Origin of the sequence: Lolliginicoccus lacisalsi (assembly GCF_014841105.1) — a bacterium.
Classification (GTDB): Bacteria; Actinomycetota; Actinomycetes; order Mycobacteriales; family Mycobacteriaceae; genus Lolliginicoccus; species Lolliginicoccus lacisalsi.
In genome coordinates, this window is sequence record NZ_JACYWE010000005.1 from 192699 (window position 1) to 249163 (window position 56465).

Annotated in this window: 56 protein-coding genes and 2 pseudogenes (1 of these 58 only partly in view); 17 read left to right on the forward strand and 41 right to left on the reverse strand. The window is 69.6% G+C overall.

Going from position 1 to position 56465, the window contains the following annotated elements; translation table 11 throughout:
- Positions 1 to 196: 196 nt before the first annotated feature.
- Positions 197 to 511, reverse strand: coding sequence for a hypothetical protein (locus HT102_RS10165; RefSeq protein ID WP_192039305.1), 315 nt, complete (start codon positions 509 to 511; stop codon positions 197 to 199).
- A gap of 180 nt (positions 512 to 691) precedes the next feature.
- On the opposite strand from HT102_RS10165, the gene HT102_RS10170 reads away from it, so the two are divergent.
- Complete coding sequence (locus HT102_RS10170; protein ID WP_192039306.1) at positions 692 to 1165, forward strand: hypothetical protein; 474 nt, start codon at positions 692 to 694, stop codon at positions 1163 to 1165.
- Here HT102_RS10170 and HT102_RS10175 read toward each other — a convergent pair.
- Positions 1134 to 2618 (reverse strand): amidase, encoded by a 1485-nt coding sequence (locus HT102_RS10175; RefSeq protein WP_192039307.1) that lies wholly within the window; start codon positions 2616 to 2618, stop codon positions 1134 to 1136. The two genes, HT102_RS10170 and HT102_RS10175, sit on opposite strands and share 32 nt — an antisense overlap.
- A 63-nt stretch (positions 2619 to 2681) precedes the next feature.
- Between HT102_RS10175 and HT102_RS10180 the strand changes: the two genes are divergently transcribed.
- Entirely contained in the window at positions 2682 to 3008 is a 327-nt protein-coding gene (locus tag HT102_RS10180; RefSeq protein ID WP_192039308.1) for a hypothetical protein, read from the forward strand.
- A gap of 124 nt (positions 3009 to 3132) precedes the next feature.
- Here the strand turns inward: HT102_RS10180 and HT102_RS10185 are convergent, their stop codons facing one another.
- The 3 genes from HT102_RS10185 to HT102_RS10195 all read right to left on the reverse strand — a co-directional run bounded on the left by HT102_RS10185 (position 3133) and on the right by HT102_RS10195 (position 5052).
- Positions 3133 to 3429, reverse strand: coding sequence for a hypothetical protein (locus HT102_RS10185; protein WP_192039309.1), 297 nt, complete (start codon positions 3427 to 3429; stop codon positions 3133 to 3135).
- 398 nt (positions 3430 to 3827) lie between these two features.
- Complete coding sequence (locus tag HT102_RS10190) at positions 3828 to 4622, reverse strand: FkbM family methyltransferase (protein WP_192039310.1); 795 nt, start codon at positions 4620 to 4622, stop codon at positions 3828 to 3830.
- Positions 4615 to 5052, reverse strand: coding sequence for a MerR family transcriptional regulator (locus tag HT102_RS10195; RefSeq protein WP_333473380.1), 438 nt, complete (start codon positions 5050 to 5052; stop codon positions 4615 to 4617). Before HT102_RS10195 ends, HT102_RS10190 begins: the two co-directional genes overlap by 8 nt.
- Positions 5053 to 5174: 122 nt before the next feature.
- Here HT102_RS10195 and HT102_RS10200 point away from each other — a divergent pair, with 122 nt between their 5' ends.
- Positions 5175 to 5747, forward strand: a complete 573-nt coding sequence (locus tag HT102_RS10200) for a hypothetical protein (protein WP_192039312.1) — start codon at positions 5175 to 5177, stop codon at positions 5745 to 5747.
- A 113-nt stretch (positions 5748 to 5860) separates the two neighbouring features.
- Complete coding sequence (locus HT102_RS10205; RefSeq protein WP_192039313.1) at positions 5861 to 6709, forward strand: SAM-dependent methyltransferase; 849 nt, start codon at positions 5861 to 5863, stop codon at positions 6707 to 6709.
- Here HT102_RS10205 and HT102_RS16075 read toward each other — a convergent pair.
- The 6 genes and pseudogenes from HT102_RS16075 to HT102_RS10230 form a co-directional block, all read right to left on the reverse strand.
- Positions 6700 to 7038, reverse strand: a complete 339-nt coding sequence (locus HT102_RS16075; protein WP_192039314.1) for a hypothetical protein — start codon at positions 7036 to 7038, stop codon at positions 6700 to 6702. The genes HT102_RS10205 and HT102_RS16075 overlap by 10 nt on opposite strands.
- Positions 7039 to 7454: 416 nt before the next feature.
- A pseudogene (locus HT102_RS16440) lies at positions 7455 to 7580 on the reverse strand (hypothetical protein); the annotation flags it as partial.
- Between the two features lie 93 nt (positions 7581 to 7673).
- Complete coding sequence (locus HT102_RS10215) at positions 7674 to 8294, reverse strand: FMN-binding negative transcriptional regulator (RefSeq protein ID WP_192039315.1); 621 nt, start codon at positions 8292 to 8294, stop codon at positions 7674 to 7676.
- Between the two features lie 231 nt (positions 8295 to 8525).
- Entirely contained in the window at positions 8526 to 11321 is a 2796-nt protein-coding gene (gene ppc, locus HT102_RS10220) for a phosphoenolpyruvate carboxylase (RefSeq protein WP_192039316.1), read from the reverse strand.
- 72 nt (positions 11322 to 11393) lie between these two features.
- Entirely contained in the window at positions 11394 to 11612 is a 219-nt protein-coding gene (locus HT102_RS10225; RefSeq protein ID WP_192039317.1) for an RNA-binding S4 domain-containing protein, read from the reverse strand.
- A 144-nt stretch (positions 11613 to 11756) separates the two neighbouring features.
- Positions 11757 to 11954: a hypothetical protein gene (locus tag HT102_RS10230; protein ID WP_192039318.1), complete on the reverse strand. Its 198-nt coding sequence runs from the start codon at positions 11952 to 11954 to the stop codon at positions 11757 to 11759.
- A 257-nt stretch (positions 11955 to 12211) separates the two neighbouring features.
- Here HT102_RS10230 and HT102_RS10235 point away from each other — a divergent pair, with 257 nt between their 5' ends.
- Positions 12212 to 13102: a haloalkane dehalogenase gene (locus HT102_RS10235; protein WP_192039319.1), complete on the forward strand. Its 891-nt coding sequence runs from the start codon at positions 12212 to 12214 to the stop codon at positions 13100 to 13102.
- Between the two features lie 17 nt (positions 13103 to 13119).
- Here HT102_RS10235 and HT102_RS10240 read toward each other — a convergent pair whose 3' ends face one another.
- Positions 13120 to 13557 (reverse strand): QcrA and Rieske domain-containing protein, encoded by a 438-nt coding sequence (locus tag HT102_RS10240; protein ID WP_333473381.1) that lies wholly within the window; start codon positions 13555 to 13557, stop codon positions 13120 to 13122.
- 177 nt (positions 13558 to 13734) lie between these two features.
- Here HT102_RS10240 and HT102_RS10245 point away from each other — a divergent pair, with 177 nt between their 5' ends.
- Complete coding sequence (locus tag HT102_RS10245) at positions 13735 to 13908, forward strand: hypothetical protein (protein ID WP_192039321.1); 174 nt, start codon at positions 13735 to 13737, stop codon at positions 13906 to 13908.
- A 72-nt stretch (positions 13909 to 13980) separates the two neighbouring features.
- On the opposite strand, the gene HT102_RS10250 is transcribed toward HT102_RS10245, so the two are convergent.
- The 4 genes from HT102_RS10250 to HT102_RS10265 form a co-directional block, all read right to left on the reverse strand.
- The gene (locus HT102_RS10250; RefSeq protein WP_192039322.1) at positions 13981 to 14160 is read right to left on the reverse strand and encodes a DUF5302 family protein; all 180 of its coding nucleotides are present in this window, start codon (positions 14158 to 14160) and stop codon (positions 13981 to 13983) included.
- 341 nt (positions 14161 to 14501) lie between these two features.
- Positions 14502 to 15026: a small multi-drug export protein gene (locus HT102_RS10255; RefSeq protein WP_192039323.1), complete on the reverse strand. Its 525-nt coding sequence runs from the start codon at positions 15024 to 15026 to the stop codon at positions 14502 to 14504.
- A 75-nt stretch (positions 15027 to 15101) separates the two neighbouring features.
- Entirely contained in the window at positions 15102 to 16784 is a 1683-nt protein-coding gene (locus tag HT102_RS10260; protein ID WP_408611344.1) for a patatin-like phospholipase family protein, read from the reverse strand.
- A 115-nt stretch (positions 16785 to 16899) separates the two neighbouring features.
- Entirely contained in the window at positions 16900 to 19044 is a 2145-nt protein-coding gene (locus HT102_RS10265) for a transglycosylase domain-containing protein (RefSeq protein ID WP_192039324.1), read from the reverse strand.
- A 216-nt stretch (positions 19045 to 19260) separates the two neighbouring features.
- On the opposite strand from HT102_RS10265, the gene HT102_RS10270 reads away from it, so the two are divergent.
- On the forward strand, positions 19261 to 20016 hold the full coding sequence (locus HT102_RS10270) for a hypothetical protein (RefSeq protein ID WP_192039325.1): 756 nt from the start codon (positions 19261 to 19263) through the stop codon (positions 20014 to 20016).
- A 46-nt stretch (positions 20017 to 20062) separates the two neighbouring features.
- Entirely contained in the window at positions 20063 to 21790 is a 1728-nt protein-coding gene (locus HT102_RS10275) for a DUF2339 domain-containing protein (RefSeq protein ID WP_192039326.1), read from the forward strand.
- Positions 21791 to 21806: 16 nt separating this feature from the next.
- Here the strand turns inward: HT102_RS10275 and HT102_RS10280 are convergent, their stop codons facing one another.
- The 3 genes from HT102_RS10280 to HT102_RS10290 all read right to left on the reverse strand — a co-directional run bounded on the left by HT102_RS10280 (position 21807) and on the right by HT102_RS10290 (position 23880).
- Entirely contained in the window at positions 21807 to 22472 is a 666-nt protein-coding gene (locus HT102_RS10280; RefSeq protein WP_192039327.1) for a hypothetical protein, read from the reverse strand.
- A gap of 98 nt (positions 22473 to 22570) precedes the next feature.
- The gene (locus tag HT102_RS10285; RefSeq protein WP_192039328.1) at positions 22571 to 23446 is read right to left on the reverse strand and encodes an NUDIX hydrolase; all 876 of its coding nucleotides are present in this window, start codon (positions 23444 to 23446) and stop codon (positions 22571 to 22573) included.
- A gap of 56 nt (positions 23447 to 23502) precedes the next feature.
- Positions 23503 to 23880 (reverse strand): hypothetical protein, encoded by a 378-nt coding sequence (locus HT102_RS10290; RefSeq protein ID WP_192039329.1) that lies wholly within the window; start codon positions 23878 to 23880, stop codon positions 23503 to 23505.
- A 269-nt stretch (positions 23881 to 24149) separates the two neighbouring features.
- Between HT102_RS10290 and HT102_RS10295 the strand changes: the two genes are divergently transcribed.
- Positions 24150 to 25118 (forward strand): sulfotransferase domain-containing protein, encoded by a 969-nt coding sequence (locus HT102_RS10295; protein WP_192039330.1) that lies wholly within the window; start codon positions 24150 to 24152, stop codon positions 25116 to 25118.
- 119 nt (positions 25119 to 25237) lie between these two features.
- Entirely contained in the window at positions 25238 to 25897 is a 660-nt protein-coding gene (locus HT102_RS10300) for a hypothetical protein (RefSeq protein ID WP_192039331.1), read from the forward strand.
- A 193-nt stretch (positions 25898 to 26090) separates the two neighbouring features.
- Here HT102_RS10300 and HT102_RS10305 read toward each other — a convergent pair whose 3' ends face one another.
- Complete coding sequence (locus HT102_RS10305) at positions 26091 to 27698, reverse strand: succinic semialdehyde dehydrogenase (protein ID WP_333473386.1); 1608 nt, start codon at positions 27696 to 27698, stop codon at positions 26091 to 26093.
- Between the two features lie 15 nt (positions 27699 to 27713).
- Positions 27714 to 28541, reverse strand: a complete 828-nt coding sequence (locus HT102_RS10310; RefSeq protein ID WP_192039333.1) for an SDR family oxidoreductase — start codon at positions 28539 to 28541, stop codon at positions 27714 to 27716.
- Positions 28542 to 28688: 147 nt separating this feature from the next.
- Between HT102_RS10310 and HT102_RS10315 the strand changes: the two genes are divergently transcribed.
- Positions 28689 to 29924: a PucR family transcriptional regulator gene (locus HT102_RS10315; RefSeq protein ID WP_192039334.1), complete on the forward strand. Its 1236-nt coding sequence runs from the start codon at positions 28689 to 28691 to the stop codon at positions 29922 to 29924.
- Positions 29925 to 30166: 242 nt separating this feature from the next.
- Positions 30167 to 31132 carry a hypothetical protein gene (locus HT102_RS10320; RefSeq protein ID WP_192039335.1) on the forward strand — a complete coding sequence of 322 codons (966 nt, stop codon included), beginning with the start codon at positions 30167 to 30169 and terminating at the stop codon, positions 31130 to 31132.
- Between the two features lie 231 nt (positions 31133 to 31363).
- On the opposite strand, the gene HT102_RS10325 is transcribed toward HT102_RS10320, so the two are convergent.
- The 9 genes and pseudogenes from HT102_RS10325 to HT102_RS10365 form a co-directional block, all read right to left on the reverse strand.
- Positions 31364 to 32455, reverse strand: a complete 1092-nt coding sequence (locus HT102_RS10325; protein ID WP_192039336.1) for a hypothetical protein — start codon at positions 32453 to 32455, stop codon at positions 31364 to 31366.
- A gap of 32 nt (positions 32456 to 32487) precedes the next feature.
- On the reverse strand, positions 32488 to 33480 hold the full coding sequence (locus tag HT102_RS10330) for a COG1361 family protein (protein ID WP_192039337.1): 993 nt from the start codon (positions 33478 to 33480) through the stop codon (positions 32488 to 32490).
- Positions 33481 to 33508: 28 nt separating this feature from the next.
- Entirely contained in the window at positions 33509 to 34024 is a 516-nt protein-coding gene (locus HT102_RS10335; RefSeq protein ID WP_192039338.1) for a WxL domain-containing protein, read from the reverse strand.
- A gap of 411 nt (positions 34025 to 34435) precedes the next feature.
- Entirely contained in the window at positions 34436 to 35650 is a 1215-nt protein-coding gene (locus HT102_RS10340; protein WP_192039339.1) for an MFS transporter, read from the reverse strand.
- 85 nt (positions 35651 to 35735) lie between these two features.
- Positions 35736 to 36515 carry a DUF1906 domain-containing protein gene (locus tag HT102_RS10345; RefSeq protein WP_192039340.1) on the reverse strand — a complete coding sequence of 260 codons (780 nt, stop codon included), beginning with the start codon at positions 36513 to 36515 and terminating at the stop codon, positions 35736 to 35738.
- A gap of 141 nt (positions 36516 to 36656) precedes the next feature.
- On the reverse strand, positions 36657 to 37403 hold the full coding sequence (locus tag HT102_RS10350) for a cobalt-precorrin-6A reductase (RefSeq protein ID WP_192039341.1): 747 nt from the start codon (positions 37401 to 37403) through the stop codon (positions 36657 to 36659).
- Positions 37391 to 38152 carry a precorrin-4 C(11)-methyltransferase gene (gene cobM, locus HT102_RS10355; RefSeq protein ID WP_192039342.1) on the reverse strand — a complete coding sequence of 254 codons (762 nt, stop codon included), beginning with the start codon at positions 38150 to 38152 and terminating at the stop codon, positions 37391 to 37393. The genes HT102_RS10350 and cobM overlap by 13 nt, the downstream gene beginning before the upstream one ends.
- A pseudogene (cbiE, locus tag HT102_RS10360) lies at positions 38149 to 39402 on the reverse strand (precorrin-6y C5,15-methyltransferase (decarboxylating) subunit CbiE). The gene cobM and the pseudogene cbiE overlap by 4 nt, the downstream one beginning before the upstream one ends.
- Complete coding sequence (locus HT102_RS10365; protein ID WP_408611342.1) at positions 39381 to 40172, reverse strand: SDR family NAD(P)-dependent oxidoreductase; 792 nt, start codon at positions 40170 to 40172, stop codon at positions 39381 to 39383. The pseudogene cbiE and the gene HT102_RS10365 overlap by 22 nt, the downstream one beginning before the upstream one ends.
- A gap of 31 nt (positions 40173 to 40203) precedes the next feature.
- On the opposite strand from HT102_RS10365, the gene HT102_RS10370 reads away from it, so the two are divergent.
- The 3 genes from HT102_RS10370 (at position 40204) to HT102_RS10380 (ending at position 42577) form a co-directional block, all read left to right on the forward strand.
- Entirely contained in the window at positions 40204 to 40608 is a 405-nt protein-coding gene (locus HT102_RS10370; RefSeq protein ID WP_192039344.1) for a TIGR03618 family F420-dependent PPOX class oxidoreductase, read from the forward strand.
- Between the two features lie 306 nt (positions 40609 to 40914).
- Entirely contained in the window at positions 40915 to 42198 is a 1284-nt protein-coding gene (locus tag HT102_RS10375; protein ID WP_192039345.1) for an MFS transporter, read from the forward strand.
- Between the two features lie 4 nt (positions 42199 to 42202).
- Positions 42203 to 42577: an ArsR/SmtB family transcription factor gene (locus tag HT102_RS10380; protein WP_333473382.1), complete on the forward strand. Its 375-nt coding sequence runs from the start codon at positions 42203 to 42205 to the stop codon at positions 42575 to 42577.
- A gap of 14 nt (positions 42578 to 42591) precedes the next feature.
- Here HT102_RS10380 and HT102_RS10385 read toward each other — a convergent pair whose 3' ends face one another.
- Together HT102_RS10385 and HT102_RS10390 are read right to left on the reverse strand one after the other, a co-directional pair.
- Positions 42592 to 43290 carry a DsbA family protein gene (locus HT102_RS10385; protein ID WP_192039347.1) on the reverse strand — a complete coding sequence of 233 codons (699 nt, stop codon included), beginning with the start codon at positions 43288 to 43290 and terminating at the stop codon, positions 42592 to 42594.
- Between the two features lie 33 nt (positions 43291 to 43323).
- A complete protein-coding gene (locus HT102_RS10390; protein WP_192039348.1) occupies positions 43324 to 44451 on the reverse strand; it encodes a M24 family metallopeptidase in 1128 nt (375 codons plus the stop codon).
- Positions 44452 to 44508: 57 nt separating this feature from the next.
- On the opposite strand from HT102_RS10390, the gene HT102_RS10395 reads away from it, so the two are divergent.
- Positions 44509 to 45468: a 5'-3' exonuclease gene (locus HT102_RS10395; RefSeq protein ID WP_192039349.1), complete on the forward strand. Its 960-nt coding sequence runs from the start codon at positions 44509 to 44511 to the stop codon at positions 45466 to 45468.
- On the opposite strand, the gene amaB is transcribed toward HT102_RS10395, so the two are convergent.
- The 7 genes from amaB to pafA form a co-directional block, all read right to left on the reverse strand.
- Positions 45469 to 47037, reverse strand: coding sequence for an L-piperidine-6-carboxylate dehydrogenase (gene amaB / locus HT102_RS10400; protein WP_225443485.1), 1569 nt, complete (start codon positions 47035 to 47037; stop codon positions 45469 to 45471).
- A gap of 75 nt (positions 47038 to 47112) precedes the next feature.
- Entirely contained in the window at positions 47113 to 49854 is a 2742-nt protein-coding gene (locus tag HT102_RS10405) for a DEAD/DEAH box helicase (RefSeq protein WP_192039350.1), read from the reverse strand.
- An 11-nt stretch (positions 49855 to 49865) separates the two neighbouring features.
- Positions 49866 to 50777, reverse strand: coding sequence for a twin-arginine translocase subunit TatC (gene tatC / locus HT102_RS10410; protein ID WP_333473383.1), 912 nt, complete (start codon positions 50775 to 50777; stop codon positions 49866 to 49868).
- Between the two features lie 91 nt (positions 50778 to 50868).
- Positions 50869 to 51156 carry a Sec-independent protein translocase subunit TatA gene (tatA, locus tag HT102_RS10415; protein WP_192039351.1) on the reverse strand — a complete coding sequence of 96 codons (288 nt, stop codon included), beginning with the start codon at positions 51154 to 51156 and terminating at the stop codon, positions 50869 to 50871.
- Between the two features lie 112 nt (positions 51157 to 51268).
- The gene (locus HT102_RS10420; RefSeq protein WP_192039352.1) at positions 51269 to 52261 is read right to left on the reverse strand and encodes a helix-turn-helix transcriptional regulator; all 993 of its coding nucleotides are present in this window, start codon (positions 52259 to 52261) and stop codon (positions 51269 to 51271) included.
- Complete coding sequence (locus tag HT102_RS10425; protein WP_192039353.1) at positions 52261 to 53250, reverse strand: helix-turn-helix transcriptional regulator; 990 nt, start codon at positions 53248 to 53250, stop codon at positions 52261 to 52263. Before HT102_RS10425 ends, HT102_RS10420 begins: the two co-directional genes overlap by 1 nt.
- Positions 53251 to 53286: 36 nt before the next feature.
- Complete coding sequence (gene pafA / locus HT102_RS10430; protein ID WP_192039354.1) at positions 53287 to 54645, reverse strand: Pup--protein ligase; 1359 nt, start codon at positions 54643 to 54645, stop codon at positions 53287 to 53289.
- 305 nt (positions 54646 to 54950) lie between these two features.
- Here pafA and HT102_RS10435 point away from each other — a divergent pair, with 305 nt between their 5' ends.
- Entirely contained in the window at positions 54951 to 55412 is a 462-nt protein-coding gene (locus HT102_RS10435) for a phosphatase PAP2 family protein (RefSeq protein ID WP_192039355.1), read from the forward strand.
- A gap of 143 nt (positions 55413 to 55555) precedes the next feature.
- On the opposite strand, the gene prcA is transcribed toward HT102_RS10435, so the two are convergent.
- Positions 55556 to 56263 (reverse strand): proteasome subunit alpha, encoded by a 708-nt coding sequence (gene prcA / locus HT102_RS10440; protein WP_192039356.1) that lies wholly within the window; start codon positions 56261 to 56263, stop codon positions 55556 to 55558.
- Positions 56260 to 56465, reverse strand: the 3' portion of a protein-coding gene (prcB, locus tag HT102_RS10445) for a proteasome subunit beta (RefSeq protein WP_408611343.1). Its footprint extends 664 nt past the window's final position; the window shows 206 of its 870 coding nt (coding positions 665-870); its start codon lies off the right edge, out of view; its stop codon occupies positions 56260 to 56262. The genes prcA and prcB overlap by 4 nt, the downstream gene beginning before the upstream one ends.

Genomic DNA, 56465 nt, shown 5'->3' on the forward strand with positions numbered 1-56465 from the left:
AAAAGCACTGGAAACAGCTAAACGCGATAGAAGCGAACCAGGGTTTTCCGCCGCTTCTATCGCGTTTGCGCTGACGGCTCCCCGCCGCCGCTGACGGCTCACCCACCCGCTGACGGCTCACGCCGCCGCCGACGGCTCACGCGCAGCCAGAGCGCCGGGCCCGCCAGGGCGCCGGGCCCGCAGAGGCCCGGGCCCGCTAGCGACGTGGCCGCAGCAAGCAGCCCTCGTCCTCGGGAACGAGCCCGCGCAGCATGAGCGGGCACGGTTGCGCGATCTGCCGCAGCCATGACGCCTCGGTCCGGTGGTTGACGCGCGCATCGTCGAGACGATAGTGGGCAAGGCGCTCGCTGAGCTCGGCGACATCCTCCGCCGGGGTGCCCGCGAGATCATTGACGCAGCCACCGAGGACGGCAGCGATGAGGCGGCGCGGGAACATCCCCTGATAGGACTCCTCGAGACGCTCGACACCCCGCGCGCAGCCCTGGCATATCTCGTGGCTCGTCATCATCACCTGCCCATTACGCCACGGCTCGACCGTCGCGAGACAGGGGCATTCGTCCCTTCCGCATAGGGACCAAAGCCACAGTCGAACGACCCCGGGGTCGCTAGCATCTAGCGTGCCGCCGATCCCGGGCCCTGATCCCGCAGCGCCGGTCCCCACAGCTGCCGAACCCGTGAGGAATGCTCCGCGATGACCGATGCCAACGACGAGTCGATCTTGCTCTCCCCCGTGGTGCAGGCCCACATGAGCCGACTGCGCAACGCTCTGGCGGGCATGGACGACGAGGAGCGTGATCGCCTGCTGATGGCGGAGGCGGAACGCGTGTGCGAGGCTGTCGCGGCCGCCGATGTGGACCTGTCCGACGATCGGGCGGTGGCTGGGGCGATCCGTGGCCGCGCTGCCCTCGACGAGGAGGCCGGGGAGCCCGCTGCAAACATCCGGGAGGTGCCCCGCAACGCGCCGCAGAAGTTCGTCCTGATCCTCGGGCTCGTGGCGCTGGTGTTCGCGGCGATCGTGCCGCTCGCGGGCGTGGTGCTGGGGGCCATCGGTGTGGTCGCCACGTCACGGTTGCCGCGCGCCACGACCGGCCGCGGCTATCTCATCGCGGCCGGTGGCACCAGCATCGCCGCTCTCATCGTGGGGTCGTGGCTGCTGCTGTCGTGACCGAGACCTCCGGCCAGTGCCCGGCCCACGGCTGTGCTTCCTCGAGCTCGGCGGCGAGGGCGAGCAGCAACTCTTCCCCGCCCGGCGGGGCCACCCACTGCGCCCCCATCGGCAGGCCCTGCGCGGTGTGATGCAGCGGCACTGACATCGCGGGAGCGCCGGTCAGGTTGGCGAGCTGGGTGAACGGCACCACCGAAATGCTCTGGCGGACGTGCTGGCGCCACACGTCCAGTGCCGCGAGTCGCTCGACCAGCCCGAGCCCCAGAAGGGGACGCACCGCTGCCGCGAGTGCCTTCGGAGTGTCGAGCTCGCCGATACGGGGCGCGGGCCTCGCGACCGTGGGGGTGAGGAGGAGATCGAAGCGGTCGTGGAACTCGGCGAGCCCGCGCGCGTATCCGTGCCAGCGATCATGGCTGGCATAGAACTCGGGCGCGGTCGTAGCCCGTCCGAGGGCAGCGAGCACGCGGGTTTCAAACTCGAACTTGCCGTCCGTCGCGCCCCACGCCCGCTTCGCCTCATCGATCTGCGAAGCGGCGTAGACGGAGAACGCGGTGCTGAAGTCCTCGACCAGCGCGCGTCCATCGATCGCGGGGGATGCTTCCTCGACGGTGTGGCCCAGTTCCTCGCACAATGCAGCCGCCCGCTCCATTGCTGCGACGGCCTCCGCCGAGACCTCGCTGCCAAATGGCGATCCTGCCGAGAATCCGATGCGCATCTGGCGTGGCCGTGACCGGGTGGCCGCGGTGAACCGGCCCTCGCGGGGGCCATCCACCATCACATCGAGCATCAGCGCGGAATCCCGCACCGTGCGCGAGACAACCCCGTTCACGCTCGCCCCGAAGAGGTACGACTCGTGTGACGGTCCGTCGGGAACCAGGCCCCGGCCCGGTTTGAGGCCGAACAAGCCGCAGAACGACGCCGGGATGCGGATCGATCCACCGCCGTCGTTGGCGCCCGCCGCCGGGACCACGCCCGCTGCCACGAGCGCCGCCGAGCCGCCCGAGGAGCCACCGGGCGTGCGGCCCGGATTCCAGGGATTCCGGCAGGGGCCGTGCACGTGCGGCTCGGTCACTCCCTTGAGCCCGAACTCCGGGGTGCTGGTCTTGCCGAGGATCACCAGGCCCGCATCGAGCCAGCGGCGCACCACCTCATCATGCTCGGGCGCCCGCGCGTGCTGCAGGGCCCGTGAGCCGAATCCCGACGGCAGGCCCGCGTAGTCCTGCATCAGGTCCTTGATATAGAACGGCACCCCAGCGAACGGCCCCGACAGCGGGCCCGCTGCCTGGCGCGCCGCCTCGCCGAGCATAGGCCTAGCGATCGCATTGAGCACCGGATCAACCCTCTCCGCGCCCCCGATCGCGCAGGCCAGCACCTCCGAGGCTGTTACCTGCCCGTCCGAGACCAGCCGGGCCAAGCCGACGCCGTCATGCTCGCGATACTCGTCAAGCTTCACTACGCACCTCCTCGACCACGTCCACACTATGCCGTAGCGCCCGCTCGCGCCTATGCTCGAGCCATGCCCGCAGACAGCGCCTACGACGATGGGCAAGTTCGCCTCGACGAGACCGGCATCACTATCCGCCGCTATTACTTCCCCACCGGGGGCGACAAGCACATCCCCTACTCCAGCGTCACCAGGTTCGGCACGCGCCGGCTCGACTGGTCGCTCAACCGCGCCAGCATCTGGGGAACCTTCAGCACCAACACCTGGATGCCTCTCGATGTCCGGCGGCGCAACAAGCACACTGCGATCATCCTCGATATCGGTGCGCTCATCCGGCCCGTCATCACCCCGGATCGGCCCGACGATGTGCTCGCCATCCTCCGAGCGCGCGTTTCCTAGGCGGGGACAATAGCCACACCCGCCGCAAACGCGATAGGAACCGCGCGGAAAGCCAGGCTGGTTCTATCGCGTTTAGCCGCTTCTATCGCGTTTGCGCTGCGTGGCGCGGACGCAGGCATCCGAATCACCCCGCGGGGGCAAGCACCGAACGGCTCGGCTCCCCCGCGAACGAGAGCAAGCCGGATCGCGGCCCCACGTGGGTGAGATAGAGCTCGTGCATGGCCCTGGTGCAGGCGAGGTAGAGCATTCCCCGGTCTATGTCGTTGGCATAGTTGGCCTCGTCGAGCGCATCGTCGCATTCGATGATCCGGGGCGGCTGGCCGTGCCGCTCGGTGGGGATGAGCTTGGCGTTGCGGGAGATGCTCAGCACGGCGTACTCGTCGGAATGCTCGATGCGCTTGCGGCCGAGCGGCTTGAACATGCTTCGTGCGCGGTCGGCGTGGGCCGGGTCCTTGTAGAACCCGGGTCCTTGTAGAACGCCTTGTAGATGGCGAGTCGTTCACCTCGTTCTTGAGCAGCTGCACCGCGGTGCTCGCGACACGGTCGAGGCGCGCGAACCCGAGCAGGGTGCTCGATTCGGCGTACATGTCGGCGACCCACTCGTCGGAGAGCCGCTTGAGCTTCTGCTCGATCCCGGCCGGGACGAAGTCGTGCTCGGCGCCGTCGGCTATCCAGCCGTCGAGCATGGTGACGAATTCCGGCGTTGCCTTGTAGCCGATGCGGCGTGCCACTGCCTCGTCGACGCCCTCGAGGAGGCTGACGACTTGCTCGCTGAATGTCTCGTACCCGGTGGGCCGCGCAAGGAAGCGCGCGGCGTGCTCACGTCGGTCCCAGGGGTCTCCTGTTCGACTCATGCAGGAACAGCTGGTTGCGTGGCATGTCGCCGGCTTTCGATTCCGACGGAATCCAGCCCTCCCCGATCCACAGGTAGGGCCGGTATCCGAGGGCACTCATCATCGAGAGAAGATCGGCCGAAGTGGCGCCGTACTTGGCGAGGTGGCGCGATTCGATCTCGAGGAGGATGGCCGGGTGATCGCGGGCAATGGTCTGGCTGGCGCCTTTGAGGACACCGATCTCGGCGCCCTCGACATCCGCCTTGATGAAGGAGATCTGTTGGCCGGGGCAGGCGGCCGCAATAGCGTCGATCGTGGTGATCGGGACCTTGATCGTCCGGGACCGCGCGAACTCCCGGTTCGGCCCGGGGCCGAGGGCGTCCTGGTCGAGGTAGGCGCGGCCGTGCACGGCGAATCCCCGGCGCACCGGAACGCTGAGAGTGCCCTGGCCATGGTGGGAATGCAGCGCCGCGTTGTGGACGACGACGTTCGCGCAGCCCAGCATGCGGGAGGTCCATTCGAGCGTGCTGGCGAGTGCGCGTTGCGGCTCCACGCTGTGCACATGACCCCGGTCGCCCACGAGGCTCGATAGCGTCCATGTGTAGAGCCCGTACTCCGCTCCGACATCGATGCAGGTGTCGCCACGCTCAACCAAGCAGCGCAGGCCACGGATCTCTGGCTCGATCGACGAGATGCGTTTGGATGCGGTCAGCAACGCCCCGGAGAGCGCTGAGAGCCGCCGGTGCTTGCGCGCTTTGCTTGTCGCGGCATCCTCAAGCATGGCGTTCCGAGCGCGCATTGGCCTGCGTTGCCCTTGCGATCTGCGCGTCGAGCAATCCGGAGAGTTCCTCCGCGTATTCCAGCTGCACCTTCAGGCGCTCGACCGCGTCGTGGGCGCTGGTCTTGAACTCCGCGAGCACGTGGACGGCAGTCTCCCTCGCACGGGCACCGGCGTCGTGCTGGCGCAGGGAATCGAGGGCCGCGAGCAACTGGCTCATCTGGTCGAGCGTGAAACCGAGGGGCTTCATGCGCCGGACGACGAGTAGCCGCTCGATGTCCTCGGGCGAGGAAAGCCGAAATCCGCCATCGCTGCGGGCCGACGGGATGACAAGCCCGACTTCCTCGTAGTGGCGCAGCGTTCGTATCGACAGTCCCGTCAGATCCGCTGCGCGACCGATCTGGACATGGGGCTCGGGGTCGTGGCCGGTCACTTCGGTGACTGCCCCTTCCTGGTGAACAATGATGGACCCTACCCTAACGTAACGGTAGGGTTTGAGTGTCAGGCCAGCAATGGACAGCGACCGCTGGGAGCCCGCCGATGCCATTTCCGCGCATGATCGCGCCTTCCCCTGCCGCGAGGGGCATCGCCGCGGTCGTGCTCGCGAGCGCCACGCTTGGTTGCGCCGGACCCATGACATCCGAGCCCGCCTCCCCCAGCGCGATGGGTGCCCCAAGCGCCGCAGGCGACCCGCAGCCGCAACGAGTCCAGAGCGCGACACTGCGTGGCTACGGCTCCATCTCGATCGTGGATCCAGGCAAGCCCGCGTCCGCGCCCACACGCATCACCGACGTCCCGCGCGTCTATGCCAGCGAATCAGCAATCCTCGTCCAGACCGGGACGCCGTACGGGCCGCACGATGTGGAAGCGCATTCCTACACCGAGGAACCCCGCCCCGAGGATCCAGGATCCTGGGACGAAGCGATTCATGCGATCATCTCCGCCGCCACCGACATTCGCCTCGAGGCAGGTGGGAGCGACGGCCTCCCCGGCCTTGAGCTGCCCCTCAGCCTCCAGGGCCCGGGCGAGTACAACGTCCGGCTCTACACGCGGGGCCACGGCACGAACCAGGGCCAGCTCGACAGCCTGGCCGAGGAGAAGTACCTGATCCAGGTCTGGCAGGCCTAGCCCCCTCCCCCGTCATGCGCCTGATGGTTTGAACCCGCCCGCGCGCGGGAATCCCGCAAACGGTGATGGCGTCCGCGAACGAGAACGCGGGGCTTGCAGGCGATTGGAGTCCCATGGCTGACCGGCTATCGGAGGATCACATCAGCGCTACGGCGGTAGCGGTGGCCTACTTCCGCCATATGGAGTCAAGCCGTGCTGATGCGCTGATCAGCGATGAGTTCGCGTGGCCCCTGGTCGAGGCCACGGGCCTGGGAACGCACTTGATCGGGCTGCCCGAGGAGAACATGCGCCGCGTGATCGACGGCATCGCCGTGCGCACGCGCTACATCGATCAGGCCGTCGAGGACGCGGTGGCGTCGGGGATCCGCCAGATCGTGATCGTAGCTGGCGGACTGGACACGCGAGCGTTCCGGATGGAACTGCCCCCGGGCACCACCGTGTTCGATATCGACCTGGAGCCGGTGCAGGAGCTGAAGCGAACCGTCCTCGCCGCGGACCCCCGGGCGAAGCGCTGGCGGCCCGTGGTGGCGGACCTCAAGCAGGACTGGGCAGCCGCGCTGCACGATGCTGGCTTTGATGCCGCCACACCGGCATTGTGGATTTGCGAGGGCATCCTCTACTACCTTGCGGAGGACGAATCCGATCGGCTTGTCAGCGCGATCACCGATGCATCGGCACCCACGAGCCGGCTGGCCGGGGATCATCGCGGAAAAGGAACGCTGCAGCCGGGGCAGCATCAAGTCGTCGCAAAGCGTGTCGCCGACGCAGGATTCGGGTTCCAGTCCGTCATCGACGATCCCACGAGCTGGCTGGCGGGACGGGGATGGGCCAGTGACTCGGTCACGACGGTGCGGACGCTGGGCCTCCAGCATGGCCGCGACCTCGGCTACGACGAGCGGCCCGGGGCGGAGCTCGGATGGCTCTATACCGCGCACCGTCCGGCTAGCCCGAGCTATGCCTGACGCGCCCGCGACGGATCCTCTTCGCGCCGCTTCCCCGCAGCGACCAGCGCCCTGCGCGCGCGCCTGGCCTGCAAGCGCTGCCGCGCCAGGTCTGCTCCGCTGACGCGCACCAGCATCGTGGCGCCAAGGACCACCGCGATCAATAGCGTGGGCAGCCAGCCTGCTAGCCAGTGCACCGCCGCCAGCACCAGCACCACCCACACGACGACCGGCACCGCGCGCGTCCGCGGGCCCGTGGGCACGGGCGCGCCAGCGCCCCGCGAGACGCCCACGCCCAGCGACATGCGTCCGCGCCCGATGCCCCCGGTGCCCTGATGTGCCACAACCACTGCGCTTCCCTTCGCCGCCGCGGGTCGCCACGCCGCGGGCACTTCCCAGATCCCCCGATAGTTGCCCTCCACGCTACGCATGACCTGGGCTGATAGCCCGCGCTTTCGATGTGGCGTTGCTGACGAAGACCCCTCGGCAGTGACGTGGCCCAATGCCGTGCGGTGGCCGACCCGGCGCCAAGGCAAAGCCACCCCGACCCGTTCGAGCGCCGAAGGACCGGCCTAGTGGGATCTGTAGACCTATTCCCCAGTGGGAGGTCGGGTATGCGCAGAGGCCCCCGGTAGATCCCCCGCACGACCTCGAGAGGATTCGCTCCGCGGATCCTTGGGCTGACCATCGGATGCCGTCCAGCATCCTTGAGCAGCCTGTAGGAACCGCCATCGCATCCGTCGCACGCACAATCAGGAGCCAGGGTCAGTGGGACAGCCGGGTCGCCCGCGGCGATCGTGACAGCGAACGGCTCGTCGCCTCCTTCGATCGGCCGATGCACGACCACTATCAGCTTCACGGCCCCGGCCCCGCCGCGTAGGGGTCCGGCCACTGCCGGAAATCGCGCCCGGTCAGGGCGAACGCTGCATCGACATCCTTGAACAGCGCGCGGATCTCTGGTGACAGCACGTCACCCCACCCTGTTTCACTCCTGCGGAGCAGACTGTTCTGCCGCGGGGAGCCCGGCCAACCAGTCGAGCATCGCGAGGTAATCGTCGGCACCGCCCCGTCGAGCGAGGTCAGCGCGAATGCCATCCTGGTCGGCCATGGAACGTGCCGCGCTGACTTTCTCCTTCAGCTCGGCACGGGTGATCGCGATCTGGAAGGGCACGATCGCCCGGCGTGCCCGCTCGTAGAACGCACGCTCGGTGGGCCCGATCGTCGAGCGCAGCTTTGGATCGAAGACCGCTAGCGACGACAGGAGGCTGTCGACGGCTTCCGTGGCGTCCATGACCTGCGGCTCACCGTGCAATGTCGCTGTGCAGTAGTTCCAGGTGGGCACGGCCGACGGGACCGCATAGCTCTCGGGACTCACATAAGCGTGCGCGCCGTCGATCAAGCACACAGTGACTGACGGCTCGGCCCAGAGCTTCCAATGCGGATTCACGCGCGCGATGTGCCCGGCCACGAAGTCGGTTCCGTCGCGGTGCGTGTAGTAGAGCGGCACCCGCGAGGTCGCGACCCGGCCGGATCCCAGGCCGACGGTGACGATCTGGCAGAGCGGGTACTGCACGAGCAGTTCGCTCCAGTGCCAACGGGGACTCATGCGATTCCTTTCGCCTCTGCTCCAGGCCTAGCGGCCGAACCTGCCGAACAGTAGGCCCATCGACCGAGCTCAGTCGAGCGAATTAATCTCATCGCGCCCGTTTTGCGCCAGATGCTCGAAAGGCAACGTCCAGAACCGGACCGAAATCGCGAGAGGACCATTCAAGTTGGCAATCCACGGCCATCCCGCGGCACCCGAACTGTCATTCTCAGCCCCGACGCCATGCCTCCCCTACCCGGTGTTGCGCAACGCAGTAGCGAGGCCATTCATCGTCATGTGGATAGCGCGGCGGACCAGAGGGCTGTCATCGCCGGACCGGTAGCGGCGCAGCAGCTCCACCTGCAAGTGGTTGAGGGGCTCGAGGTAGGGAAACCGGTTGTGGACGGAGCGCTGGAGGGAGGGGTTGTCGCCGGCGAGGTCGTCGTAGCCGGTAATGGCCTTGTACATCGCGATGGTGCGGGCGTGCTCGTCGCGGAGCTTGCCGTAGACGAGGTCGCGCACGGCGGTGTCGGCGACGAGGCTGGCGTAGCGGGCGGCGAGGCCGATGTCGGACTTGGCGAGGACCATGGCCATGTTGGAGAGCACGGAGTGGAAGAACGGCCAGCGGTGGTAGAGGTCGGTGAGCTCGGCGAGGCGCTCGTCGTTGTCACCGATCCAGTCGCTGAGGGCGGTGCCGGTGCCGTACCAGCCCGGGAGCATGACGCGCGACTGGGTCCACGACAGCACCCACGGGATCGCGCGGAGGTCGGCGAGCGAGCTGGTCTGCTTGCGGCTCGACGGACGGCTGCCGATGTTGAGGGAGCCGATCTCGGCAAGCGGGGTGGAGGTGCGAAAGTACTCGAGGAAGCCGGGGGTGCGTTGCACGAGGTCGGTGTAGGCGTCGCGGGAGCTGTCGGCGATCTCGTCGAGGATGGCGTACGCGCGCTCGGCGTTGTCACCGAGGCCCTCGACGTCGAGGAGGGTGGATTCAACGGTGGCGGCGAGCAGGCTCTCGAGGTTGCGGCGGGCCATGCCGGGCTCGGCGTACTTCGCGGAGATGACCTCGCCCTGCTCGGTGAGGCGCAGCGAGCCGTTGACCGCGCCCGGGGGCTGGGCGAGGATGGCCTCGTAGCTGGGACCCCCGCCGCGACCGACGGTGCCGCCGCGCCCATGGAAGAGGCGTAGCCGGATGCCGGCCTCCTGCGCCGCGGCGACGAGGTCGAGCTCGGCGCGGTAGAGCGCCCAGTTCGCGGTGAGGTAGCCGCCATCCTTGTTGGAGTCGGAGTAGCCGAGCATGACCTCATGCCGGTTGCCCTGGGCGCGGACGAGCTCACGATAAGCAGGGACGTCGAGGGTGGCGCGGAGGGTTTCGGCCCCGTGGCGCAGGTCGTCGATGGTCTCGAAGAGCGGCACGACCCGCACGGGGCTAGAGGGCGCGGTGTCTTGGTTGCCGGGGTCGAGGATGCCTGCTTCCTTGAGCAGAACAGCGGCCTCGAGCATGTCACTGACCGAGGAGCACATGCTGACGATGTAGTGCGGCACCGCATCAGCGCCGAGGTCCTCTATCGCCTGCGCGGCGGCGCGGATGATGCCGAGCTCGCCGCTCGCGAGGTCGCTGAGGGTGGCGTCGGGGCGCAGCAGGGGCCGCCGGGTGCCGAGCTCGCTCGTGAGAACCTTCACCCGCGCATCCTCGTCGAGGCTCGCGTAGTCCTCCTGCACGCCTGCCCAGGCGAGCAGTTCGGCGACGACCTTCTCGTGGGTGGCGGAGTTCTGCCGCATGTCGAGGCCAGAGAGGTGGAAGCCGAAGGCGTGGACGGCTTCGATGAGCGTGGCGAGGCGATCGTCGGCAAGGATTCCATCGCTGTGGCCGCGCAGGGAATCACTGATCGCGACAAGGTCGGCCAGCAGCTCGGCGGGCCGGATATACGGATCGAGCCCGGCATCGCGGGCCGCCGGCGGGATCTCGTCGAGCACACGCGCGGCGGTGGCAGTGAGCCTGCCCATGATGCCGTTGATCGCGCGGCGGTAGGGCTCGTCGGACCGGAACGGGGACTCGTCGCCGGAGGCATCGGCGAGCGCGTCGACGGCATCGCTGACGGTGACGAGGCGATCGGACATGGATAGTTCCTGCTTGAGCTGCCCGAGCTCGGCGAGGTAGTAGCCGATCGCGGTGTAGGCGGCGCGGCGCGTGGCGGTGCGCACCACCCCGGCGGTGACGTAGGGATTGCCGTCGCGGTCACCGCCGATCCAGGAGCCCGTGCGCAGGATCGGTTCGGCGAGCAGCTCGCTGTTGGGCCAGCGGGTACGCAGCTCGCGGCGGATCTCGGCATTGAGCGCGGGGATCACCTCGAACAGCGACATGTCGTAATAGCGCAGGCCCACGTCGATCTCGGTCTCGAGGCGCGGGCGGGTCAGCCTGATCACGGCGGTCTGCCACAGCGTGAGCACCTGCCGGCGCAGAGCGAGATCGATGCGGTCAAGGTCGGCGTCGTCGACATCGGGGCGGTGGCGCTCCCGCATGAGGCCAGTGATGCGCTTGATCGCCTCGAACACGGTGCGGCGGCGCGTCTCGGTGGGGTGCGCGGTGATGACCGGCGACACGAGCGCGCCGTCGAGCCGCTCGGCCACGGTGGCGGCATCGAGGTTGGCGTTCTCGAGCTTGCGATAGGTCGCGGCGAGGGTGCTGTCCTGCGGCTCGGCGCCCTCCCGGCGATGGGTTGCGCGCCGACGTTCGCGGTGGAGGTCCTCGGCGAGGTTCGCGAGCAGCGAGAAGTGGCTGAAGGCCCGGATCACCGGGATCGCGTCGGCGGTGTCGATGCCGTCGAACAGTGCCTCGAGCTCGCTGCGATCGATCTCGGAGCGGCGCAGCCGGAAGGATTCAGTACGGGCCTTCTCGACGAGGTCGAAGACCCGGTCCCCGGCCTGCTCCCGGACGATGTCACCGAGGAGTCCGCCAAGGAGACGGATATCCTCGCGCAGGAGCTCCTCGTCCTCGTCGATGCGCGGCGCTGCGGGGGTGTTCACGAGTTCGCTGGATGTGGGCACCATCGATCCAGTATCGCTGGCAGCGCTCGGATGTGCTTGATTCTCAGCGTGTTCCGGCGCGGGCCCGCGCGCTCCTCAGGGCTTCCTCACGAGCACGCGCGCCTCGGCCCCCTGGAAGGAAACGACGTCGCCGTCGCGGAGCTGGCGGCCCCGCCGGGTCTCGACCTCGCCATTGACGTGCACGAGGCCGTCGGCGATCACGGTCTTCGCGTCCGCGCCCGAGTCGATGAGGCTGGCGAGCTTGAGGAACTGCCCGAGCCGGATCACCTCATCGCGGATGGTCACATCATTCAACCCGGTCCCCTCTCAAGGGTCGTCGTGCGGAAGCGGCAACGGGCAGGGAGCGCGGAGCAGGATCCTGCTGCACCTCGCTGCCTGCCCGGCCAGTCGAGCGATTCGTCGCGCCGGGGCGGAACAGGAACGACGAAGCGGGAGCTGCTAGATGATGCTGGCGCTCGGGAGCGACTCGAGGTCGTAGTCGAGACCGAAGTCGGCATCCGGCATCGCCTCGGCGCCGTAGGGCACGAGCAGGCTGTTGATCAGGTCGATCTGCTGCTGGGAGAACTGTTCCAGCCAGATCGGCAGGATCATGCCCATCATGTCGAGCATCGCGAACTCGGGGGGCAGTGCATCCATGGAGAGCTCCTTCGTGAGGACGGTGGGCTCCCGATACCCTATTCGATCGCTCCTGGGGCCGCACGGCGGGAAGCGCGGCCTGTGATGCTCGCGGGATCCGATCGTGGCCGCGGCGCGATGATCGTCTCGTCATTGCGCGACCCAGCCAGCACACCTCGTACTAGCCTGGATAGGAGCCTGGCTAGTGGCACGGCATCCACGAGCAGGCTTGCCCCCTGCCATTCCAGTGCTGTGGCACGCGTCCGCCGAGGAGCCCGATGCGCATCCTGAGAACTCCGGAGGACAGGTTCGCGAATCTGCCCGGTTTCCCGCACACCCCCCAGTACGTGGACCTTGGGGATGTGCGGATGGCCTACGTCGACGAGGGGCCGCGCACCGCGTCACCTGTACTGCTGCTGCACGGGGAGCCCACGTGGGGCTACCTGTACCGGAAGATGATCCCGCCCCTGGTGGCCTCGGGACACCGGGTCGTAGTGCCTGACCTGGTCGGATTCGGGCGTTCCGACAAGCCTGAGTCAATCAACGACTACAGCTACGCCCAGCATGTCGAGTGGGTGACCAACTGGATCGCGGCCCTTGATCTCCGCGATATCACGGTGTTCTGCCAGGACTGGGGTTCACTGATCGGGTTGCGGATCGCCGCTGAGCAGCCAGACCGATTCGCTCGGATCGTCGTGGGCAACGGATTCCTGCCGACCGCGCACCGCCCGCCGCCTGCCGCCTTCCGCGCGTGGCGCGCGTTCGCGCGATGGTCACCGGTCTTCCCGATCGGTCGCATTGTCGACATCGGGACGGTCACCAAGCTGACCGCGGCGGAGCGCGCCGCCTACGACGCGCCATTTCCCACAAGCCGTCACAAGGCCGGTGCGCGGGCCTTCCCCCGGCTCGTGCCGATAACCGAGCACGACGTGGCGATCCCGGCGAACAGGGCGGCCTGGGCCGAGCTCGGCGAGTGGCGCAAGCCGTTCCTCACCCTGTTCGGGTCCAAGGACCCCATCCTCGGGCACGCGGACAAGGCCCTCCAAGCGCACGTTCCCGGCGCGCAGGGCCAGCCACACGATCGGCTGAACGCGGGCCACTTCCTGCAGGAGGACCACGGTCCCGAGCTCGCGCGCCGCATGGACGAGTTCATTCGCGCGACGAGCTAGCCGCTGCGGGACGCCCCTCAGGCCGGGACGATCGAGGTTCCCTCGACGCGGATCGCCCGCGGCTCGAGCCCGCGCAGGGCCGGCCCGCGCTGCACCGCGCCGTCGAGCTGGAACTCGCTGCCGTGGCACGGGCACACGATCGTCTGCTCCCGCACCTCCCGCACGACGCAGCCCTGGTGCGGGCACACCGCCGAGTAGGCGTAGAACTCCCCCGCCGTGGGCTGCGTCACCACGAGCTGGACCTCGGTGAGGATGACCGCGCTACCCACCGGCACGTCCGCGGTATCGGCCAGCGCGCCGGACGCGGACTGGCCATCGGGAGAGCCGGGCCCGGAAGTCGCGGGAACTTGATCGTCACCGGAGGTGGTCGGGGAGGTCCCGCCTCCCCCGCATGCCGCCACGACGGTGCCCGCGCATGCCACGCATCCCGCCTTGATCGCTTGCCTGCGGTCCACCGTGCTCTCCCTTCGGTAGTCCGGGCCGACGATCGGTCCGGGCCCATCCGTAGCCATGTAGTGCTGGGCCCCACACTAGCGATCTCAAGTGCGCGCCACCACGCCCTGTGTGTTTCAATTGCCTCACTCGCCGCGAACGCGGCAGCCTGCCCGAACCCGAACTCCCAGGGAGTGCACATGCCCGAATTCATCGCCCAGATCCTCGCTGGCAGTCTTGGCGGAACCGCCCTCGGCCTCGGAGGCCTCGCCCTCGGCATCGCCGGTGCTGTCGCCGGGCCGCAGCTGCTCGAGACGATCCTGCCCCTCATCACCGACCTCGACCCCGGGATGCTGGGCACCCTGCTTCCCTGAGCATCGCGCGAACGAGAAAGCGGCGTGGACCCACTAGGGTCCACGCCGCTTCGCTGTCTGGTGGAGGGGTGGCTATCCGCTCTTGCGGCGGAACATGGAGCGACCGCCCTCGGCGGCGTGCGGGCCGTGCGCCTTGCCACTGGATTTCGGGGTGCCCCGGTGCGGGTCCTTGTTGCTGGCCTGCTTGTGCGCGAGCGCCTCGGCGAAATGCTTGCGCTGCTCCTCGCTGATCTTGCTGCTGTGATCTGCCATGGCGACCTTCTCTCTCGTGGCGGCGCATTGGTCCGCCGTTGGCTTGAGTGTGTCACTCTTCACAGCCCTCGCGCTACTGGTTTTCGCGCCCCGCCGACAGCCGGGGCGGACAGGGCGCGGATGGTTGGCGCGATACCGGGCACGGCTGGTTGGCACCTTGGTCGGCGTGGCTGGTGGCGGGCGGGTCTGTAGAACACGCGCCACCCATAGCTCGCGGCGGCCACCCATCCGCGGATCGACCACCGAAATATCGGTGGCTGCTGGGTACTTTCGGTGGCTGCTGCGTCGCAAAGGTGGCCACTCCCGGCGCCACGAGCAAACCAGCCAGGCGCCCGCAACAGCTAGCCCAGCATCGCCATGCCCTGGGTCGCGAGGATCGCAGCGATCAAGCCCCAGGCGATCGTGGCGCCTCCGATCCATGCGAAGGCAGTGCGCGCGCTCACTCCGAGGCCGACAGCAACGATCGCGGAGGCCTGGGTGCCGAGGCCGAGCGGCCCGAGGACCGCGAGGGCGGGCATGCCCCAGCGCGTGGCGATGGCCTCGATGCGGGCGGCCCTCTTGCCGCGCTTCGCGGCCTCGTGCTCGTCCTGCGTGGTCGCAACGGTCGCGCTGCCGCCCGCCCCGGCGGCGACCACCCGGTCAGCGGCCTTGCGGTCGCGGCGCGCGCGCCACCAGGCTCGAAGCCGCTCCCCGAACCAGGCGGCGATCGCCACAGTGATGAGGTTGCCGCTCGTGCCCGCGAGGAACGCGAGCACCGGGTTCATCCCCGCGACGATCCCGGCGGGGATGACGACGATCGCCTCGAGCCACGGTGCCGCGCCGCCGATGAAGACGCCGAGCAGCGTCGCAATGCCTGACCAGTCCATTTCCTGCCTCTCCTACCCGATCGACTGTACTTCTCCGGGCAGGTCGGGGCCGGGTGGCCTTGGCCACAATGGGGCTCAGGATCGCGGCGGCGGCGCGAGCATGTCGGTGCGGTTCCGGCGGGCCCGCTCGGACAACGATGCCACCACCGACCGGGTGCGCTCGAGGACCACGCTCATCGGCCGGGCGGGCGCGGGCGGGTCTCCGCTGATGGTGATGGGAGTGCGGTTCAGCTCGGGCGGCCCGTCGCCGGTCCACCACACGGGGGCAGTCATGTGCTTGGCGAGCGGCAGGGTGGCAACGATCGCGGCGGAGCCCCATCCGATCGAGCGGTCGATCGCGCTCGAGGAGGCCGCGAGGGTCAGCGCGGACAACGTGGGCCGGAACCGCACGAGGCAATCAGCGTACGGAGCGTTGCGCACCATCTGCACCTGGATGGACTGGGTGATCGGGGCCAGCCAGAGATGCTTGGGGTTCCATTGGGGGTGGAAGCAATCCCAGCCGTAGAAGAACGCGTTGCGAGTGCCGATCTTGCCGTCGCGGACGCGCTTCCAGGCCAGCTCGATGGGCACGTTGCTCGCGGCGACGCCATCGATCAGCGCGCCGACGTCCTTGGTGGCGAGCAGCTCGTCGAGCAGGGGCACCATCCGCGGGTCGGAGGTCTCGTGGTGGAGGACACCAGGGATCGCGGAGGAGAAGCTCGCGGCATCGGCGACGTTGAGGTCGGCGGTGAGCTCGTCGGCGCCCAGCACGATCGGCTTGACGACGCGGGAGTCGATGAACGCGGCGGCCTGCCACATGCGCCCGGCGACGGTGTTGCGGATTCCGAGCCGGAAGCGCGGCAGGGTGCGGGTTCGCAGCGCGTCGAGCTCGGTGCGGCGAAATCGCGCGGGCAGGCGATCGAAGGACTGCCTGCGCACGCCCGCGACGACGGTCTCGAACGGTACGTCGAGGTCGCGCAGGCGCATGGGCTCGCCGTCCTCGCGGCGGAACAGCTCGTCGGCGAAGCGATCGAAGTTGAGGGAGAACAACCCGGTCAGGCCGTGGCGGCGGCGGAGCTGCGCGGGGCCGAGGATGCCCCGGTAAGTGACGGTCTTCGCCCAGTCGACGTAGTCGTCGACGGGGATGGGCAGCGATCGGGCGACGACGCTGCCGACGATGGAGCCGAAGGACGTGGTGATCATGTAATCGGGGGCGAGGTCGTTCTCGACGAGCTGCTTCATCCCCCCGAGGTAGACATAGCCCGCGCCACCGCCGCCGCCCATGATGCAGACCAGCGCCTTGTAGCCGATCTCGGCGTCGAGCTCGTCGGCGCTGAATCGCTGCTCATGCCGCTCGATGAGGGCCGCGCGGACGCGATCGACGTGGGGCGCGAGGTCGGGCAGCAGCTGCTTGGCGGCTATGAGTCGCTTCATCGTGTCCGGCTCGGCGCGCAAGGGGTCGTGCAGGGCCGCGATCACACGGGCACGGAGCTCCTCGGTGTCCTCGGTGACATCGACGTCACCGCGCCCGCAGCGGCGCCCCGGTCCTGCCGCGCCGGGCTCGAACACGGGCAGCCGGGCGAGGGAGATGAGGTAGCGCAGCCTCCGGAACTCGCGCCGGGTCAGCACCTCGGGGTGGTCGAGGTCGGCGCGGGCGAGGGCGGTCTCCATGTGTTGCAGCGCGAGGATGGGGTTCTTGCTGGGCAGGCTGGCATCCTCGGGGGCCTCGATGATGTCGTCGAGGCCATCGGGGTCGTAGCCGAGGGGTGGCGGGAGCATCTCGTCGTTGCTGCCCCGGAATCGTTGCACCATGCCGCGCATTGCCATGAGCACTAGTGTGTCGGAGACACTGGTGCCGCGTGGCCGGGTTTCGTGAATCCCGGGGCCGCGAGGGCTATCCGACGGGCAGCGGGATGCGGATGCCCGGGAAGATCTCGACCTCGCGGAGCTGCGGCAGCGGCGGCAGCTCAGGCACCTGGATCGGCGGCGGGGCCGGGGCCGGGGCGGGCGCGGGGGCGGAACGCCGTTGCTGGGGCGAGGGCCGGGAGGGCTGCGGCTCGACGTAGACGGGGACGCCTGCCTGGCCCGCGATGGGGTCGGGCCACGGGAAGGTCTCGATCTCCGTGCCCGACAGCGAGGCGTCCATCGTCTGCTTCCAGATGGACGCTGGCAGGGACGACCCGTAGATGCTGCCGCCCCACAGGTTGAGCAGTGGCTCCGAGTCGTTGGTGCCCATCCATACCGCGGTGGACAGCGAGGGCGTGTAGCCGACCATCCAGGCGTCCTTGTTCAGTCCGGTGTCGCCGAGCTGGGTTGTCCCGGTCTTCGACGCCGACGGCCTGCCACCCGCGAGCCCATTGCCCCGCGAGTAGGAGGCGATCGGGAGCATCGCCTGGGTGGCGTTGTCGGCCACGGCCTCGTCGATGCGCTGCTCCCCCTCGCTCCGGGGCCGCTCGTAGAGCACCTCGCCATCGGCGGCGACGACGCGCTCCACGAAGTAGGGCTCGTGGTACACCCCGGAAGCGGCGATGGTCGCATAGGCCGAGGCCATGTCGATGGGGCGAACGAGGTACTGGCCGAGCACGATGCCGGTCTGCGGGGCGCCGCCGTCCTCGGTGAGGGATACGCCCTGCACGCCGGGGATGTTCTCGGGAATGCCGGCCGCATGGGCCGCGTCAGCGATGCTCTGCGGGCCGTTGTCCATGGCAAGGGTGAGCCGGTAGAAGCTGGTGTTGAGGGACCGCTTGAGCGCCTCGGCGATGTTGCAGGTCCCGCAGGACGCCCCATCCACGTTGGTGATGCGAAGGTTGCCGATCGTCACCGGGGAGCTGTCGTAGCGGGCCGACAGCGGGATGCCCTGGTCGAGCGCGGCGAGGAGGCCGAACACCTTGAACGCCGATCCTGCCTGGAGCGGGGCCTGGGCGTAGTCATAGCCCTGCCCCTGGGGGCCGCCATAGTATGCCCGCACGGCCCCGGAGCGGGGGTCGATGGAGACGACCGCTGTGCGCAGGTTCTCGGGCTCCCCGGCCATGACATTGGCCACCGAGTCGATGGCTGCCTGCTGCTTGGGCGGGTCGATCGTGGTGACGATGCGGACGCCGCGCGTGTCGATGAGTTCCTGGTCCACCCCGAGTCGCTCGAGCTCGTCGAGAACCTGGGCACGGACGAGGCCCTCGGGGCCGAGCGCATCGTTGGGGTCAGGGATCTGCTCGAACGGGACGACCTGCGGGAACTCCATGGAGCTGCGCTCGGAGGGCCGCAGCACGTTCATCGCGGTCATGCCGTCGAGCACGTAGTTCCAGCGCTCGCGGAGCTTCTCGCTGTCATCGCTGGAGTCGAGGCTCGAGGGGCGGTTGATGACCGCGGCGAGCAGGGCGCCCTCCTGCGGGGTGAGCTCGCCGACGGGCTTGCCGAAGTACGCCTGGGCCGCCGTGGCGACACCGTAGGCCCCGCGCCCGAAGTAGATGGTGTTGAGGTAGGCGGTGAGGACATCGTCCTTGGTCCATTCGCGGGCCATGCGCGCCGCTAGCACCAGCTCGCGCCACTTCCGGGAGTACGTGCGATCGGAACCCACGACGGTGTTCTTGACGAATTGCTGGGTGATGGTCGAGCCACCGCCGGCGTCCTCCTTGCCGGTGAGGTTGTCCCAAGCGGCGCGCGTGAAGCCTCGCACCGAGAAGCCTGGGTTCTCGTAGAAGCTGCGATCCTCGGCGGCGAGCACGGCATCGCGGACATGCTCGGGCACCTCGTCGAGGGTGATGTTGACCCGGTTGCCCTCGGGAGGGGCCACCTGCGCGAGGACGGTGGAATCGTCGGCGGCGACGATCGTGGCGATCTGGTTGTTGCGCAGGGCCTCGGGCCGCGGCACCTCTGCCTCGCGATAGCTGTACGCGAAGTAGCCGACAGGCACGATGACGAGTACCAGGAGCAGGACAAGCGCTGCTAGCAGGACGGCGCGCAGCCGCGACCGCTTGCGCCGCGGCCTGCCGCGTCCCGCCGCGGACCGCGATGCCCTAGTGTGCTCAGAACCCACAGTCATATTCCTTCGGAGCCCGGCCTTTGCGCCGCTGGCCTCATAGTCCGGCAAACACCCACGTTGTCTCGTCGCCCAGGGTAGCGCCAGCAGCGTCAGCACCACCACATGCGCGCAGCAGGTCACACGTGCGATCGGCACTACCCGGCTAGGACCTTGATAGCCTGGGGCCCGCGTCCTGCAGGAAGCATCCGCACCGCACGCCCCCTAGGAGATCCTCCCGTGGTCGCACGTAGCCCCGCAAGCCCGAACCTCCCAGCGACGCCGGGGAGCAGGCCGACTGCCCTCGCCGTGCTGCTTCTCGTCATCGAGGCGGGGCTGACGATCTGGCTGCTGGTCGCCTGGCCCGCGGAGGCCGCGCAGTGGCTCGTGCCCATCGAGCTCGTCACCTATGCGCTCGGCCTGGGAGCTTTGCTGTGCGTGCTGTTCGACCAGTTGTGGGCCGCGCACGCGTATGTGGCGCTCCGCCTGTTCCTCGTGCTGTGCTATCTGCTCGACGGCAGCATCGTGGGCATTGCACTTTCGGTGGCCGTGCTCGTCCTCGCCACCAGGCTCGCGGTACGGGCGCGCGAGCAGCTCGTGCCCCTGGTCGTTCCCGATGATGCAGCGCAGGCCTGGCGCATATATTCGCTCGCCGGATGCTTGCTCGCTGTGGAGCTGCTGCATATCGCTGGGCTGCTCCGGCTGGGTCCCGACGCGCGCGACGCGATCATTGGCCTGTTGCCGCTGCCCGTGGTCGCTGGGGCGATCGCGGTGGGGCTGGGCGGCCTCGTGGGCGCTGCGCTGCTGCGCTTCCCCGGCGCGGTGGTCTATGTCGCGTACCGCACCGTGGCGGGCATGTACCTCACCGCGGGGCTCGCGTTCGATTCGATCGCGCCGCCCGAGGTGATTCTCTCGGCCCTGCTGATGTTCGTTCTCGCCGAGGTGCTGACCCGGCGGGTCTACCAGCTCGCGGAGGCACGGCGCGCCCTGCTGTAGCCGCGATCGACGCGCATTCCGCGCGCGGTGCGCGGATGATGGAGCCGTGGAACACAGAGATCCGCCGGACAGGGACATCGCGGATGTGCTTGCGGCCAGGCTGTCCCAGATCAGCACGCAGCTCGACTATGCCCGCCATGAGCTGGAGTTGCTGCGCCGCGAGGCCCACGCGACGGGTCCGGCCCCGGCCACGGCGGCCTTGCCGGCGAGCGGTGCGCCATCGACCGCGGACACTCGCTCGCCCCACCCGGCGGCCACGCCATGGTGGGCGCGGGATGCCACCCTCGGCAGGGTGCTGGCCACGGCGGGCACCGCCATCACCCTGATCGGGGTCGCCCTGCTGCTGGTGCTGGCCATCCAGTCGGGGTTGCTCGGACCGGCCGGACGCGTCGTCGCGGGCGCGATTCTTGCCTCGGGCCTGCTGGGCCTGGCGCTGTGGCGATCGCGCCGCGATGAGGTCAACGCGGGCATCGTGGCGCTGGCCGCGACCGGCGTCGCGGGGCTGTACCTCGACATCGTCGCCGCGACCGCGCTGTACGAGCTGGTTCCCGTCGTGGTGGGGCTCGCCATCGCGTTCGCTGTGGCATCCGCGGGATCGCAGCTCGCCGTGGCGTGGGATTCCCGCTGGCTCGTGCACATGGTAGTACTCGGGGGCGCGGCGCTGGCACCATTCGTTGCCGGGGGCATCACGCCTGCCGTCGCGGCATTCCTCGTGGCCCTGATGGCGGCGACGTTCCCGGCACAGCGTTCCCGGCAGTGGCCTTGGTTGATGGCCTCCCGCGTGGGCCCGCCCGTTCTGGCGCTGGTGATCGGCATGCATTCGCCGGGCAGCCAACCGGGATTGTCGATCGCGTGGCAGGCAGTGGCGCTCTCGGCGATCCTCCTCGTGCTGGCAGTGGGCACGGGTTTCGTGCTGCTGCGCGAGGCTGGCCGGGCGTACCACGGCGCCGCGATGCTGGGTATCGCGGCTGCCGCGCTGCCCCTGCTGCTCGCCCGGGAGCTGCTCGCGGCGGGGCCATACGCGGTGGTGTGCGTGGCGAGCGGTGCCGTGCTGCTGGCCGTGGCCGCGCTCGCGCCAGGCATCCGCGGGGGCCCGCGCATGCTCATCGGCGGGATCGGTGTCCTGGCCGGAATCCTCGCCATCACGTCGTGGGTTCCCGGGGGCCGCGCGGACGTGGTGGTGCTCGGTGCGGGCTGCGCGGTACTGCTGGGGTGGTCTCGCTCCCGGGATGCGGTGGCGGGGGCCGGTGGTGCCTTGCTCCTGGTCGCAGGTACTGCGCTGCTCGGCGCCACCGCTTCCCAGGGTCTGCTGGTGTCGTCATCGGTAGCGTCGGAGCGGGCGAGCATGCTGATCGTGGCCGCTGGGGCCCTGCTGGTGGTCGCTGCGGCTCTCGTGGCCAGCGCGGTGGGGGTGCCGGTGCTGCTTCGCCTGCTCGCGACGGGCGCGGTGCTGTACGGCTCGATGGTCGCGATCGTCGCCCTCGGCGTCCTGGTCGTCGGGGGTCGCACGGGATTCGTGGCCGGGCATGCGCTGGTGACGGTGCTCTGGATGGCGGTGGCGATCACGTTGCTGATCGTCGGTGCGCGGCGCAACGCAGTGCTCGCAGCTGGCGTGGTGATGGCCGCCGCGACGGTTGTCAAGCTAATGATGTTCGATCTCGCGGCGCTCGACGGGATCTATCGCGTGCTCGCGTTCTTGCTGGTCGGTGTGCTGCTCCTGCTGGCGGGGACCAGGATCGCTCGGCCCCGGGCAAGCCAGCCTGATCCAGCGTGATGCCGGGCTGGGAGGATCAGGAACTGACGACGAGGCGCACGGGCGCGGTCTGGCCGGGGAGGACCTCGAACGAGACCGGTCCGGTGGATTGCCCTCCCGTAGGGGGCTCGATGATGTGCCAGCACCCGGCCGGAAGCATGGTGGCGAGGCGCCCGCTGGGGTCGCTGGGGGAGGAAACGAGCTCCGCGCCGCTGCCATCGCAGGGCCGGATGACGATCGGGCGGTTGACGACGGGCGTGGTGCCATCCGGGCTGACGAGAGTGATCATCGCGGCACCGAGATCGTAGGCGCCCTCCATGAACGGAACGAACCGGACCGTTGCAACGCCGCTCGATTCACCCACCATCGCCGTGATCGGTGTCGCGGCGGCGGGCATGTAGTCCGCGGGGTGGCGAATGGGGTTCACCGTGTAGCAGCCCGGCGCGACAGGCACCGTGGCGTCACCGGTGGCACCGAGGTCGATCACCCGGTAAGTGCTGACCGTCGGTTCGGATCCCGGGCAACCACTGGTGATGCTTACCGAGACATTGGAGATCGGCGCTCCCATCGCGCTGGTCGCCGAGACGCGGAGCTCGGCAGTGTCCTGCGCGGACGCGGTCGCCGCGAACGGCACTGTGACCAGCGTGGCAGCGGCGGCCATGACGGCGACGCGCGGCAGTCTCGCGATCGTGATAGTGCTCATGATTGTTCCTCCGGCTCGCGCGCGCGGTGCGCGTGACTCAATGATGCCTCGTAGCGCCGATCTTGACCAGTCCGTTACAAGCTTCGGTGCCCCCAGCGCTAGGGGCGCAGCGTGCGGCCGAGGCCGGGCGGCACGCTCGCGTAGTAGGCATCGCAATCGGGGAACCCGAGCCGCCAGCCATCCGGGTGATCCATCGGCGCGGACTCGATCGGCGGGATCGGCAAGGCGTGGCCGCAAGGGTCCGCCGGCAGCGGGAGATCGCTGCTCGATGCGATGCGGGCGAGCGCGCGCAACTGGCTCCATGTCGGCGGCAGCAGTATCGCCTCGCCGCGGCTCCAGGCCGCGAGGGCATCCTGGGGCGCGCGCCAGAAGCACTCATCAGCCTCCGGGGTCTGGTCATCCGCGTGCTGGCCGGGCGGGAGCTTCGCGAGGAAGAAGCGGGTGTCGTAACGTCGCGAGTTTCCCGTGGGGGTGATCCAGTTGGCCATCGGGGCGAGGAGATCGGCCCGCACCGTGAGGTCATGCTCGCGCAGGAGCTCCGCGAAGGATACGGAGCGGGCCGCGAGCGCGGACCGGGCGTCCTCGAGCGTCGCGGATATCCATTGGGTGGTGACGATGCTGCCGTCGAGGTGGCTGGCGAGCAGGACGCCGCATTCCTCGTAGAGCTCGCGGATCGCGGCCACCACCAGGGCTCGCGCTGTTGGCTCACCGGTGCCGAACGCGCTCGCCCAGTACTCGGGCGCGGGTCCGTGCCAGGCGAGCGCCGCCGTGTGATCGGTCGGATCCACGCCGCCGCCGGGAAACACGGTCATGCCGGGGGCGAAGGGCATGGTCCGGGATCGCCGCTGCAGGAAGACCTCGATTCCGCCTGGGGCCTCGTCGCCATCGGTCTCGCCCGGCATGTCGCGGACGAGAATGATCGTTGAGGCGTCGCGGATCGGGATGGCGCGCTCGTCCCGGTGAGCTGGGGCCATGCGGGGGACCTCCTGCATGCTGGTGGTCCTGTCGACCATACCCGCGCCGCGCGCCTCTAGAAGATCGCGAGCTGGTCGGCGCTGCTGCCGCGGCGGCGACGGCTGCCGGTGGCGCCCCGGGTGGCATGCGGCGCGCGCGCATTGCGGGCGATGCGGATCTCGGCGGCGTCGATCCCCTGCGCGCGGGCCTGGGCGATGTAGGGCGCGGGGTCCACTCCCGCGATGTCGGCGATGGCGATGCGCGCGAGCAGTTGCTGCCGCCACCATGCGGCGCCCTCGCCCGTCTCGCGGGCGTTCCAGAGCCGCAGCCACCGGGGCGTGCCGGGGGCTGGCGACCCGGTCGCGTGCGCGGTGAGCTTGTCGATCCAGCGATCGATGGTGTCGGTCAGCGTCTCGCCGGCCTCGGCGAGCGCATCATCTGACACTCCTGTCACACGCACGCTTACCACACTAACGCGTATTCATGAACGGGCACAGCGGAATTGCCTGCTTTTCGCGCCCTCGCGCATCATGCGCCGCAGCTTGTCGCCATTCGCGAGCTCCAGGCCGGGGGCGCTGGCCCGGAGCTCGCCACGCCCGGGCGGAACACGCCGGCAGCGCCTGCCATGCCCGATCCCCCGGCGTGGGTAGCCTGGCCAAAAGTAGACCGGCGAACGACAGCTGATCAGGCGACACGCGACAAGGCAGATAGCGAACACCTCACATGGCAGCGAACCCAAGCACCACCCTCACCCACGATGACCGCATGCTCGAGTGCTACCGGATCGTCGACAAGGAGCTCGAGATCCGCCACCGGGGCGAGTTCACTCCGCGCGATATATGGGAAATGGCCCGGATGACGGTCTCGGCCCAGTTCCTGCCGCACTACTTCTCCTATGTGCCCGGCTGGCGCCGTGCCCTGCGCCGGCTCGGCGGCGACCGGATCATGCCTGACTTCGCCTGCATCGGCGCCATCAAGTCCGGCACCTCAGAGCTCGCCACCTACCTCATGCAGCACCCCAACATGATCGTCCCGCTGTCGAAGGAGCCCAATCGCGAGAACCCCGGCGACTGGCGCATCTTCTACCCCACCCGCAAGGAGGTGGCCGAGCTCGAAGCGGTCCGCGGCCCGATGCGGGCAGGATACTTCGAGCCCCGCCTCCACCAGGTCGCAGTCCTCGATGGCTTTCACGCGCAGCGCCCGGACGGCAAGGTCATCATCATGCTCCGCGACCCCGTCCGTCGTGCCTACTCGCACTTCAAGTGGGATTTCCTCGCCACGGGGCGCAAGAGCCACCTCAGTGGCTACATGACCTCGTACCGTGACTACGTCCGGCGCGCGCTCGACGTGTTCCCCGCGCACGGCTTTCCCACCTCCATCGTCGGCCTGCCGCCGCTCGAGGCCGGCATCTATGCGCCGTCCGTGCGGCTGTGGATCGAGCGATTCGGGGCGGAGAACATTCACTTCATCGGCGCGGAGGAATTCTTCGCCGACATCCCTGGAACGCTCAACAGCATCTTCCGCTTCCTGGGCCTGCCCGAGCACGAGCCCGCCATCCGGCAGCCGGTCAACACGAACAACATCGACGCGCCGCCGGAGGATCCCGAGGCCAGGGAGCTCCTGCGCGACTTCTACCAGCCCTACAACAAGGAGCTGTTCGCGATCCTGGGTCGCGAGCTCGACTGGATCTAGCCGCGCCCCCTGGGGGATCCCGCGACGCGCCGATGACGACTGCAAAAACACCCCGCTGCACATCGCATCCGGGCCGTAGACTAGTGACGAGGCTCACCAACGAGGGATGGAAAGCGAACATGGCACCCACAGAGGACCCCACGACCACTACGACCTCGGCGCCCGCGGATCGCCTCGAGGACCTGCGCGCGCTGTCGAAGAAGGACCCGACGGAGGCCTCCTCGCAGGCCTGGGCGTGGCTGAAGGACATGCGCGATAGCGAGCTGCGCGAGTACGACAAGGCCGCGGCCGCGCTCGAGTCGATGTTCCGAGCCAGCTCGCCGCCGCGCAAGCTCGAGGGACAGACCGAGGGCCTGCTCGTCATGACCACCACCATGCCAATCCTCGACCGCACCGTCACCGCCGTCACCGACCTGTGGATGCCCTGGGAGGGCAAGCGGTTCGACGCCGAGGGCAAGGGCGCCAATCGCATCGCGTCGCGCGCGTCGATGCCCCTTCGCCTGCTGTGGCCGCTGTACTCGATGACGCAGACCGAGGACGGCAAGCTCGCGTTCGACTTCACCACCCATGTCGAGGCCAGCCGCGACAAGGAAGGTGGCGAGCAGGATGTGCTGGTCATCGACTACAAGTCCGTGGAGACCAACCCCAGGTTGCTCATCCGCAGCGTTCGCGACGAGCTCGTGGAGCTCGTGCCCGGGGTCTACCTGGGCAAGATCCTGTTCCGCGTCTCCGGCCGGTATCACAAGATCGGTTTCTTCGCCCTGCACAACCTCGACTAGACAACCGCGGGATAGCACGACCTCGGGGCAGCACGACCTCGGGGCAGCACCACCTCGGGGCAGCACCACCGCGGGGCAGCACGACCGCAAACGCGATAGAAGCCGTGGAGAATCCAGGTTGGCTTCTATCGCGTTTGACGGTTTCCAGTGCTTCTGCCGCTGGCCGGTCGGCTCGCGGAGCCGGGCCTGCCGCCTACCGCCCGGGCAGCAGCGCCATCGCCCGCACCGCGTGGGGCAGCACGGCATTCCAGGCGGCGTCGGGCAACCAGGACGGTCCGCCGAGGTCGATCAGACGCTGCGTGGCCACGGTCTGCGACTCGGTGTACTTGAGCAACCCGTCCGCGCCGTGACGGCGGCCCATCCCGGAGGCGCCCATTCCACCCATGGGGGCATCGGTGCTACCGAACGCCGGGCCGTAGCCCTCGTTGACGTTGACAGTGCCCGCGTGGACGCGGCGCGCGATGGCCTCGCCCTCCTTGGCCGTTGCCGCCCACACACTGGCATTGAGGCCATACTCGGTGGAGTTGGCGCGCTCGATCGCCTCATCGACGCTCGCCACCGGATAGATGGACACGAGCGGGCCGAAGGTCTCCTCGGCGTAGCAGGTCATTTCCTCGGTGACGCCCGTGAGGACGGTGGGCTCGTGGAAGAACGGGCCGAGATCGGGGCGATGCTGCCCGCCAGCCACCACGGCCGCGCCCTTGTTGAGCGCGTCGCGCACATGCTCCTGCACGGTATCGAGCTGCGCCTGCGAGACCAGGCTGCCCATGGCGGGGCCGAACTCGTACTCCGCGCCGAGCCGCATGCCCGCCACCGCATCGGCGAAGGCCTTGGTGAACTCGTCGGCGACGCCCTCCTCGACATAGATGCGCTCGATGGAGATGCACAGCTGCCCGGCGTTGGAGAAGCAAGCGCGGGTCGCTGCCTGCGCCACCGCGCGAAGATCCGCGCCCTGGGCGACGATCATGGCGTTCTTGCCACCCAGCTCCGCGGAGAAGCCGATCAGGCGCTCGGCGGCCTGGGTCGCGAGGGTCCGGCCGGTGGCGGTGGAACCGGTGAACATGACGTAGTCCGAGCGTTGCACGATCTCGCCGCCCACCACGGCGCCGGGCCCGGGGACGACCGCGAACAGCTCGCGCGGCAGCCCCGCCTCGTAGAGCAGCTCCACGCAGGCCAGCGCGCAGTAGGGGGTGCTGCTGTCTGGCTTGATCACGACCGCGTTGCCCGCGATCAGGGCGGGGATCGCATCGGAGACCGCGAGGGTCATCGGGTAGTTCCAGGGGGAGATGACTCCCACGACGCCCTTGGGGACATGGTTCACAATGGTGCGGGTCAGGCCTGGGAACAGCCCCTGCGCGCGGCGGGGCGCAAGGAGCCGCCGGGCGCGGGTCGCGTAGTAGCGGGCGTTCAGCGCGATGTCGAGCACTTCCTCCTGCGCGGCAACGCGGGCCTTGCCGGTCTCGGCCTGCGCCATGTCCATCAGCTCGGCGCGATGGTCGAGAACGAGCCGGTGGTAGCGGCGGAAGATCGCTGCGCGCTCCTCGACGGGGCGGGCTGCCCACTCGCGCTGCGCCGCGCGGGCCTTGCTGATCGCGGCGGCGGCATCGTCGGCGGTGCCGACGGGGATGGTGGCGAGCTCGCGGCCGGTGAAGACCTCGCGCACGGCGCGCTGCTCGCGCTGCTGGGGCTCATCGATGGCCACGAGCGCGGCGAGGCGGTCGAACGTTTCCTGGGTGGGTGCGGGCATGGTTTGTTGCTCCTTGGTAGGGGTAGTGCTGGCCGGGCGGGGCGCGGCGGAAATAGCTAGCTGGGATTGCTAGCTGCTGCGGATGCGCTCCTCGTACACGCGGCGCACGTTCGCATCGATCCCGCTGATGAACATCGTCTCCGCGCGGAGGACCCGGCTGATCGCCTCATAGACGAACGGGGGCAGGTAGTGCTGCGACTGCACGAGCACGCCCGCGAGGCGGGTCACCCGCAGCCGCGGCACAGGCTTGCGGATCTGCCGCTCGATCGCGGCGGCGATCTCCTCGGGCTCGGGGACGCGGACACCGCGGATGCCGGAGGCGCCCGAGCCGAGCTGCGTATTGGTCAAGGTGGGCAGCACCGCGCACACGCTGATGCCGTCGTCACGGACCTCCTTGCGCACCGTGTCGGTGAAACCGAGCACGGCATGCTTGGTGGCGCAATAGGTGGCGAGGCCGGGGAACTGGTACTCGCCCGCCAGGGAGGCGATGTTGATGATGTGGCCGGACCGGCGCGGCAGCATGCGCTCGAGGGCGAGCTTGGTGCCCGTGATGACACCAAGGACGTTGATCTCGACCATGCGCCGCGCGATGTGCTCCGGCTCATCGATGACCCGTCCCACGGGCATGATGCCGGCGTTGTTGACCAGCACCGTCAGTGGTCCGGCCTCGCGCTCGACGAGATCGAGGAACGCGGCGAACGAATCCCGATCGGTCACATCCACCCGGGCGTGGGCGACGGCGCCGGAGGCCAGGGAGGCATTCGGGAGCTCGGCCTCATCGATGTCGCCGATGACGACCTTCGCGCCGAGCGCAGCGAGATGAGTGGCCGTGGCCAGCCCGATGCCTCGTGCTCCCCCGGTGATGGCGACGACGTGCCCGTTCAGTGGCTTGCTCATGATGCTCCTTGATCGAGTTGATCGAGAATTCCGCGTTGTAGCTACCACTGTGCTCCTCTCGGCGACTTCGCAACTAGGCTTTTCACACCCAACTTTCCGCCAGGATTTGTATTCTGGATACAACACTGGTGGGCAGGAGGACGTGTGATGGCCGAGGATCAGCTCGCCGATTGGATCTCCCGCCTCACCTCCGATGTGCTGCGCCCGGCCGCGCTCGACGCCATGGTCGAACGCGTCAACAACGACATCCTCGCCGCCCTCCCCGAGCTGCGCGAAGACGATGAGCTCCGCCGCGACCTCGACGCCAGCACCCGCGGCCAGGTGCGCGCTTTCATCGCCGCCATCGCCAACGAGCAGGCCGAGTACCAGCCCCCGCCAGCAGCAGTAGCGCTCGCCCGGACCGTCGCCCGCCGCGGCATGGACGTCAAGGTGCTGCTGCGCGTCTACGGAACTGGGCGCACCACCGCGATCAACATCCTCACCGAGATCGTGCAGTCGGTGCCCGTGGACGCCGAGACCAAGATGCGCGCCCTCGTTAGCTTCTGGGAATCCGCGATCACCTGGCTCGAGCTCTCCACCGACGTCCTGCTCGCCGCCTACACGAGCGAGCGCGCCACCCTCGAGCGCGGCGCCACCGCGCGCCGGGCCGACACCATCCACGCCCTGCTCGAGGGCGCCACCATTCCCATCGACACCGCGTCCACCCGGCTCGCCTACCCCCTGCGCCCCTGGCACACCGCCCTGATCCTGTGGAGCGACACCGACGACACCGAGGCCCTCGGGCACCGCGAGCAGGTCATCCGGCACGCGGCCCGCGCGCTCGACTCCCGAGGACGATTCCTCTCGCTACCGTCCGGGGCACGCGGGCACTGGGCCTGGATCGCCACCGACCAGCCAGCGAGCACCGACGCCATTGCCAGCATCAGTCTTCCCGCGGGGACACGCATCGCCGTCGGTTCCGCCGCGCGCGGCAGCGCCGGTTTCCGGCAGAGCCATCGTGACGCCGTCGCCGCCCAGCAAATCGCGTCCGTCTCCACCAACGCTCGCGCCTGCACTCTCTACCGCCAGGTGGAGATCCCGTACCTGCTCGGCCGTGACGCCGACGCCTTGCGCGAATTCCTCGCCCGCACGCTGGGACCGCTCGCCGAGCCCACCGAGCATGCTGCGCGGCTGCGCGACACCGTCGCGGCCTACATCCGGAGCGGCGGCAGCCCAACCGACGCCGCTCGCACCCTCCAGGTGCACAAGAACACGGTCCGCTACCGCATCGAGCAAGCATTCACCGAGCTCGGCGCCGCGCACGACGGCGACCATGCCGACCTCGGGCTGGCGCTGCGCTGCATCGACACGCTCGGCATCGGCTGGTTGCACGGCAAGAGCTAGCGGGCGCTTGCTGGTTCGGGGCGCCCGCCGGATTGGGGCGCCCGGCCTGGGCGACCAGTTGAGCGAGCCCGCGATTCGCTGCTTCAGCGCGCACGCACGCTAGCGGGGGGCCGGACAGCCGCATTTTCGGAAAGAAGTTGGCATTTCATGTCGATTGCTATTCCCAGTGTGGAACTTTTAGCTAGCGGTACAGCAGTTCCCCCCCTCACTAGAGATTCCCCCTCATTCGAAGGAGTACACCCATGCCCGCACCCGCCCGACCACAACCCCGGAGTCCGCTCGCTCTGGCTTCCGCGGCCGCCCTCGCCTCGGCCGGGCTCGCGCTCGCCATGCCCGGCACCGCCTCGGCCGATGAGGCCTGCACAGGCCAGGGCACCGGCACGATCACCTGCGTCTACAGCTTCGCGGGCGACACCGGCGGCAGCCACACCTTCACCGTGCCCGCAGGAGTCACCAGCCTCGACATCACCGCCACCGGCGGTGCCGGGGGCGGCGGTTTTGCCAACGGCGCCGACACCACCGCTGGACAGGGCGGGCAGGGCGCACGCGTGCAGGCCGACGCGGTGATGGCCGCCCCCGGCGAGTCGCTCACCGTCACGGTCGCCGGCAACGGAGTGACCGCGACCGGCGGCGGGGGCGTGGGCGGCGGGTTCGGCGGCGGGGGCGCCAGCTCCTGCGGCGGCTCGGCCAGCGGTGGTGGCGGTGGCGGAGCCTCCAGCGTATTGCGCGGGATTGCCCCGGTCGTGGTGGCAGGCGGGGGTGGCGGTGGGGGCGGGGCCCTGAATTTCGGCGGCTCCATGCCCTCGGGCGGAGACGGCGGGGCGGCGGGCGCGGCCGGCGGCGACGGCACGAACGGCGGCGGGGGCGGGGCGCCCGGAGTTGGCATGGTCCCCGGCGCCGGCGGCACGGGCTTCTACGGCGGAGCCCCCGGTGTGGGGGGCGTCGGCGGGGCAGGCGCCAACGGATCTGTGTGCGGCGGCGGCGGGGGCGGCGGATACGCGGGCGGCGGGGGCGGCGCGGGCACGGGCAACGCCTACTCGGGCGGCGGCGGAGGAGGCGGCGGCTCGTCCTTCGGCGGCACCCCCACCCTGACCGGCGACACCCCGAGCGTGACCATCACCTACACCGAGGCAGCCCCCGGGCCCGACACCTGCGGCGGATTCGACCTCGGGTCGATCTGCCTCGATCTCGGCTCCCTCGGAAACTAGCGGCGACCGTAAAGACCCATCAGAGCGGAAGGCGTGCCGTGCTGCACCGAGAATCTTCCGCGCTGCCCTGGGAGATGTGGCCCTGGAAGATATGGGGGCAGTTTCCCGGTCGCAGCCGCAAACGCGATAGAAGCTGCTGAAGAACCCAGGTGGCTTCTATCGCGTTTGATGATTTCCCGTGCTTTTGCGACCAAAGCGGTCGATATCGAGCCGAACATGCTCCTCGCCGAGCTAGTAAACCGAGTGCGTGATCGCCGTCGCGTACCGATCCGAGACCACCCCGCTGCCGGGGAACACCACCTCGATATCAGCGACCCAGGTGGCACTGCACGGCCCCTCGGCCACTTGCACCCGCACCTCGTCATCGCCGAGGACTTGCCGCCCGGTCGATGAGCTGCATTCCGTGTCGCTCGCCCTGTAGCGCACCGACCGCGGAACCAGCACGGTCCCCGTGGATTCGCCCGAGAACGCGGACATCGAGGCGAACGCGGTCCACCCGGGGCTCTCCGCTCGCGTATCAAGGACCTGCACGCTCATCGCGCCACGACGCACTGCCCCTTCGCCCTGCTGCGCGAGAACCAGGTTGCCAGGCACAGCGATGGTCAGCATGCCCGCCTCGGTGGCTTCGTCCTCTTCGCTGGCTTCGTCCTCGTCCGTGGCTTCCTCGTCCGTGGCTTCGTCGACCGTGGCTTCGTCGACCGTGGCTTCGTCCTCGGGCGATCCCTCCGTGGACTCCTCCGTGGTCTCCTCGTCCTCGGCAGCCGACTCCTCCGAGGCCTCCTCGGTGGCGGCAGCAGGCTCCTCGGACGTATCACCGTCGGGGAGTTCCTCGGTTCCCTCGTCCGCGGCTGGCTCGTCCGTATCGGAACCCTCGGGCGCTGGATCCTCGGGCGCTGGATCCTCTGTCAGCAATGCCGCCGGTGGGGTGTCCTCCTGCGGCGCCTCGTCGACCAGCGACTCGGGTTCGGGCACATCCACGGGCTCGGGGGCCGGAGGCGCAGGCTCGGTCGTCACCGGATCAATGATGGCAGGCTCCGGCTCGGGGTCCGGGGCCGGCGGTTCCGGCTCGGGCTCGGGTGGAGGCGCTTCCGTCGTGACAACCACAGGCTCGGGCTCGGGCTCCGGGGGCGGGGGCTCGGGCTCGGGCGTCGTTGCTGGAGGCGTGGTGGTCGTGGGCGCGACGGGGGGCACTGCCGCGCCGCCATTCTCGACCACGCAATCCTGCGTGTCGGACTCGGTCGTGCATTCGGGAGTCGTGGGGGTGGGTTGCGCGTGGCCCGCGGGGGCGAGAGCAGCGCCAGCGAGGATGCTGGCGCCGCACATCGCCCAAACCACAGTGCGGCGTCGAGGGTTCATCAGGGATTCCGGCTTCGTTGGCGGATAATAATGATCGCGGCGAGCAAGGCCAGCACAGCGATGGCCAGAAGGATCCACCACCAGGTGCGCTGGGTTTCTTGCTCGGCGCCTACGGAATCCCCGACTCCTGTGTCAGGGAAGGTCACCTGGGCGCTGGTGGTGCGCTCGAGCAGTCCACTGGCGAGGGTGACGTTGGCTTGCCAGGGGCCGTTCGGCAAGGTTTCGGACAGGGCGAAGACTGCTTGCCCTGGCTCCCCTGCGGGCACAGTGACCTGGTTGGATCGGACGGTGTCGAGACGGATGCCGCCGGGCCCCTCGGTGAGGTCGAGCGAACCGGTGATGTCGACGGCCCGCCCTCCGGTGTTGTCGATGTCGACGACGAGCTCGGCCACTCCCTCGGCGGTGCGGCGCGGGGTCATGCCCGTGATGGCGAAGTCAGCGGGAAGCGCATCGGAGTCGCCGATCGCGAGGTAGATCCGTACCCCCACGCGGTTGACGACGACTGCGCCACCCTCATCGGGTTCGCCGCTGGTCATCTCGGCCCAGACCACGCCGTAGCGTTCTCCGTCCTCGGTACCTTCCGGGACGTCGACGCTGAGCACGATCTCGGCGTTCTCGCGGTCTTCGAGGGTGACTTCGCTGGTGTCGAGCTCGGTCCATTCGGTGAGCTCGTTGGCCCCGGCCCCGTCCGCGACCTTGAACCCATCCTGGGCGTCGACATCCGCGGCCCCTACGTAGAGGTCCACGTCCTGGGTGGTGCCGGTCCGGTTGGAGATCTCGAGGCGGCGGTCGAACGAATCCCCGGCCTCGATGTTGTCAATCACGTAGACCTGGGCGCGAGGGTCGTCCTGGAGGTGCAGGGGCACTTCCATGAGCCGGATTCCGAGTCCGGGATCGTCGATGGGACCGGGCTCCGGCGCCGGCTGCGCATGGACAGCCGACACCGGTGCGAGCAGCGCCGCCGCGATCACGAGTGGAAGGAGACGACGCACGTCACTATCTCGATTCGCTCGGGGTGGATCAGAATACTGAGTGGGTGAGCGTGGCGGTGTACACGCCCGCGACCGCGCCCGTGGTGTCGAGGTCGAGGGTGGCGTCCCAGATGGCGGTGTTGGCGCCCGAAGCCGTGGCGGTCTGGACGTTCTGGGCGGTGTCGATGACGACGGCGCCCGACGGCGTGACGGTGACGGAACCGGTGGTGACCGCACTGGCCGGGGTGCAAGTGGTGTTGCTCGCGGGGATTGTGTTCGAGGCGAGGTCGGTGAAGTCAGTGATCACGGCCGTTGTTGTCCAGCCGGCGTTGGAGAGCCTGAGGTCGCTGACGGTCACGGCAAGCACCTGGCCGCTCGCGGAGAGCTGATCCAGCGCGGGCGAGATGACGGCAGCCGCCGGGGGCACGATGGTCAGCGCTCCGGCGAGGAGCTCCGCGGTGACGATGGTGACGCCACTGTCGAGCTGCGCGTGAGCAAGGCTGCCAGGAACGATGACTGCGACGGCACCGAGTGCGGCGATTCCGGCCTTGAGGGATGTACGCATGGATTCTCTCCGGATGCTTGGGCGGGATCGTCGATGATCCCGAAGGTGAGGAGCGCGGCTTGTGGTGTACCCGCCCCACAAGACTAGCGTGATTTGCAACACAAGTTTAGGAATCAACTGCCCCCAGATCGGTGGTCATTTTGCCCTATTTGACCGATGTCATTAGTCCCTTCCCGAAGGACCTTCCCTGGGATGGCTCTAGCACAGCGGGGACGCGGGGCGGCCTCGGCGAGACTGCACGCCCGCGCGCGGCCACTGCCCGCCCACTGCCTCTGCGCGCCCGAACGCCCGCCCCGCGGCCACTGCCCACCCGAACGCCCGCCCCGACTGGAAACTTTTCCCGCTCTGGGGAGGAAAAGTTTCCACTGCCCGCCGGGCCCGGCGCAGCCCGCCAGGTCAGGGCCCGCCAGGTCAGGCCGAGGCCCGGCGGCGGAGCACCACCGGAATGATCAACAGCGCCAGAACCGCCCCCGCCCAGGAGAGCAGCGCGTAGCTCGAGGCCGCCACGACGATGCCGGACGCGAAGCCGCCGCCAGCCCCGGCCAGGGTGATCGATAGATCCACGTTGCCCTGCACGGCGGCGCGCTGCTGAAGCGGCGCGGCCTGGGTGATCAGGGTCGTGCCGCTGATGAGGCCAAGGTTCCAGCCGAGCCCGAGCAGAACCAGCGCGAGCGTGAGGCCGGCCATGCCGGTGAACGCCGCCGCGGACGCCCCCGCGAGCAGCATCGTGATGGCCGCGGCCAGCGCCACCACCCGTGGCCCGAAGCGATCGACCAGCATCCCCGAGAGTGGCGATGGCAAATACATCGCCGCGACATGGAAGCCGATCACCAGCCCCGCCGCGCCGAGGGAATGCCCGTGATCCTGCATGTGCACGGGCGTCATGGTCATGATCGCGATCATCACCGCTTGGGTGATCGTCATGATCACCGCGCCGAGCAGCACCACTGGCCGCCAGTCCGCCACCACGGCGCCGGGCGCATCGTCACTCTCGGCGGGGTCGTCGAGGCGTAGCTCGCGGGCGAGCAGCAGCGGATCCGGTCGCAACCAGATCCACAGCACGACCGCAGCTATGCCATAAGCGGCCGCCGCGAGCAGGAATGGCCCCGCGAGCTCCGGGATGCCCAGCCTGGCGGCGAATCGGCCGGTGAGGCCGACAGTGTTGGGGCCCGCGACCGCGCCAAGGGTGGTGGCGACAAGCACGATGCTCACCGCTCGGCCCTTGCGATGCGCGGGGGCGAGATCGGCACCGGCGTAGCGGGCCTGCAGGTTGGTGGCCATGCCCGCCCCGTAGACGAACAGCGCCAGGAACAGCAAGGGCGTGGACGGCAATGCGGATGCGACAACGACCCCGATCGCGCCGATCGCCCCTGCTCCGTAGCCGAGCGCGAGGCCTACCCTGCGCCCGCGGGCCTGCGATGCCCGGCCCACCAGCACGGCAGCGAGGGCCGCGCCGACGGTGAACAGTGCCGCGGGAACCCCGGCGAGACTGGTCGAGGACAGGACGTCGCGCGCGAGCAGCGCGCCGACAGTGATCCCGGCCGCTAGTCCAGCGCCACTGAGCACTTGGGCGATGACCAGCACGGCGAGGGCGCGGCGCTGCGCGGCAGTCACATCGATGCTCATGCTGGCCCCCGCTTCTCGGTCGATCTCCCGATCCGAGCGTAGGCCCTATCCCCGTGTGACGGGGCCCTCCCTCAGCGGGGAGGAGTCACCACTGGCCGTAGCTGGGCTTGAGGATGCGGTTGCGGTCGATGCCCACCCCGTCCACGGTAAGCCGGTCGATCTCGAACTGGTGGATGTGGGCCGCGGGGTGCACGCGTCCGCCCGAGCCCCAGTTGTGCATCCAGAAGTAGCGGCCGAGCCCGCGGCCGCGGAGGAACTCGATGGTGGGGTAGTTCGCGTAGACGCCGGTACGTGCGGCGCCGATGGTGTCCTGCCAGCCGCGGATGTAGCCGGCGACGAGCTCGAGCTCGCTGCTGCTCGGATTGCTGTCGATCGCGGCGTAGATGACAGCGTTAGCGGGGCCGCCCGCTTCACGGTGCAACCGCTCGCCGATCGCGGCGTGGCGGGTGCCGCCGTTGTAGCCCGCGCGCCAGTCGGAGGTGACGTCCTTGCCGAACTGGTAGCACGAGACGATCGCGAGCCCCTGGGACTTCATGTCGGCGACCTCGCTGGCCCGCATGGGCTTGCCGATCATCCAGCTAGCGCGGGGCTCGGACATGTAGCGGATGACGCCGCGGTACCCGGCACGCTTGATCGAGGCCGCCGACGGCACTCCGGCGGCATAGTCGATCAGGATCTGCCCGGTGTCATCGCTGCCGGGGATCGTCGGCACGCTCGGCGACGGAGGCGTGCCCGGCGAGGTGGGCGAAGGTGGGCGCGAGTTGCCGGGCAAGAGATCACCGAGGGAGGAAAATGCCCCGCCGGCCTGCATGGCGGCAAGTCCGCCGAGAGCGGCATTGCGGAGGAAATCACGTCGGGAGGCCACGGGTTCTCCTGGGATCGGGGGCGGGCGACGATCCTTATCGTAGGTAAGGAGTTCACTCCTGCCGCAGTTTCACCAGAATTCTCAGGTTTCACTTTCGCACCACGTCCGCGCCGTCATCGAGCAGCCGGCGGCACCACGTGATCAGCCCACGTGATCAGCCCACGCCACTGCCTCCGCGACGCTCGTCATCACGGTCACGCCTCCAGGCAGCGCCGGGCGCCCCACCATTACCACCGGTATCCCCCGCTCCCGCGCCGCGACCAGCTTCGCGGCTGTCGCCGCGCCCCCGCTGTTCTTGCTGACCAGCACGTCCGCCCCAGATCGCTCGAGCGTCGCGCGCTCCTCCCCGAGCGTGAACGGGCCCCGCGCGAGAATGACCTCCCGCACAGACGCCGGGACAACAGCGGGCGCATCGATCGTCCGCGCCACCACGGTGCCGCGCGGAAGGTCCTCGAACGCCGCGAGCTCCTGCCTTCCGACCGTCAGCAGGGCGCGCGTGGCGCCTCCCCCTCGCAGCAACCCGTCCACGATCCGCGCGGCGCCAGCAACATCCGGCGCATCGAGCCACTTATCCCCCGGCACCGGCTCCCACTCTGGTCGCTGCAGCCGGGCGAACGGCACGCCCAGCCCGCCCGTGACGCGTGCCGCAGTGGCAGTCATCGTCGCGGCGAAGGGGTGCGTCGCATCGATCACCGCCTCGATCCGGTCCTCGCGCAGATGCGCCGCGAAGCCGCTCGCGCCGCCGAACCCGCCTGATCGCACCTCCCCGACCGGCACCAGTGGTTCCCGCACCCGGCCCGCCAGCGACGACACCACGGCATGGCGGCCGACCAGCGCGGCAGCTAGCTGCCGGGCCTCGCCCGTGCCACCGAGGATCAGGACCCGCATGACGGCAGCGCCCTCGCCCGCTCCTCCGAGTACAGGTAGCTATCGGGAAATCCATCCGCGGTGAGCGCGCGGCCCACCAGGATGACGGCCGTCTTGGTGATGCCCTGCTCGGCCATGCGTTCGGCGATCGTGCCCACCGTCGCGCGCAGCACCACTTCCTCGGGCCGGCTGACGAACGCCACGACGGCCGCGGGGCAGTCCGTGCCGTAATGGGGGGCGAGCGCGGCGATCACGGTGTCCATGTGCGCGGCGGCGAGATGCAGCGCCAGGGTCACCCCGGTGCTCGCGAGCCGCTCGAGCTCCTCGCCAGGAGGCATGGCAGTAGCCCGGACGGCGATGCGGGTGATCAGCAACGACTGCCCCACCCCCGGCACGGTCAGCTCCCGGCCCAGCGCGGCGGCCGCGGCGGCGAACGCAGGCACGCCCGGCACGATCTGGTAGTCGATGCCCCGCCCGGCGAGCAGCCGGATCTGCTCGGCGACGGCGCTGTAGATCGACGGGTCGCCGGAGTGCAGGCGCGCCACGTCCTCGCCGCGCTCGGTGGCCTCGGCCATGATGTCGACGATATCGGGCAGGCGCATGCGGGCAGTGTTGATCAAGCGGGCACCCGGCGGGCAATGGGCCAGCACCTCATCGGGCACGAGCGAGCCGGCGTAGAGGCATACCGGTGCGCGCTCGAGCACGCGGACCGCCCGCAGCGTCAGCAGGTCCGCGGCGCCGGGCCCGGCGCCGACGAAGAACACGGTCACGGCTTAGTCCCCTTCCATTGGGTCACGGGCATGTGGGGCCGCCAGGTGGTGAACGCCCCGAGCGGAGCCGCGCGATGCACCTGCATCCTCCGCAGCATTCCCCCGTGCGTGCCGTGCCACCGCAGAACGAGTGATTCGGATTCCGTCGTCACCGCGTTGACGACGAGCCGTCCGCCTGGGCGCAGCCGGTCCCAGCAGGCGTCGAGCAGGCCGAGCGCGGTGGCCCCACCGCCGACCATGATCGCATCCGGGATAGCAAGGGCGGCGGGCACATCCGCGAAGGCCCCGGGCGCCGCGCCCGCCGCGTGCAGCGAGGGCACGCCCAGCGATGAGGCGTTGCCGCGCAGGCGCTCCGATCGAGCGGGATCCTGCTCGAACGCCACCGCCCGGCACGAGGGATGCGCGCGCATCCACTCGATGGCGATGCTTCCGGTACCGGCCCCCACGTCCCACAGCACCTCGCCGGGCAATGGAGCGAGCGCCGCCAAGGTCACCGCGCGCACCTCCTGCTTGGTCAGCTGGCTATCGCCGTACGCCTCGTCCGGCAGCCCGGGCACGAGTGCCCGCTGGATACCGGGGCCCGTGTCGCATTCGATCGCGACGACATTCAACGGATCACCCTAGGGCAGTTCCCAGCCCGACGCGAGACCGGAGACCCGGTTCTCCCGTGGCCCGCCCAGCTGCTCGAGCACTGTTAGTCGGCTGCCTCCCCAACCGTGCGCATCCAGCAGGCCCGCGACCTGCCGGGGCGTGGCCGCATCCTCGCTGAGCACGAGGATGCGGCCACGCGGCGCCATCTCCCGCAGGATCGCCGCGATGGGCCGGTTGACGACCGACACCACGGACGTGTCCTGGATCGCCCATCCCAGCCGCGCGCACGCCAGCGACACGCTCGACACGTGCGGCAGCACCCGCAGGCGCTCGACGCCCGCGATGCGGGCAAGGGTCGCCCCGATCCCGTGCAGCATGGGATCGCCGCTCGCGAGGACGCACATCCTGCCCGATCCGTGCTCCTCGATCAGCCCGGGCAACGCGGGCAGGAGGGGCGACGGCCAGGCCATGAGCTGACCCGCCACCTCGTCCGGCAGCAGCGCGAGCTGGCGGGCCGAGCCATGGATGGTGCGGGCCGCCCGGATCGCCTCCCGGGCCGGATCCCCGATCCCCGCCCAACCGTCGGCACCGATCCCCACCACCACGATGCGCGGCCCGCCGCTCGCCTCGCCAGGGGTCACCGGGGCATCCTCCGCCACACCCACTGCGGCAGCAAGCGCAACGCCATGAACAGCAGCTTCAGCTGCAACGGCACCCACACGACGCGGCGGCGCCGGGCCCCCGCCGCGACCACCGCGTCCGCGACCTGGCCGGGCGTGCTGGAGAACGGAGCGGGATCCATGCCCTCGGTCATGCGGCCGATGACGAACCCAGGCCGCACGATCAGCAAGTGCACGCCCGTGCCATGCAGGGCATCCGCGAGACCGCTGGCGAAGCCATCCAGACCGGCCTTCGCGGAGCCATACACGTAGTTCGCGCGCCGCACCCGGGCGCCGGCCACCGAGGAGAACACCACGAGCTGCCCGCGGCCCTGCTGCCTCATCCGGCGCGCCAGGCTCGTCAGCACGCTCGCCTGCGCCACGTAGTCGGTGTGGATGATCTGCACGGCGTGCGCCGCATCGTCCTCCGCGCGCTGCTGGTCGCCCAGGATGCCGAAGCACAGCACCACCACGCCGGGCAGGCCCACGCGCGCCTCGAGATCGTCGAGGAACGATTCATGGGAAGCCGTATCGTCCGCGTCGAACTCGACCGGCACCACGTCCGTCGCGCCCGCGTTCCGCACGACCTGCTGCTCGCTCGCCAGATCCTCGCTGCGGCGGGCGGCAAGCACCACGACACGACCGGGCGCGAGGCGCTGCGCCACCTCCAGGCCGATCTCGCTGCGACCGCCCAGGATCACCACCGGGCCGGGGTCGAAGCGGTCGGCAAGGCTCGCGCGGGAAGGGGACGGGACTTTTGCATCGCTCACGCCCCTAGTGTGCTCGACTACGGTGAACGCCATGGCATACACCCCCGAAGACTTGACCGACGATGCCGCGACCTTCCTCGCCGAGCGGCACCTCGGATCATTGACGACCCTGCGCGCCAACGGCCTGCCACACGTTGTCGCGGTCGGCTTCACCTGGGATCCAGAGGCGCGCAAGGCACGGGTGATCACCAGCGAGGGCAGCCAGAAGGTGGTCAACGTCGACCGGGCCGGGCACGCCACGGTATTCCAGGTCGACCGGGCGCGCTGGCTCGCCCTCGAGGGCTCCGCCACCGTGCGCCGCGAGCCCGAGGCCGTGCGCGACGCCGAGGAGCGCTACGCCGGACGCTACCGGGTGCCGCGCGAGAACCCGCGCCGCGTCGTCATCGAGATCGCGGTGACCCGCATCCTCGGCTCGCGGTCGCTGCTCGGGCAGTAGCGCGGCTGGCCGACGGCGGGTGGGCGCGGCGCCCCCCACGCGCCAGTGGAAAGTTTTCCCGCTCAGAGGGGGAGAAGCTTCCACTGGCGGAGCAGGCCAAGGGACACCCGGCCATTCCGGAGCAGGCCATCCCGGGCCAGGCCGACGGAGCTTTCCGACACCCGGCAACCACCATCGAACATCCGTTCGATGGTGTGCTACGGTTGCCGCGTGGCCGGGCGAGGGAAGCGCCCGGCCACCCCACGCCCCCGGCGCCCGCGACTCTTAACCATTGAGTGCGCATGTGCGCACATATACGATTGAGGGATGGCGCGTACTTCCCGCCCCAGCCTCCGGCACGGCGCCCTGGGCAATCCGCTGTTTCGCAAGCTGCTCACCGCCCAGGTGCTCGCGCTGCTCGGCACCGGGCTGCTCACCATCGCCCTGAGCCTGCTGGCCGTGGACATCGCGGGCAGCAGCGCGGGCGCGGTCCTCGGCACCGCGTTCACCATCAAGATGGTCGCCTACGTCGGCATCGCGCCCGTGATCTCGGCACTGGCGCACCACGTCCCGCGAAAAGTGCTGCTGGTCAGTGCCGATGCGATCCGCGCCTCCGTGGCGCTCGCCCTGCCCCTCGTCGATGCGGTCTGGCAGATCTACCTGCTCATCCTGGTCCTGCAAGCAGCCTCGGCCACGTTCACGCCTGCCTTCCAAGCGATGCTTCCGGCCGTGCTGGTCGACGAGGACGAATACACCCAGGGCTTGTCCTGCTCGCGCGTCGCCTACGATCTCGAATCGCTCGCCAGTCCCGTGATCGCGATCGCCCTGCTCGCCGTCTACTCCTACGAATCACTGTTCCTGGGCACGGCTGTGGGGTTCCTGCTGTCCGGGATCATCGTGCTGTGGAGCGCGCTCCCGACCATGCCGATCGCGCCCTCGCCCGCTCCGATTGCCGCACGGCTCGTGCACGGCTCCCGGATCATGCTGCGAGGCAGGGAGCTGCGGGCACTGCTGGCCCTCGACATGGTCGTCGCCGCCGCCACGGCGGTCGTGCTGGTCACCACCGTCATCCATGTGCAGGCCCTGACCCGTGGTACGGGTACTGGGGTGGCGCTCGCGCTGGCCTGTTTCGGCACGGCGTCGGTGCTGGCCGCCGTCCTCGTTCCGGGCGTTCTCCGCCGCCGCACCGACAGGTCCGTGATGCTCGGCGGCGGGCTGCTCAGCGTGATCGGCCTGGCCACCACAACTGTTCTCGTCGCGCCCAGCACCAGCGTGGCCGCCGCGACCGCGCCGGGCATCGCCTGGCTACCGCTGGTGCTCGCGTGGGCAATGATGGGCGCGGGCACGTCGATGGTCCTCACTCCGGCGGCCCGGTTGCTGCGACGGGGCTCATCGCCGGCTAGCCGGCCCGCTGTCTTCGCGGCCCAGTTCTCGCTCAGCCACGCATGCTTCCTGATCACCTATCCGCTCGCCGGCTGGCTCGGCCTAGCGGCGGGACAGGTCGCTGCTACCCTCGTGCTCACGCTTCTTGCTGCCGCCGCGGCGGTGGCTGCCGCGGCGGCGTGGCCACCGAGCGACCATGCTCCCCGGGATGAATCGAGAGGTGGATAGTCCTGTGACTGCGTCCAATCCCTTGCGCCAGCCCGCCCCGGCCTACCCCAGCCTCGTCCATGACGCGCCCCCGGACCAGGCTCACCTCGATGCCGCGAGCGACGCATTCCGGATGCTGTCGGACCCCACTCGCTTGCATGTGCTCTGGTTGCTCGCTCGCGGCGAGGCGGATGTCAGCACCCTGACCGAGGCCACGGGCGCCTCCCGCACCTCGATCAGCCAGCACCTCGCGAAGCTCCGGCTCGCCGAGATGGTCGATACCCGGCGCGACGGTCGGCGCATTGTCTATCGCATCCGCGACGGCCATCTCGCCAGGCTGGTCCGTGAGGGGTTCAACCATGCGGATCACCGATTGACCGGCGAGCCCCCGCACTCATGATCGGCCGCTAGGGATCACTGCCCGCGCACGAGCGCGGACAGGTCCGCGGGGGTCGATGGCTCGTAGGGCTCCCCGTTGATCTCGATGTGGGGCAGCTCCACCCCGGCGCTGGACCAGCGGGCAGTGGCGGCCTCGAGCTCCGCGGCATAGCGGTTCTCGACGATGCATGCCGTCACGCTGTGCGATGCACCCGTGGCCTGCGCGATGCGCACGAGCTGCTGGTCGGCGACCATCGCCGCGCCGCCGCCGACGGTGCCGAGATCGAACATGGCGGACCGGAATGCCATCCAGTCCTCGATCGTGTCATCGGCGACGCACAGCGAGGCGTTCGCTAGGCGCAGGGCGGCCGCATCATCATCGGCGGCAACGGGGACGTGCTCCACGGCGGCGTCGAAGGTGGTCACGAGGGAGCGCAGCACCACGCGGTACTGCTCAGCGAAGGCCGCGCACGCTTCGCACGTGTAGTCCTCGACGATGGTGATCACCACGCGCCGTTCCTGCCGGGGGTCGCCGTGGTCGATGCGCACGACGCGACCCTCCCCGTCGCTCTCCGCGGCCGTGGTGGAGGCCGTGGTGCTCGCGTCGCCGGCGCTGCCGGTCTGCTCGTCTCCCCGGGTGAAGATGATCACGACAACAAGCACGGCCAGCACGATGACCAGCAAGGCGCCGATCCGCCGGACCCGCGGGTACGACGAGCCCCGTTTCTCCACCACCCTCACCACCTTCCGTTCATCAGCGCTTTTCGATCACCCGGGAAGCACGGTCAAGCGGTGCGGCTGGCGGTTGACCGGCTCGCATCCGTCCGCGGTCAGGATGACGATGTCCTCGATGCGAGCGCCCCACTCGCCTGGGAGATAGATGCCGGGCTCGATGCTGAACGCCATGCCCTCGCGTAGCACCTGCTCACCACCGGTCATGATGTAGGGCTCCTCGTGGACGGAGAGCCCGATGCCATGGCCGGTGCGATGCACGAAGTACTCGCTGAGGCCGTGGGCGGCGAGGTGGTCGCGGGCGGCCGCATCGACCTGCCCGGACGTGGCGCCGGGACGGGCCGTGGCCACCGCGCGGGCCTGTGCTTCCTCGAGGATGGCGATGCGCTCGGCCGCCGCGGGATCGGGCTCGCCGATGCTGTAGGTGCGCGTGCAGTCGGAGAAGTAGCCAGCGGGCACCGGGCCACCGATGTCGATGACGACGATGTCGCCGCGCGCGATGACCCGCTCAGACACTTCGTGGTGCGGGTCCGCGCCGTGCGGGCCGGAGCCGACGATGACGAACGCCGCCCCGGTGTGCCCCTCCTCGATGATCGCGGCGGTGATGCTCGCGGCGACCTCGGACTCGGTGCGGCCCGCGCGCAGGAACTCGCCCATGCGGGCATGGACGCGGTCGATGGCGGCGCCAGCTTGCCGCAATGCTGCCTTCTCCGCCTCGTCCTTGATCATGCGTAGCTCGCGCAGCACGTCGGTGGCGAGCGCCAGCGGCTGGCCGAGCCGCGCCTGCAGCGGGAGGACATGGAGGGCTGGCGCGGCATCAGCGATGGCGGCGCGCGCGTCCGGTCCGATCGCCTCGACGATCATGCCGTGCGGGTCCTCGCCATCGATCCACGGGAGGATGGCGACGTCGAGATCGTCGAGGGCGGTGCCGCGCAGGGCCGCGACCTCGAGCCGGGGAACGATCATCCGCGGCTGTCCCGTCGCGGGGACCACGAGGCAGGTGAGGCGCTCGAACGACGACATCGTTGATCCGGTGAGGTATTGCAGGTCGGGACCGGGGGTGATCAGGAGGGCGTCGATGCCTTGCCCGCTCAGCAGTCGAGCGGCGGATTCGAGCCGCGCGGCGTAGGTGGCGGACGGGGCACCGGTATCGGGATCAGCCATGCCCCCCAGCCTATCCCGGCGCGAGCAGCCCGCCACGGCCTGGCATGATACGGAACCATGGATGCACCGGTAGTTCTCCTCGACGGCGCGAGCCTTTGGTTCCGGTCGTTCCACGCGCTGCCCGAGTCGCTGACCGCGCCGGATGGGCGACCGGTCAACGCGGTGCGCGGCTTCCTCGATACGATCGCCTCCCTGGTCCGCTCCCACGCGCCGTCACGCCTGGTGGTGTGCCTCGATAACGATTGGCGCCCGGCCTTCCGGGTCGCGGCGATCCCCTCCTACAAGGCGCACCGGGTCGCGGATCCCGAGGCGCCAGCCGGGGGCGCCGAGGATGTTCCGGACTCGCTGCCCCCGCAGGTGGACATGATCCTTGATGTGCTCGACGCGATCGGCATCGCCACCGCCGGGGCCAACGGCTTCGAGGCCGATGATGTGCTGGGGACCCTCGCGGCGCGGGAGACCAGCGATCCGGTGATCGTGGTCAGCGGTGACCGGGACCTGCTGCAAGTGGTCGCAGACGATCCGGTGCCCGTGCGGGTGCTGTATGTGGGGCGCGGCCTGGCGAAGGCGGAGCTGTTCGGCCCGGCCGAGGTCGCCGCCCGGTTCGGAGTACCAGCGGATCGCGCCGGCGCGGCCTATGCCGAGCTGGCGCTGCTGCGCGGCGATCCATCCGACGGCCTGCCCGGTGTGGCGGGGGTGGGCGAGAAGACCGCGTCGCGGCTGCTCCTCGAGCATGGGTCGCTCGCTGCTGTCATGGCGGCCGCCGCCGATCCCGCGAGCAGCCTCGCGCCGGGGGTGCGCAACAAGCTCACCGCGAGCGTGGAGTATGTCGAGGCTGCCGAGAAGGTCGTGCGCGTGGCCACCGACGCCCCGGTGTTGCTGTCGCGGCCGGACGAGCTCCCCGCGGAACCGCAGGATCGGCACAGCCTGGCCGAGCTCGGTCACGATTATGGCATCGACAACGCGCTCGCCCGGCTGCTCGCCGCTCTCGCCGCGAACCCCGCGCGCACCGGGTGATCAGGCGAACCGCACGCCCTGGGCGAGCGGCAGCTCCGAGGAGTAGTTGATGGTGCTCGTGGACCGCCGCATGTAGTTGCGCCACGCGTCCGACCCGGATTCGCGCCCGCCGCCGGTGTGCTTCTCGCCGCCGAACGCCCCGCCGATCTCCGCGCCCGAGGTCCCGATGTTGACATTGGCGATGCCGCAGTCCGAACCCTCCGGGCCAAGGAAGCGCTCCGCCTCCCGCAGGTCGGTGGTGAAGATCGCCGACGACAGTCCCTGCGGCACCGCGTTGTGCAGGGCGATGGCCTCGTCGAGATCGTCGTAGGCGAGCACGTACAGGATCGGCGCGAACGTCTCCTCCCGCACCACTGGAGCCATGCCTGGCATCCGCACGATCGCCGGCGCGACATATACGCCGTCCTCGGCCCCCTCGATGGCGATGCGATCACCACCGTGGACGATCGTGCCCCCCGCCTCCGTGGCCCGCTCGAGGGCATCGCGCATCGCTTCCTCGGCCCTGTCCGAGATCAACGGCCCCACGAGCACGTCGTCGCGGAACGGATCCCCCACCACCAGCGTCCTGTAGGCCGCGGCGACACGATCCACCACGTCATCGAGGATCGAGCGGTGCACGATCAGCCGCCGCAACGTGGTGCAGCGCTGCCCCGCGGTGCCCGCCGCCGCGAACACCACCGCGCGCGCCGCGAGATCGAGGTCCGCAGACGGCGCGACGATAGCGGCATTGTTGCCCCCGAGCTCGAGCAGCGAGCGTCCGAACCGTGCCGCCACGCGCGGCCCGATCTCGGGGCCCATGCGCACCGAGCCCGTCGCGCTGAGCAGGGCGATCCGATCATCATCGACAAGCTGCTCCCCCACGTCCCGCGCGCCGAGCACCACGGTGTGCAGGCCCTCGGGCGCGTCCTGCTCGGCTATCGCCCGCGCGAGCAGCGCATCGCAGGCCAGCGCGGTCATCGGCGTGGACTCCGACGGCTTCCACACCACCGGATCGCCGCACACCAGAGCGATCGCGGTGTTCCAGGCCCACACCGCCACGGGAAAGTTGAACGCGGTGATCAGGCCGACCACGCCGAGCGGATGCCAGGTCTCGGCGAGCCGGTGCCCCGGCCGCTCCGAGGCCATGGTCAGGCCGTAGAGCTGGCGCGACAATCCGACGGCGAAGTCGCAGACATCGATCATCTCCTGCACCTCGCCGAGCGCCTCGGAGGTGATCTTGCCCGCCTCGATCGTCACGAGCGTCGCGAGATCCGCCTTGTGCTCGCGCAGCAGGACGCCGAGGGCGCGCACCACCTCCCCGCGGCGGGGCGCGGGCACCGACCGCCACGCGGCGAAGGCCTCGATGGCCCCGCCGATCGCATCATCGACGTCCGCTGGCGAGCTGCCCGTGATGGTCAACAGGTCAGCGCCAAGGATGGGAGTGCGGGCCTCGAGGGGCTCACCCGTTCCCACCGGGAGGATCGTGCCGGTGAACACGGATTCGGGGACGACGTCGGCCCCGCATGCGTGCAGGCAGTTGATGGCGAGGTCATGCAGCTCCTCGGCCGTGGGCAGGGGACGGGCGCTCATGGTTCCCATCATGCCGTGCCACGCCGTGCCCGTCAGCGGTTCCCTGCCACTGCCCCGCTATTCGGTGCAGGACTGCTATTCGGTGGTGGCATCGATCGAGACGACGCCCCGCTTGATCGCCGCGATGGCCTTGCCCGCGGAGGAACGCACCTGAGCGTCCGGGGCGACGATGCGCAACTGCTCGAGCAGATCGAGCACCTGCCGGCACCAGCGCACGAAATCACCGGGCGGGATCTCGTTAGCGGCGAGCAGCGCGTCGAGCAGCGGTGCCCCCTGCGCCCACACGTAGATCGCGTGAACAAAGCCCGTGTCGGGCTCCCGGGTGATGGGAAGCTGGTGGCGGATCTCGTCGGACTGGATCTCCTCCCAGATGCGCTGCGTGTCGGCAATAGCCCGGCGCAGCGGGCCGGTGGGCATGGCGCTCGCGACCGTGGCGTCGCGGCGCGCCTCGAAGACCACGGAAGACACCACGCCAGCCAGCTCCGCGGGGGCGAGACCCTTCCAGATGCCGCGCCGCAGCGCCTCGGCCACCAGCAGGTCGCTCTCGCTGTAGATGCGCCGCAACCACTCGCCCTCCTCGGTGACCACCGGGTCGCCGTCCGGCTCGAGGTAGGCACGCTCGGCGAGCAGCTCCACGATCCGGTCGAAGGTCCGCGCCAGCGACGACGATGCCGCATCCATCCGGGTCCTGAGCCGCTGCGTCTCCACGGCGAGGCGATGGGACCGCTCGGACACCCGGGCATGCTCCTCGCGGTCGGGGCAATCGTGGCACGGATGCTGCTTGAGCTCGCGGCGCAACCGGGCAAGCTCCCGGTCGTGCGTCGCGCCGCCCCGCTTCTTGCCATGCTTGCCGTGCTTGCCCGGCCCCGAGCTCGGCACGAAGCCCTTGTTGCGCAGCGTGGAAGCGATGTCGCGGCGCACCTGGGCGTCGCGGAAGTCGATGTGCCGGGGCAGCCGGATCGACCCCACCGCCTCCACGGGGTCCGCGAAGTCCCGCGGCGAGAGCCTCCCCGACCAGCCGCCGGAGGTCATCACCAGCGGGTGCGGGTCGGCGAACTCCCGATCAGGCTCGAGCACCACCGCGGGGCCTGCCCGTCGCCCGGCAGGGACGGTGATCACATCGCCACGGCGCAGCCGCACCAGCGACTCGGCGACCGTGTTGCGCTTCTCCCCGGTGGCGCCACGCTTGAGCTCGCGCTCCCGCTCGCTGATGGCGCGGCGCAGGGCCGCGTACTCGGCGAAGTCACCGAGATGGCAGTCGGTGCCGCCCTCGAGCTGCTGCAGCTCCCGCTCGTTGCGCTCGATGGCGCGCGACACCCCGACCACGTTGCGGTCGGTCTGGAACTGCGCGAAGGAGCGCTCGAGCAGGGCGCGGGCCTCCTCCGCGGGAAGGTGTCGCAACAGGTTGACGGCCATGTTGTAGCCGGGGGCGAACGAGCTGCGCAGCGGGAAGGTGCGCGTGGATGCCAGCCCCGCCACCATGTCGGGATCCACGCTCGGCTCCCACAGCACCACCGCGTGGCCCTCGATATCGATGCCGCGCCGCCCGGCCCGGCCGGTGAGCTGCGTGTACTCGCCGGGGGTCAGGTCGGCGTGGGTATCGCCATTGAACTTGACCAGGCGCTCGAGGACCACGCTGCGGGCGGGCATGTTGATGCCCAGCGCGAGGGTCTCGGTGGCGAACACGGCCTTGACGAGCCCATTGACGAACAGTTCCTCCACGGTGTGGCGGAAAGCCGGCAGCATTCCCGCATGGTGGGCGGCGATGCCGCGCTCGAGCGCGGTGCACCACTGCTCGTAGCCCAGGATGCGCAGGTCCGCGCGCGGCAGCTCGCCGGTGTGGCGCTCGATGATCTCGCGCACGCGGGTGGCCTCGTCCTCGGTGGTGAGGGTGAGCCCGGAGCGGACGCACTGGCCGACGGCAGCGTCGCAGCCGGCGCGGCTGAAGATGAACGTGATGGCTGGCAGCAGCCCGGCCTTGTCGAGCTGGGTGATCACCTCGGGCCGCGACGGTGGCCGGTAGCGGCTGGGCGGGCCGCCGCGGCCCCGGCGATCACGGCTTCCGCCGCGGCGATGCCCGGGCCGCTCGGCGTCCTCGATCGCGAGGCGCTTGCGGATGTGCGAGAGCAGGTCGGGGTTGAGCTTGCGCTGGCCGCGGCCGGGCGGGCCGTCGCTGCTCCGGCTCGGGAAAAGATCGAGGATGCGCCGGCCGACGAGCATGTGCTGCCACAGCGGGATGGGCCGGGTCTCGTCGACGATCACTGTGGTGTCGCCGCGCACGGTCTCCATCCAGGAGCCGAACTCCTCGGCGTTGCTGACCGTGGCGGACAGGCTGACGAGGGCGACATCGTCGGCGAGATGGAGGATCACTTCCTCCCACACGGCGCCGCGGAACCTGTCAGCGAGGAAGTGCACCTCGTCCATCACGACGTGCGAGAGGCCGCGCAGCCGGTCCGAGCCGGCGTAGAGCATGTTGCGCAGCACCTCGGTGGTCATCACCACGATCGGCGCGTCGGAATTGATGCTCTGGTCGCCGGTGAGCAGGCCCACGGTGTCGCGGTCGTACCGCTCGACGAGGTCGTGGAACTTCTGGTTCGACAAGGCCTTGATCGGCGTGGTGTAGAAGCACTTGCGGCCCGCTTGCAGCGCCAGGTGCACGGCGAACTCACCGACGATGGTCTTGCCGGCACCGGTGGGCGCGCACACGAGCACGCCGTGCCCGGCCTCCAGCGCCTCGCAGGCGCGCAGCTGGAACGGGTCGAGCGGGAACGGTAGTTGCGCGGCGAACGCCGCGACCTCAGTGGCAGGAGTGCTCATCCTGTCCTACGTTATCGCTCCTGCTCGCCGGAAGCGTCATTGGCGACGGGACCGGGGGCCTCCAGCGGCTCCGACTCGTCATCGGCGAGGTGCCCCCACGCTCCGGCCCGTCGGGCGCGGCGCTTGTCGTTGATGCGCGCGAACTGCACGGCTATCTCGAACAGCAAGGTCAGGGTGAGGGCGAGCGCGATCATCGAGAACGGATCGTGCGGGGTGACGAAGGCGGCGAAGACGAACAGCGCGAAGATGATGCCGCGGCGCCAGGACTTGAGCTTCTCGTAGGGCAGGATGCCCACCACGTTGAGCATCACCACGATCAGGGGCAGCTCGAAGCTGACTCCGAAGATGATGATGAGACTAATGATGAAGCCGAAGTACTCCTGGCCGCTCAATGCGGTGATCTGGACGTTGTCACCAATGCTGAGCAGGAATTGCAGCGCGAAGGCGACGAGGAAGTAGGCCATCACGGCGCCGGCGATGAAAAGCAGCGCGCCGATCATGACAAACACGATGCCGAAGCGGCGCTCGTTGCGGTGCAGGCCCGGTACCACGAACGCCCACACCTGGTACAGCCATACCGGGCTGGCCATGACGATCCCCGCGGTGACCGCGACCTTCAAGCGCAGCATGAACTGCTCGAACGGGCCGGTGGCGAGAAGGCGGCACTCGTCGCTGTTCTGCGTCAGCGAGGCACGCGCCTCCTGCGGCAGCTCGCAGTAGGGACCCCGCAGCAGGTCGCCCAGCGAGGGCATGCCGAGCACCGAGAACGAGTACCACAGGAATCCGAGGATCGTGGTGAGCGTGACCGCGGCGAGGGCGATCAGCAGCCGGGTACGCAGCTCATGCAGGTGCTCGCTGAGCGGCATGGTGCCGTCCGGATTGATCTTGCGCTTCCGGCGCGCAGGCTTCAGGGATAGTCGCACCGCGGTCATTCTTCTCGCTCACAGGGATAGGGATCCGGCCAGAATGCCGCAGCGCCAGCCGCTGCCGGACTGGCGCTGCGCGGGCCGCGCGCTAAGCGCGCTGATCAGGCTGCTGCTGCTGGTTGCCCTGCTGGGTATAGCCGCTCTGGGCTTGATCGTCCTGGGTCGTGGGCGCGGCGCTGATCTGCGGAGGCGCGGACTGCGGGGGCTGCTGGGCGCTATCGGTGCCGCCGTCGTTGCCCATCTCCTTGATCTCGCTCTTGAAGATGCGCATCGAGCGCCCCAGCCCGCGGGCCGCGTCCGGCAGCCGCTTGGAGCCGAACAGCACCACGATGACGAGGATCAGGATCAACCAGTGCCACGGGCTCGTGAATCCCATTGTTCTTTCAGCCTCCCACATTGACGTCGGTTCCGATGCTACCCGAGATCCGGCCGGGGCATCCGCGCCCCGAGCGCGCGTTCACCAACGCTTCATCCACTATCAGCGGTCATCAAGCCTGCCGGTAGCGCTCGAGGCCCGCCTCCGCCTGCTGCCGCATCCGCTGCGCGAGCCCGGCCGGACCGACCACCGTGATGCTCGCGCCGAAGCCCAGCAGCATCCGCGCCATCCACTCATCCGAGGCATAGCGCATCTCGACCTGCACCCGGCCGTCATCGAGGCGGTGCTCGTTCTCCACGGGGTAGTAATCGACGAACCATCCCGCCGAGGGCTCGATCACCAATCGCGCGACCCCGAGGTGCTCATGGTCGCTGAACAAGCCATCGGCCGTGGCGCGCTGGGCATCCGCGGGGATCCGCGCGGGCTGATCGAGCAGCCGGGCGGACTCGATGCGGTCGAGGCGGAACAGCCGCACGTCCTCGGCCATGCGGCACCACGCCTGCAAGTAGGCCTGGTCATCGACGAGCAGCATCCCCATCGGATCGGCGACGCGCTCGCTCACCACATCCCGCGAGGCGGAGTAGTACACGATGCTCAGGGCACGCTTGCGGCGCACCGCCTCCCGCACGACCGCGAGCCTGGCACCCGCGGCCGGATCACCAGCCCCGGGCTCCGCTGATGCTTGCTCGTCCTGGCCAGGCTCCCGGTTGTCATTGCTGGATGCCGCGACCCCGGCAGCGGACTCGATCTTCGCGATCGCCCGCCGCACCGCCGCGGGGTCCGCCATGCCGGGCTGATCGAGCAGCGCGCGCAGCGCCACGAGCAGCGCTGTGGCCTCCGGCCCGGCCAGGCGCAGCGGCCGCTCCATCCCGGCCGCGTAGGTCACCGCCACTGTCTCGCCCTCGAAGGAGAGATCGATCAGGTCACCGGGACCGTAGCCGGGCAGGCCGCACATCCACAGCAGGTTCAGATCGTCGACCAGCTCCTTCTGCGTCACGCCCATCTCCCGGGCCAGGTCAGCCTTGGAGATGCCCGGGTTGGCCATCACGTACGGCACCAGGTTGAGCAGGCGAACCAGCTTCACCGACAACCGCGACGACGCCATCACCGATCACCTCCCGCGGCCCGCAGCGCGCCCTCGAGCACCGCGATCACCGCGTTGACGAGTTCCGGCGGCTCGATCGCCACGGCATCGGGCCCATGCCCGGCCACCGCCCGGGCCAGCCACTCCCACGAGGACGACTCGACCTCCAGCAGGTCCCCTTCCGCGCCGTCGAGCACGTGCGGCACCGCGGCCGAAGCGATGCGCCGCAGCTCGTGCACCTTGCCCGACGCCACCCACACCGTCGCGGGAAGCTGCGCGACCGGACGGCTGGCGACCGCGCGTGCGATCAGCTCATGGATATCCACATCGTCGGGCTTGCGCACCATTCCGCGCTTGCCGATCACGCTCACCTCGCCGGCGATGCGGGAGAGCCGGAACGTGCGCACCGCCTGCTTGTGCCGATCGAGCCCCACCAGGTACCAGCGGCCCCGCCAGGTGCCGATGCCCCACGGCTCCACCTCGCGCTCGCGGAAATCCTCCCCGGCGCTGCGCCGGTGCGCGAACCGCACGGCGGTACCCGAGTCGATCGCCTCGAGCAGTACCCGCACCGCCTGCTCCGACGTGCGGGCACGCTGCGGCACCATCGTCACCGGAACGCCCTCGATCACCGGGACCCCGCCGGCACGCAGCTTCAGCAATGCCGCCTGCGTCGCCGCGTGCAGCTCCGGCGACTGCCACAACTGCGCCGCCACCGCCACGGCCGCGGCCTCGTCCTGATCAAGCTGCACGTCCGGCAGCTCGTAGGCATCGCGGCGGATGCGGTAGCCCTCCGTTGCCGAGTGCCACGACGCCCGCCCGGTCTCCAGGGGGATGCCGAGGTCCCGGAGCTCCGCCTTGTCGCGCTCGAGCATGCGGTAGTAGGCGTCGTCGCTGCCGTCGCGCGGATAGCCCGCCACCGTCTCCCGGATCTGGTCCGCGGTGAGGAACTGCCGCGTGGACAGCAAAGCGATCACGAGGTTGACCAGTCGTTCCGCACGTGCTGCCGCCACCTGATCGTTCCTTCCCGCTGCGTGCCCGCTACCACGTCACATGGCGGCGATGAGCCGTTCCACCCGCTCATCGACCGACCGGAACGGGTCCTTGCACAGCACCGTCCGCTGCGCCTGGTCATTGAGCTTCAGATGCACCCAATCGACCGTGAAGTCCCGGCCACGATCCTGCGCCGCCGCGATGAACTCGCCGCGCAACCGTGCCCGCGTCGTCTGCGGCGGCAGCGCCGTCGCCTGCTTGACCTCCTCGTCGGACGTCACCCGGGCGACCAGGCCCTTGCGCCGCAGCACATCGAAGACGCCGCGGCCCTGCTTGATGTCATGGTAGGCGAGATCGATCTGCGCGATCTTCGGATCGCCCAGCGGCAAGCCATGGCGCTCCTCGTACCGGGTGAACAGCTTCCGCTTGATCACCCAATCGATCTCCGTATCGACCTTGCTGAAATCCTGCGACTCCACAGCGTCCAGCATGCGGCCCCACAGGTCCACCACCTGGTCGAGCTCGTCGCTCGGCTCGCGCGCCGCCAGGTACTCCACCGCCCGGGCGTGGTACTCGCGCTGGATCTCCAGGGCGCTCGCCTGGCGTCCCCCCGCCAGCCGCACCGGCTTGGTGCCCGTGATGTCATGGCTGATCTCGCGGATCGCGCGGATCGGGTTGTCCAGCGCGAAGTCCCGGAACGGCACGCCGGCCTCGATCATCTCTAGCACAAGCGCCGCCGATCCCACCTTCAGCAGGGTCGTCGTCTCCGCCATGTTTGAATCGCCCACGATGACATGCAGCCGGCGATACTTCTCCGCATCCGCATGCGGCTCGTCACGGGTATTGATGATCGGCCGCGACCGCGTCGTCGCCGAGGACACGCCCTCCCAGATATGCTCCGCGCGCTGCGACAGCGTGAAGATCGGCGCCTTGACAGTGTGCAAAACCTTGCCCGCGCCACAGATCAACTGCCGGGTGACGAGGAACGGCAGCAGCACGTCAGAGATGCGGGAGAACTCCCCGGACCGCGACACCAGGAAGTTCTCGTGGCAGCCATACGAGTTGCCCGCGGAATCAGTGTTGTTCTTGAACAGGTAGATATCACCCGCGATGCCTTCGTCGGAGAGCCGCTGCTCCGCATCGAGGAGGAGCTCCTCGAGGATCATCTCGCCGGCGCGATCATGCGCCACGAGCTGGCGCAGGCCATCGCACTCCGCGGTCGCGTACTCCGGGTGGGAGCCCACATCGAGGTACAGGCGCGCCCCGTTGCGCAGGAACACATTGGAACTGCGCCCCCACGACACGACGCGCCGGAACAAATACCGTGCCACCTCGTCCGGGCTCAACCGACGATGCCCATGAAAAGTGCAGGTGACACCGAATTCTGTCTCGATACCCATGATTCTTCGCTGCACCCTCGCCACACTACCGCCACCGTCACCGTCCTCAGCGGCGACTGCCGCAACAAATCGTCACCGATCGTCACTTTTGCATTGCATGCACGGCGGCAATGCCTACTCTGGACGATATGGATGCGCCCGGCCGCGCCGAGACCGGCCCCGCGGAAGATGCGACTGCCCACCCGGCAGCCGCCCACTTGGCGTCCCGCCGTGCCGCGGCAGCAGCCGCTCCGCGCGCGGTGCGCCGCGCCGTTGGGCAAGCGGACCGCCGGTTCGTCGAGCGTTCCGCCCATTGGCGCCCCACGCCGATGGATCGGGCGATGATCGCGCTCAGCCGCTCCACCAGCAAGGGCCAGGTGTGGATGGGAGTGGCCGCGATCCTTGTGGCCTCCGGCGGCAACGCCCGGCGCGGGGCGGTGCGGGGCGCCGTCGTGCTCGGCGCCAGCACCCTCGTCGCGAGCCGGCTGCTCAAGCCGCTGTTCCCGCGCAACAGGCCACCGGAGAACGCCATCCCCGGCACGCGCCGCTTCGGCGCCTCCCCCACCACCCCATCGTTCCCGTCGGCGCACTCCGCGCTCGCGGCAGCGTTCGCTACCGGGGTAGCGATCGAATCACCCCTCGCCGGCTACCTCATCGCCCCGCTCGCCGCCGCCGTCGCCTACTCGCGCGTGCACACCGGGGTGCACTGGCCCTCCGATGTCGTCGCGGGCGGTGTCGTCGGCGTCTCGGTGGCGCTGCTCACCCGCCGCCTATGGAGCGCCGACTCCGCCGCCGTCGAGTAGGGGCTGGGTTCCGCGGCAGGGCCGGGTGCCGCGGGGTTGGCTGCCGCGGGTCCCAGTGGAAGCTTTTCCCGCGTGAGGCGGGAAAAGTTTCCACTCGCGCGCGGCTACCGGAGGTTTCCGCCCGTCGCTCCCGTCGCGACCAGCTATCCGAGCAGCTCGGCGAGATCGCCACCGCGGATGCGGCGGAACGCCCGGCGCGGGCGCGTGCTCTCCAGCACCGCCACCTCGAGCCCAGTGGGATCAAGGGTGCGCGTGTCAGCCTGGCCGCCCGGCGCGGGCGCCTTCTGCAACGCCGTCACGGAGGTGCGTAGCGCCTCGGCGAGCCCGAGACCCGGCTGATAGGTGGTGCGCAGGTCCGCGAGGATCGGCTCGGTGGAGCCCCCCATGACCACGAAGTTGCGCTCGTCGGCGATCGATCCGTCGTAGGAGATGCGGTAGAGCTGCGGGGGCCGTCCTGCCCCGGGCGGGGCGACCTCGGCGACGCATAGCTCGACCTCGTACGGCTTGGGCTGCTCGGTGAAGATGGTGCCGAGCAGTTGCGCGTAGGCGTTGGCCAGGGCGCGCCCGGTCACGTCGCGGCGATCATAGGAGTAGCCGCGCATGTCGGCGTGGAGGATCCCGGCGCGACGGAGGTTCTCGAATTCGTTGTACTTGCCCACCGCGGCGAAGCCGAGGCGATCATAGAGCTCGCTGATCTTGTGCAGCGCCGTCGAGGGATTCTCCGCGACCAGCAGCACGCCATCCTCATAGGCGAGCACGATGACGCTGCGGCCCCGCGCGATGCCCTTGCGCGCGAGCTCCGAGCGGTCGCGCATCACCTGTTCGGCGGATGCGTAGTACGGGAACGTCACGGCTGCTCATCCTCCCCTGCCGATGCCTTGCGCTGGTTGATGATCTCCTCGGCGATCGCGCTGATCCGCTCCGCCGACACGGCTTGCGCCCCGGACCGCGTGATCACAGCCATCGTGGGGTAGAGCTGGCGGATCGCATCGAAGCCGCCCGTCGCGGTGTCATCGTCGGAGGCATCGAACAGTGCAGCGACCGCCGCGCGCT

Coding starts and splice junctions, on each gene's coding strand:
- HT102_RS10170 (WP_192039306.1), top strand. CDS start 692: ATGACCGATGCCAACGACGAGTCGATCTTGCTCTCCCCCGTGGTGCAG.
- HT102_RS10180 (WP_192039308.1), top strand. CDS start 2,682: ATGCCCGCAGACAGCGCCTACGACGATGGGCAAGTTCGCCTCGACGAG.
- HT102_RS10185 (WP_192039309.1), bottom strand. CDS start 3,429: ATGTTCAAGCCGCTCGGCCGCAAGCGCATCGAGCATTCCGACGAGTAC.
- HT102_RS10190 (WP_192039310.1), bottom strand. CDS start 4,622: ATGCTTGAGGATGCCGCGACAAGCAAAGCGCGCAAGCACCGGCGGCTC.
- HT102_RS10200 (WP_192039312.1), top strand. CDS start 5,175: ATGATCGCGCCTTCCCCTGCCGCGAGGGGCATCGCCGCGGTCGTGCTC.
- HT102_RS10205 (WP_192039313.1), top strand. CDS start 5,861: ATGGCTGACCGGCTATCGGAGGATCACATCAGCGCTACGGCGGTAGCG.
- HT102_RS10215 (WP_192039315.1), bottom strand. CDS start 8,294: ATGAGTCCCCGTTGGCACTGGAGCGAACTGCTCGTGCAGTACCCGCTC.
- ppc (WP_192039316.1), bottom strand. CDS start 11,321: ATGGTGCCCACATCCAGCGAACTCGTGAACACCCCCGCAGCGCCGCGC.
- HT102_RS10230 (WP_192039318.1), bottom strand. CDS start 11,954: ATGGATGCACTGCCCCCCGAGTTCGCGATGCTCGACATGATGGGCATG.
- HT102_RS10235 (WP_192039319.1), top strand. CDS start 12,212: ATGCGCATCCTGAGAACTCCGGAGGACAGGTTCGCGAATCTGCCCGGT.
- HT102_RS10245 (WP_192039321.1), top strand. CDS start 13,735: ATGCCCGAATTCATCGCCCAGATCCTCGCTGGCAGTCTTGGCGGAACC.
- HT102_RS10250 (WP_192039322.1), bottom strand. CDS start 14,160: ATGGCAGATCACAGCAGCAAGATCAGCGAGGAGCAGCGCAAGCATTTC.
- HT102_RS10255 (WP_192039323.1), bottom strand. CDS start 15,026: ATGGACTGGTCAGGCATTGCGACGCTGCTCGGCGTCTTCATCGGCGGC.
- HT102_RS10260 (WP_408611344.1), bottom strand. CDS start 16,784: ATGCTCCCGCCACCCCTCGGCTACGACCCCGATGGCCTCGACGACATC.
- HT102_RS10265 (WP_192039324.1), bottom strand. CDS start 19,044: ATGACTGTGGGTTCTGAGCACACTAGGGCATCGCGGTCCGCGGCGGGA.
- HT102_RS10280 (WP_192039327.1), bottom strand. CDS start 22,472: ATGAGCACTATCACGATCGCGAGACTGCCGCGCGTCGCCGTCATGGCC.
- HT102_RS10285 (WP_192039328.1), bottom strand. CDS start 23,446: ATGGCCCCAGCTCACCGGGACGAGCGCGCCATCCCGATCCGCGACGCC.
- HT102_RS10295 (WP_192039330.1), top strand. CDS start 24,150: ATGGCAGCGAACCCAAGCACCACCCTCACCCACGATGACCGCATGCTC.
- HT102_RS10300 (WP_192039331.1), top strand. CDS start 25,238: ATGGCACCCACAGAGGACCCCACGACCACTACGACCTCGGCGCCCGCG.
- HT102_RS10310 (WP_192039333.1), bottom strand. CDS start 28,541: ATGAGCAAGCCACTGAACGGGCACGTCGTCGCCATCACCGGGGGAGCA.
- HT102_RS10315 (WP_192039334.1), top strand. CDS start 28,689: ATGGCCGAGGATCAGCTCGCCGATTGGATCTCCCGCCTCACCTCCGAT.
- HT102_RS10320 (WP_192039335.1), top strand. CDS start 30,167: ATGCCCGCACCCGCCCGACCACAACCCCGGAGTCCGCTCGCTCTGGCT.
- HT102_RS10325 (WP_192039336.1), bottom strand. CDS start 32,455: ATGTGCGGCGCCAGCATCCTCGCTGGCGCTGCTCTCGCCCCCGCGGGC.
- HT102_RS10335 (WP_192039338.1), bottom strand. CDS start 34,024: ATGCGTACATCCCTCAAGGCCGGAATCGCCGCACTCGGTGCCGTCGCA.
- HT102_RS10340 (WP_192039339.1), bottom strand. CDS start 35,650: ATGAGCATCGATGTGACTGCCGCGCAGCGCCGCGCCCTCGCCGTGCTG.
- HT102_RS10350 (WP_192039341.1), bottom strand. CDS start 37,403: ATGCGGGTCCTGATCCTCGGTGGCACGGGCGAGGCCCGGCAGCTAGCT.
- HT102_RS10370 (WP_192039344.1), top strand. CDS start 40,204: ATGGCATACACCCCCGAAGACTTGACCGACGATGCCGCGACCTTCCTC.
- HT102_RS10375 (WP_192039345.1), top strand. CDS start 40,915: ATGGCGCGTACTTCCCGCCCCAGCCTCCGGCACGGCGCCCTGGGCAAT.
- HT102_RS10390 (WP_192039348.1), bottom strand. CDS start 44,451: ATGGCTGATCCCGATACCGGTGCCCCGTCCGCCACCTACGCCGCGCGG.
- HT102_RS10395 (WP_192039349.1), top strand. CDS start 44,509: ATGGATGCACCGGTAGTTCTCCTCGACGGCGCGAGCCTTTGGTTCCGG.
- amaB (WP_225443485.1), bottom strand. CDS start 47,037: ATGAGCGCCCGTCCCCTGCCCACGGCCGAGGAGCTGCATGACCTCGCC.
- HT102_RS10405 (WP_192039350.1), bottom strand. CDS start 49,854: ATGAGCACTCCTGCCACTGAGGTCGCGGCGTTCGCCGCGCAACTACCG.
- tatA (WP_192039351.1), bottom strand. CDS start 51,156: ATGGGATTCACGAGCCCGTGGCACTGGTTGATCCTGATCCTCGTCATC.
- HT102_RS10420 (WP_192039352.1), bottom strand. CDS start 52,261: ATGGCGTCGTCGCGGTTGTCGGTGAAGCTGGTTCGCCTGCTCAACCTG.
- HT102_RS10435 (WP_192039355.1), top strand. CDS start 54,951: ATGATCGCGCTCAGCCGCTCCACCAGCAAGGGCCAGGTGTGGATGGGA.